General features: G+C 41.1%; 43 protein-coding genes, 1 tRNA gene and 1 pseudogene. 19 read left to right on the top strand and 26 right to left on the bottom strand.

Features of this window, described 5'->3' with window-relative positions:
• Window positions 1–148: 148 nt before the first annotated feature.
• The 3 genes from ACE1AT_RS29655 (at window position 149) to ACE1AT_RS29645 (ending at window position 4,625) form a co-directional block, all read left to right on the top strand.
• A complete protein-coding gene (locus ACE1AT_RS29655) occupies window positions 149–745 on the top strand; it encodes a DUF3177 family protein (protein WP_374874724.1) in 597 nt (198 codons plus the stop codon).
• A 534-nt stretch (window positions 746–1,279) separates the two neighbouring features.
• Window positions 1,280–1,618 carry a KGG domain-containing protein gene (locus ACE1AT_RS29650; protein ID WP_374874723.1) on the top strand — a complete coding sequence of 113 codons (339 nt, stop codon included), beginning with the start codon at window positions 1,280–1,282 and terminating at the stop codon, window positions 1,616–1,618.
• Window positions 1,619–1,847: 229 nt separating this feature from the next.
• On the top strand, window positions 1,848–4,625 hold the full coding sequence (locus ACE1AT_RS29645; RefSeq protein WP_374874722.1) for a M16 family metallopeptidase: 2,778 nt from the start codon (window positions 1,848–1,850) through the stop codon (window positions 4,623–4,625).
• A 137-nt stretch (window positions 4,626–4,762) separates the two neighbouring features.
• On the opposite strand, the gene ACE1AT_RS29640 is transcribed toward ACE1AT_RS29645, so the two are convergent.
• Window positions 4,763–4,843: transfer RNA gene (locus ACE1AT_RS29640), tRNA-Leu, on the bottom strand.
• A 619-nt stretch (window positions 4,844–5,462) separates the two neighbouring features.
• Here ACE1AT_RS29640 and accC point away from each other — a divergent pair.
• Window positions 5,463–6,806 (top strand): acetyl-CoA carboxylase biotin carboxylase subunit, encoded by a 1,344-nt coding sequence (gene accC / locus ACE1AT_RS29635; RefSeq protein WP_374874721.1) that lies wholly within the window; start codon window positions 5,463–5,465, stop codon window positions 6,804–6,806.
• Between the two features lie 18 nt (window positions 6,807–6,824).
• Here accC and ACE1AT_RS29630 read toward each other — a convergent pair whose 3' ends face one another.
• The gene (locus ACE1AT_RS29630) at window positions 6,825–8,039 is read right to left on the bottom strand and encodes an RNA-guided endonuclease InsQ/TnpB family protein (RefSeq protein WP_374874720.1); all 1,215 of its coding nucleotides are present in this window, start codon (window positions 8,037–8,039) and stop codon (window positions 6,825–6,827) included.
• 558 nt (window positions 8,040–8,597) lie between these two features.
• Window positions 8,598–8,885, bottom strand: a complete 288-nt coding sequence (locus ACE1AT_RS29625) for a YggT family protein (protein WP_374874719.1) — start codon at window positions 8,883–8,885, stop codon at window positions 8,598–8,600.
• Between the two features lie 537 nt (window positions 8,886–9,422).
• Here ACE1AT_RS29625 and psbX point away from each other — a divergent pair.
• The 4 genes from psbX to ACE1AT_RS29605 all read left to right on the top strand — a co-directional run bounded on the left by psbX (window position 9,423) and on the right by ACE1AT_RS29605 (window position 11,894).
• Window positions 9,423–9,542 carry a photosystem II reaction center X protein gene (psbX, locus tag ACE1AT_RS29620; RefSeq protein WP_026082138.1) on the top strand — a complete coding sequence of 40 codons (120 nt, stop codon included), beginning with the start codon at window positions 9,423–9,425 and terminating at the stop codon, window positions 9,540–9,542.
• Between the two features lie 208 nt (window positions 9,543–9,750).
• On the top strand, window positions 9,751–10,680 hold the full coding sequence (locus ACE1AT_RS29615) for a Ycf66 family protein (RefSeq protein ID WP_374874718.1): 930 nt from the start codon (window positions 9,751–9,753) through the stop codon (window positions 10,678–10,680).
• 64 nt (window positions 10,681–10,744) lie between these two features.
• Window positions 10,745–11,305: a TolB family protein gene (locus tag ACE1AT_RS29610; protein ID WP_374874717.1), complete on the top strand. Its 561-nt coding sequence runs from the start codon at window positions 10,745–10,747 to the stop codon at window positions 11,303–11,305.
• Window positions 11,306–11,369: 64 nt separating this feature from the next.
• On the top strand, window positions 11,370–11,894 hold the full coding sequence (locus tag ACE1AT_RS29605) for a TolB family protein (protein ID WP_374874716.1): 525 nt from the start codon (window positions 11,370–11,372) through the stop codon (window positions 11,892–11,894).
• Between the two features lie 161 nt (window positions 11,895–12,055).
• Here the strand turns inward: ACE1AT_RS29605 and ACE1AT_RS29600 are convergent, their stop codons facing one another.
• The gene (locus ACE1AT_RS29600; protein ID WP_374874715.1) at window positions 12,056–13,060 is read right to left on the bottom strand and encodes a succinate dehydrogenase/fumarate reductase iron-sulfur subunit; all 1,005 of its coding nucleotides are present in this window, start codon (window positions 13,058–13,060) and stop codon (window positions 12,056–12,058) included.
• Window positions 13,061–14,491: 1,431 nt separating this feature from the next.
• Here ACE1AT_RS29600 and ACE1AT_RS29595 point away from each other — a divergent pair.
• Window positions 14,492–14,926, top strand: a complete 435-nt coding sequence (locus ACE1AT_RS29595; RefSeq protein ID WP_374874714.1) for an AbrB family transcriptional regulator — start codon at window positions 14,492–14,494, stop codon at window positions 14,924–14,926.
• A 103-nt stretch (window positions 14,927–15,029) separates the two neighbouring features.
• Here ACE1AT_RS29595 and ACE1AT_RS29590 read toward each other — a convergent pair whose 3' ends face one another.
• Entirely contained in the window at window positions 15,030–15,239 is a 210-nt protein-coding gene (locus tag ACE1AT_RS29590; RefSeq protein WP_374874772.1) for a hypothetical protein, read from the bottom strand.
• Between ACE1AT_RS29590 and ACE1AT_RS29585 the strand changes: the two genes are divergently transcribed.
• A complete protein-coding gene (locus tag ACE1AT_RS29585; RefSeq protein ID WP_374874713.1) occupies window positions 15,224–16,102 on the top strand; it encodes a lysostaphin resistance A-like protein in 879 nt (292 codons plus the stop codon). The two genes, ACE1AT_RS29590 and ACE1AT_RS29585, sit on opposite strands and share 16 nt — an antisense overlap.
• A gap of 255 nt (window positions 16,103–16,357) precedes the next feature.
• On the opposite strand, the gene recN is transcribed toward ACE1AT_RS29585, so the two are convergent.
• Window positions 16,358–18,112, bottom strand: a complete 1,755-nt coding sequence (recN, locus tag ACE1AT_RS29580; protein ID WP_374874712.1) for a DNA repair protein RecN — start codon at window positions 18,110–18,112, stop codon at window positions 16,358–16,360.
• Between recN and ACE1AT_RS29575 the strand changes: the two genes are divergently transcribed.
• Together ACE1AT_RS29575 and ACE1AT_RS29570 are read left to right on the top strand one after the other, a co-directional pair.
• Window positions 18,112–18,333, top strand: coding sequence for a hypothetical protein (locus ACE1AT_RS29575; RefSeq protein ID WP_374874711.1), 222 nt, complete (start codon window positions 18,112–18,114; stop codon window positions 18,331–18,333). The two genes, recN and ACE1AT_RS29575, sit on opposite strands and share 1 nt — an antisense overlap.
• Before the next feature lie 372 nt (window positions 18,334–18,705).
• Window positions 18,706–20,721: an ABC1 kinase family protein gene (locus tag ACE1AT_RS29570; RefSeq protein WP_374874710.1), complete on the top strand. Its 2,016-nt coding sequence runs from the start codon at window positions 18,706–18,708 to the stop codon at window positions 20,719–20,721.
• A 249-nt stretch (window positions 20,722–20,970) separates the two neighbouring features.
• On the opposite strand, the gene ACE1AT_RS29565 is transcribed toward ACE1AT_RS29570, so the two are convergent.
• The 6 genes and pseudogenes from ACE1AT_RS29565 to sbcC all read right to left on the bottom strand — a co-directional run bounded on the left by ACE1AT_RS29565 (window position 20,971) and on the right by sbcC (window position 26,720).
• Window positions 20,971–22,434, bottom strand: coding sequence for a restriction endonuclease (locus ACE1AT_RS29565; RefSeq protein WP_374874709.1), 1,464 nt, complete (start codon window positions 22,432–22,434; stop codon window positions 20,971–20,973).
• Window positions 22,435–22,634: 200 nt separating this feature from the next.
• Complete coding sequence (locus tag ACE1AT_RS29560) at window positions 22,635–22,904, bottom strand: type II toxin-antitoxin system RelE/ParE family toxin (protein ID WP_374874708.1); 270 nt, start codon at window positions 22,902–22,904, stop codon at window positions 22,635–22,637.
• Window positions 22,901–23,119 carry a hypothetical protein gene (locus ACE1AT_RS29555; protein ID WP_374874707.1) on the bottom strand — a complete coding sequence of 73 codons (219 nt, stop codon included), beginning with the start codon at window positions 23,117–23,119 and terminating at the stop codon, window positions 22,901–22,903. The genes ACE1AT_RS29560 and ACE1AT_RS29555 overlap by 4 nt, the downstream gene beginning before the upstream one ends.
• A gap of 101 nt (window positions 23,120–23,220) precedes the next feature.
• On the bottom strand, window positions 23,221–23,529 hold the full coding sequence (locus ACE1AT_RS29550; protein ID WP_017313139.1) for a HigA family addiction module antitoxin: 309 nt from the start codon (window positions 23,527–23,529) through the stop codon (window positions 23,221–23,223).
• Window positions 23,530–23,544: 15 nt separating this feature from the next.
• Window positions 23,545–23,694: pseudogene (locus tag ACE1AT_RS29545) on the bottom strand (type II toxin-antitoxin system RelE/ParE family toxin); the annotation flags it as partial.
• Window positions 23,691–26,720, bottom strand: a complete 3,030-nt coding sequence (sbcC, locus tag ACE1AT_RS29540; protein WP_374874706.1) for an exonuclease subunit SbcC — start codon at window positions 26,718–26,720, stop codon at window positions 23,691–23,693. The pseudogene ACE1AT_RS29545 and the gene sbcC, both read right to left, overlap by 4 nt.
• 2,527 nt (window positions 26,721–29,247) lie before the next feature.
• Between sbcC and rpoD the strand changes: the two genes are divergently transcribed.
• On the top strand, window positions 29,248–30,429 hold the full coding sequence (rpoD, locus tag ACE1AT_RS29535) for an RNA polymerase sigma factor RpoD (RefSeq protein WP_374874705.1): 1,182 nt from the start codon (window positions 29,248–29,250) through the stop codon (window positions 30,427–30,429).
• 150 nt (window positions 30,430–30,579) lie between these two features.
• Here the strand turns inward: rpoD and ACE1AT_RS29530 are convergent, their stop codons facing one another.
• A complete protein-coding gene (locus ACE1AT_RS29530; protein ID WP_374874704.1) occupies window positions 30,580–30,759 on the bottom strand; it encodes a chlorophyll a/b-binding protein in 180 nt (59 codons plus the stop codon).
• A gap of 222 nt (window positions 30,760–30,981) precedes the next feature.
• The gene (gyrA, locus tag ACE1AT_RS29525; RefSeq protein ID WP_374874703.1) at window positions 30,982–33,501 is read right to left on the bottom strand and encodes a DNA gyrase subunit A; all 2,520 of its coding nucleotides are present in this window, start codon (window positions 33,499–33,501) and stop codon (window positions 30,982–30,984) included.
• Between the two features lie 379 nt (window positions 33,502–33,880).
• Between gyrA and ACE1AT_RS29520 the strand changes: the two genes are divergently transcribed.
• The gene (locus ACE1AT_RS29520) at window positions 33,881–34,285 is read left to right on the top strand and encodes a response regulator (RefSeq protein WP_096678560.1); all 405 of its coding nucleotides are present in this window, start codon (window positions 33,881–33,883) and stop codon (window positions 34,283–34,285) included.
• Between the two features lie 187 nt (window positions 34,286–34,472).
• On the opposite strand, the gene ACE1AT_RS29515 is transcribed toward ACE1AT_RS29520, so the two are convergent.
• The gene (locus ACE1AT_RS29515; RefSeq protein WP_374874702.1) at window positions 34,473–35,357 is read right to left on the bottom strand and encodes a tetratricopeptide repeat protein; all 885 of its coding nucleotides are present in this window, start codon (window positions 35,355–35,357) and stop codon (window positions 34,473–34,475) included.
• Between the two features lie 563 nt (window positions 35,358–35,920).
• Here ACE1AT_RS29515 and ACE1AT_RS29510 point away from each other — a divergent pair.
• From ACE1AT_RS29510 to ACE1AT_RS29500, 3 genes are all read left to right on the top strand, one after another.
• A complete protein-coding gene (locus tag ACE1AT_RS29510; RefSeq protein ID WP_374874701.1) occupies window positions 35,921–37,483 on the top strand; it encodes an efflux RND transporter periplasmic adaptor subunit in 1,563 nt (520 codons plus the stop codon).
• Between the two features lie 53 nt (window positions 37,484–37,536).
• The gene (locus ACE1AT_RS29505; protein ID WP_374874700.1) at window positions 37,537–38,808 is read left to right on the top strand and encodes an ABC transporter permease; all 1,272 of its coding nucleotides are present in this window, start codon (window positions 37,537–37,539) and stop codon (window positions 38,806–38,808) included.
• A 230-nt stretch (window positions 38,809–39,038) separates the two neighbouring features.
• The gene (locus tag ACE1AT_RS29500; protein ID WP_374874699.1) at window positions 39,039–39,701 is read left to right on the top strand and encodes an ABC transporter ATP-binding protein; all 663 of its coding nucleotides are present in this window, start codon (window positions 39,039–39,041) and stop codon (window positions 39,699–39,701) included.
• 10 nt (window positions 39,702–39,711) lie between these two features.
• Here ACE1AT_RS29500 and ACE1AT_RS29495 read toward each other — a convergent pair whose 3' ends face one another.
• From ACE1AT_RS29495 to ACE1AT_RS29480, 4 genes are all read right to left on the bottom strand, one after another.
• Window positions 39,712–41,025, bottom strand: a complete 1,314-nt coding sequence (locus ACE1AT_RS29495) for a BamA/TamA family outer membrane protein (RefSeq protein ID WP_374874698.1) — start codon at window positions 41,023–41,025, stop codon at window positions 39,712–39,714.
• 191 nt (window positions 41,026–41,216) lie between these two features.
• Complete coding sequence (locus ACE1AT_RS29490) at window positions 41,217–41,642, bottom strand: DUF2358 domain-containing protein (RefSeq protein ID WP_374874697.1); 426 nt, start codon at window positions 41,640–41,642, stop codon at window positions 41,217–41,219.
• 11 nt (window positions 41,643–41,653) lie between these two features.
• Entirely contained in the window at window positions 41,654–42,808 is a 1,155-nt protein-coding gene (locus tag ACE1AT_RS29485) for a glycoside hydrolase family 10 protein (protein ID WP_374874768.1), read from the bottom strand.
• A 111-nt stretch (window positions 42,809–42,919) separates the two neighbouring features.
• A complete protein-coding gene (locus ACE1AT_RS29480; RefSeq protein ID WP_374874696.1) occupies window positions 42,920–43,735 on the bottom strand; it encodes a DUF1206 domain-containing protein in 816 nt (271 codons plus the stop codon).
• Window positions 43,736–44,126: 391 nt separating this feature from the next.
• On the opposite strand from ACE1AT_RS29480, the gene ACE1AT_RS29475 reads away from it, so the two are divergent.
• Window positions 44,127–44,990, top strand: coding sequence for an alpha/beta fold hydrolase (locus ACE1AT_RS29475; RefSeq protein WP_374874695.1), 864 nt, complete (start codon window positions 44,127–44,129; stop codon window positions 44,988–44,990).
• A gap of 3 nt (window positions 44,991–44,993) precedes the next feature.
• Entirely contained in the window at window positions 44,994–45,584 is a 591-nt protein-coding gene (locus tag ACE1AT_RS29470; RefSeq protein ID WP_374874694.1) for an Npun_F5749 family FMN-dependent PPOX-type flavoprotein, read from the top strand.
• Between the two features lie 198 nt (window positions 45,585–45,782).
• Here the strand turns inward: ACE1AT_RS29470 and ACE1AT_RS29465 are convergent, their stop codons facing one another.
• From ACE1AT_RS29465 to cysE, 7 genes are all read right to left on the bottom strand, one after another.
• Entirely contained in the window at window positions 45,783–46,256 is a 474-nt protein-coding gene (locus tag ACE1AT_RS29465) for a chemotaxis protein CheW (protein WP_374874693.1), read from the bottom strand.
• On the bottom strand, window positions 46,253–49,285 hold the full coding sequence (locus tag ACE1AT_RS29460) for a response regulator (protein ID WP_374874692.1): 3,033 nt from the start codon (window positions 49,283–49,285) through the stop codon (window positions 46,253–46,255). The genes ACE1AT_RS29465 and ACE1AT_RS29460 overlap by 4 nt, the downstream gene beginning before the upstream one ends.
• Window positions 49,286–49,476: 191 nt before the next feature.
• Complete coding sequence (locus ACE1AT_RS29455) at window positions 49,477–53,340, bottom strand: GAF domain-containing protein (protein ID WP_374874691.1); 3,864 nt, start codon at window positions 53,338–53,340, stop codon at window positions 49,477–49,479.
• Between the two features lie 32 nt (window positions 53,341–53,372).
• A complete protein-coding gene (locus ACE1AT_RS29450) occupies window positions 53,373–53,921 on the bottom strand; it encodes a chemotaxis protein CheW (protein ID WP_374874690.1) in 549 nt (182 codons plus the stop codon).
• An 8-nt stretch (window positions 53,922–53,929) separates the two neighbouring features.
• The gene (locus ACE1AT_RS29445) at window positions 53,930–54,295 is read right to left on the bottom strand and encodes a response regulator transcription factor (protein WP_374874689.1); all 366 of its coding nucleotides are present in this window, start codon (window positions 54,293–54,295) and stop codon (window positions 53,930–53,932) included.
• Between the two features lie 255 nt (window positions 54,296–54,550).
• Entirely contained in the window at window positions 54,551–55,741 is a 1,191-nt protein-coding gene (locus ACE1AT_RS29440) for a response regulator (protein WP_374874688.1), read from the bottom strand.
• A gap of 852 nt (window positions 55,742–56,593) precedes the next feature.
• Window positions 56,594–57,361: a serine O-acetyltransferase gene (cysE, locus tag ACE1AT_RS29435; RefSeq protein WP_374874687.1), complete on the bottom strand. Its 768-nt coding sequence runs from the start codon at window positions 57,359–57,361 to the stop codon at window positions 56,594–56,596.
• Between the last annotated feature and the right edge of the window lie 310 nt (window positions 57,362–57,671).

The raw sequence follows: 57,671 nt of genomic DNA, 5'->3' as shown, positions 1-57,671 counted from the left end.
TTAGATCACACTAAGAGCATTAAGGTGTAGCATTTAGATTATAACCTTAGTTTTTTAATTAAGCTATCAGCTATTATTTATAAGATTATTGGTTAACTATTAGCTGTATATTCTCTAAGTAAAATTATTTATCACTTGTGGAAATACTATGGGAAAAGAAATTTGGTTTCGCCCTTTTGTTTGGATGGATTACAGATTAGCTGTATTATTTACAGTCATTATTCCCCTGATTCTGCTGATTTGGGCTTTTGTGCAAAAAGCTGAGGGAATGCAACGCTTGTTAGCTATTTACTGGCGAGTATCTAGTCTGTTGCTTCTTACTATTTATTTAATGATTGCTCAATATCCAGTCAGTTTTATCTCTGGATTTTTGGCTCGTATCCTAATACCAATTTCGCTATGGTTCTGGGTGGATCTTAATGATGAAATTGAGTATCAGTCTAGTGGGCCATTAAAGCTGATTTTTACTTCTTGGCGCTGGGCCACAACTATTTATTGTATTCTCGGTTCACTCGCCTTTATACCCTTTTTGGGTTGTGCTTTTTCTGAAAATATTAGCAATAATCCCAATTGTCATGTCTGGTTTGAAGCACCCTTAGTATTCAAAGAATGGTTCCATCCCAAAACTAATGCTGGTTTTCTCGGCTTCATTGGTATTATTGGTTTGATAATTTATGTAGTTTATCTGAGCTATTTTGTCTTAATAAAGTTGGGTAAGCAAGGACGTTCAGCTACACAACAGTAATTAGTAGAGACGTTGCAGTGCAACGTCTCTATATGTCCAAAATTATGACAAAAAATTCTTAATCGAGCAGTATTGAAAACAAGGATTATCCTAACAAAGACGCCACACGAACAAGGGTTAGGGAATAGGTTTTCATTCTCTCGTTCTGGAATTTTCCCATGACTAGCTGGGAAATTTTAAATGTTAAAATAGATGAGATTGCTTTTGTATGCAAATATCAAGGTAATTTCTCTCCCTAATGATAGATGTGATTAGTGTTAAAACAAAATCAACAAGTATTAAGTTTTTATTTATTTGTAAATATTTTATTTACACAATAGAATCTTTTTTTTAATCAATTACTCTAACTATAGAATTATTTTTTGTAATCAAAAACATGTTTTTCTGGCGACAAAATACTCTATTAGAAAGAGGTTGAGATAATTTTAAATTTGTAAATTAGACACAGAATCAAGAGCTATTGGTAGGCTCTTTGGATTCTTTAAAACTGCCTTTTTTGACAAGAATAAAAACGAAGAAAAACGGAGAATTATTATGTCAGATACAAGCAAACGTGGATTTGCATCCATGGATGAAGATAAGCAGCGTGAAATTGCTAGTAAAGGCGGAAAAGCTGCTCACGAAAAAGGAACTGCACACGAATTTACATCTGAAGAGGCTAGAGAAGCTGGTCGTAAAGGTGGAGAAACTACAAGCCAAGACCGAGAATTTATGGCAGAGATTGGTCGAGAAGGTGGTAAGCACTCCCACAGAAGCGATCGCAATGATAACGACGAGAACGACGAGAACGAGGAGGAAGAAGGAAAAGGTACTCAAGGTGGTAGCCATGAACAACATGTAAAAGCTGGAAAGCAAAGCCACAAGAACAAATAAAGCTGAATACCTATAGACTCCAGAAATCACCTGAGCGGATTTTAATTTGTAGAGACGCAAAATTTTGCGTCTCTATAATTTTATGTTTTTTAAAGCTTTTTTACCTAAAAACAAGAGCGATCGCAACTTTTTCATACAATTGCCATCACGCTTTTACGCTGATTTGTTAGCCTGATTAAAGTAAACTCAAACTTTGCTGACTTCAGTAAATATTTTTCTGTACCTTAACATGCGTTTGTTCAGTAAGCGGCTTGCGTACATTCTCCTTGGCTTGTTCCTCAGCTTGACCCTGAGTGGAGTATTTATTACTAATAACTTCAGTTATGCTGTTACACCAGTCCCTGAAATCTCTCTAACACAAGGGGTGCGTAAAACTGTTCTAGATAATGGCTTAATAGTGTTAACTAAGGAAGTTCATACTGCACCTGTGGTCAGTGTCCAAGTTTGGTATAAAGTTGGTTCACGCAACGAAAAAGCAGGGGAAAATGGCATTTCCCATCAATTAGAACATCTAATGTTCAAAGGTACTAAAGACCGTCCAGTGCAGTTTGGTCGCTTATTTAGTGCTTTGGGTAGTCAGTTTAACGCTTTTACCACTTACGATGAAACTGCTTATTTTGGTACGGTAGAGCAGGACAAACTAGAAGCACTGGTGACTTTAGAAGCCGATCGCATGAAAAACTCTGTAATAGGAGCTGAACAATTAACCAGTGAAAAACGTGTGGTCATTTCTGAGTTACAAGGATACGAAAATTCTCCTGGTTATCGCCTCAACCGCGCTGTCATGCGATCTGCATTTCCGAACCGTTCCTACGGTTTATCTGTAGGAGGGACAAAAGCCGATGTCGAGAAATTTACAGTTGAGCAGGTGCAAAATTATTACCAGAACTATTACAGTCCAGAGAACGCAACTTTGGTACTTACAGGTGATTTTGCAACGGAACCAACTTTAAAAGTTATACAAAAAACTTTCGGAAAGTTACCGAAAAGAGGAAATGAGAACACGGGGACACGGGGACGCAGTGACGCGGTGAATCCAGAAAAACTCCCCGTGTCTTCTTCTGCTACTAAAAAATCTCCTATTGTCTTAAAACAACCAGGAAGTGCAGCACTTCTGCAAGTTGTTTATCCGTTACCAAATGTTCATCATCCAGATGTGGCTGCTATTGATGTCATGGATGCAGTTCTCACAGGTGGACGTAGTTCTCAGCTTTATCAAGCTTTAGTAGAATCTGGTCTAGCGAGTTCAATTAGTGCTAGTCCAGTAGAATTAATTGAACCAGGTTGGTACGATATTAGTGTGACAGCTGCTCCTGGTCAGGAATTACCGAAAATTAACCAGGTATTGCAAACTTCTTTGACCAAAATACAACAGCAACCAGTCACAACAGCAGAATTAAATCGAGCGAAAACACTGCTACAGACTTCTTTTATACTTAATAACCAGGATATTACCAGTCAAGCCAATCTACTGGGACTTTACCAAACTGTCGCCGGAGATTATCGCTACGTAGAACGGTATTTAGAGGCGATCGCCAAAGTTACACCCCAAGATGTGCAGCGAGTTGCGAAAACTTACCTCAATCCTGATCAACAAACTATTGGCTTTTTTGAACCCACCCAAGTAGACGGTAAATCAGGGACTTCTAGTAGCGGTTCTGGTCGGACGGTAGAAAACTTCAGTCCTGGAAAACCTGTAGACCCAGCAGAACTGGCTAAATACCTACCTCCAGCGACATCAAACACGACTTCTCAAAATCAACCTCTACCAGAGGAATTTACCCTCAGTAATGGCTTACGAGTTTTGTTGTTGCGCGATCGCAGTGTTCCCACCGTCAATTTAAGTGGAAATATTGACGCAGGTAGTGAATTTGATACTAATTCTCAAGCCGGACTTGCAAATCTGGTTGCAGCTAATTTAATGAATGGGACACAGACACAAAATGCTCTCACCATTGCTCAAAAGTTAGAAGATCGAGGAGTTGGCTTAAACTTCAATGCTAGCCGTGAAGGAGTCAGTATTAATGGTAATGGATTATCTGCTAATCTACCGATTATGATTCAAACCTTGGCAGATGTTGTTCAAAATGCTACCTTCCCCAGTGACCAGTTGGAATTGAGTCGAGACAGAGCCTTGACAAGTCTGAAAATCCAGCTAGATGATCCCCGTGGACTAGGAAGACGGGTATTCCAACAAGCGATTTATCCAGAGAATCATCCTTTTTACAGTTTCCCCACAGAGAAAAGCTTAAAGAGTATTTCTCGTCAAGACTTGGTGAAGTTCTATAAGGAACACTACCGACCAGATACCACAACGATCGCTTTAGTTGGAGATTTTGACCCAGCTAGCGTCAAAGCTTTGCTGAATAAAGCTTTCAGTAAATGGCAAGCCCAGGGTAAACCAGTCAACATTAGTCTACCACCAGTATCGTTACCGAAATCTACAAAACGCGTCAACTCAGTGATTTCTGGTAAGGCGGAGGCTGTAACTTATCTTGGTTATAGTGGTATTTCCCGTAAAGATCCTCGTTTTTATGCTGCTTTGGTACTGAATCAAATTTTAGGCGGCGATACTTTATCTAGCCGCTTGGGTACAGAAGTACGCGATCGCCAAGGCTTAACCTATGGTATATTCAGCGCTTTTGCTGCTGGTAGTCAACCAGGCCCATTTTTAATTCAAATGCAGACCGCTCCCAATGATACCCAAAAAGCGATCGCCAGCACCATCGCTTTACTTAAGCAGGTGCGGGAACAAGGTATAACTGAAGCGGAATTAAACACAGCAAAACGCTCAATTACCAACAGTTACCCTGTAGATTTAGCAAATCCCAGCGACGTAGCTGATTTAATTTTGAAAAATTCCGTCTATGGACTTTCCTTAGCAGAAATCAAAGAATTTCCTCAGCAAATTGACGCAGTGAATATGGCTCAAGTACAGCAGGTAATTAAGGATTTGATTCATCCAGAAAATCTTGTAATTGTGACTGCTGGGCCAGGGGGAGATTAATAGTAGGACAAGGGAAGGGGGACAGGGAGGACAAGGGGGACAGGGAGGACACAAACATTAAAACCCACTTGCTTTAAGTGGGTTTTAACTATTAGCCTGCATTTGAGTCGCGGGCGGGATTTTTAAGTTAAAAAATATGCGGATGGCGAGACTCGAACTCGCAAGGCAAAGCCACACGCCCCTCAAACGTGCGCGTATACCAATTCCGCCACATCCGCAAGGTTGCACTAAGGATTAAATATAGCACAACAAAATCATTATAGTGGAGTCATAATTAAATTTTTCACAAATTCAAGACTCTGTATGTACAAAATTTTGACCCTTGACCCATTAGACTGGCAGAAATGTAGCGTTTCAAGGGAAAGTACTCGTGCGACAAAGCCTGACTATAGGGCAATACGGTTCAGTTAAGAAGAAATGTAGGTTGGGTTGAGCGCAAGCGAAACCCAACAAAGCCTTGATAATGTTGGGTTACTCTGCGAGAAGCCGCGCAGGGCGCGTCTACGTTCCTCAATCCAACCTACGCTAGTTTTAGTTTTTAGCCTTAACTGAACCGTATTGGACTATAGGGTGTAAACGTCCGACGGTTAGCTCCTTGCAGGTACAGTGAACAGTTATCAGGCATATGCTGAGAGACTTATACTCAATAAATGAGATAGATAACAGATAACTGATAATTGATAACTGTTAACTCCTGTCATAATTTGAAATCAGGCGAAAGCGTTTTTTTAAACTAGCCGGGAGAAAATGTCAACCAAGGGCTGAATTATCAACACCTATCCTTTACACTTGGTGACTTCTTTAGTCAGTTTACTTAACTTATATCGACACTAAAAGATGAAGTTTGACAAAATATTAATTGCTAATCGGGGAGAAATCGCGCTTCGCATTCTCCGGGCTTGTGAAGAAATGGGAATAGCAACTGTGGCGGTACACTCTACCGTTGACCGGAATGCGCTCCATGTCCAACTAGCTGATGAGGCTGTTTGCATTGGTGAAGCTGCTAGTAGTAAAAGTTATCTAAATATTCCTAACATTATTGCCGCAGCCTTGACACGCAATGCTAGCGCTATTCATCCTGGCTATGGTTTTTTGGCAGAAAATGCCCGGTTTGCAGAAATTTGTGCAGATCACCATATTGCTTTTATTGGCCCTTCTCCAGAAGCAATTCGGTTGATGGGAGATAAATCCACAGCCAAAGAAACCATGCAAAAAGCAGGAGTACCAACAGTACCAGGTAGCGATGGTTTGTTAGAGTCAGACAAAGAAGGATTGGCGATCGCTCAAAAAATCGGCTACCCCGTGATGATTAAAGCCACAGCTGGTGGTGGTGGTCGGGGTATGCGTTTAGTGCGTTCCGAAAGCGAATTTATCAAATGTTTTCAAGCAGCCCAAGGCGAAGCAGGAGCCGCATTTGGTAATTCTGGGGTTTATTTAGAAAAATTTATTGAGCGTCCGCGCCACATTGAATTTCAAATTTTGGCGGATAATTACGGAAACGTGATCCATTTAGGTGAACGGGATTGCTCTATTCAACGTCGTAATCAAAAATTACTGGAAGAAGCCCCTAGTCCGGCTCTTGACCCAGAATTACGGGAAAAAATGGGGCAAGCAGCTGTGAAAGCAGCCCAATTTATCAATTATAGTGGCGCCGGAACTATCGAATTTCTCTTAGATAGATCCGGTGATTTTTACTTTATGGAAATGAATACCCGCATTCAAGTGGAACATCCTGTTACAGAAATGATTACAGGGGTAGACTTGGTTGTTGAACAAATCCGTGTCGCTCAAGGTGAAAGACTAAAACTTACCCAAGATCAAGTGGTTTTACGGGGTCATGCGATCGAATGTCGGATCAACGCCGAAGATCCCGACCACGATTTTCGTCCTGCTCCTGGTAGAATCAGTGGCTATCTCCCACCTGGAGGCCCTGGTGTCCGCATAGATTCTCACGTCTACACCGATTATCAAATTCCCCCTTATTATGACTCCCTAATCGGTAAACTAATTGTCTGGGGACAAGACCGTCCTACAGCCATTAACCGCATGAAACGAGCGCTCCAAGAGTGTGCAATCACAGGACTACCAACTACTATCGGTTTTCATCAAAAAATTATGGAAAACCCACAATTTTTGCAGGGTAATGTTTACACCAGTTTTATACAAGACATGCAAGGCTAGAGGTTGACACTCACCGCCCTATAAGTGCGGTGATTCTTGCTTCATAGGGATTCCAATGAATTTACCCTCAGCAAGCATCTTGACCGTATGCCCTACGGCTGCAAGTCCGCGTATCGCGACTACTTGAGCGGCTGCAACATCTCTATCAGTCGTATAGCCGCAATTTGAGCAAACATGAATACGTTCTGATAGTTCCTTTTTACCTGTCTGAGTTCCGCAATTGGGGCAGATTTGACTTGTTTTACGTGCGTCTACTTTTTGAAAATAAACATTGCGCTTAAAACAAGTCTGCTTAAGGATGTTAAAGAATTGACCAAATCCGGCATCTAGGCAATGTTTACCCAACATCCCTCTAGATAGCCCAACTAGGTTTAAATCTTCAACAAACACCATCCCCACATCGTTGCAGATTTGGTGAGACAGTTTTCGATGCCAGTCTTTACGAGAATTAGCAACGTACTCATGCAGTGAAGCAACTTTCTTCTGTGCTTTCTTCCAATTGTTCGAGCCTTTGCGTTTTCTGGAAACACGCTGTTGCAGCAATTTAAGCTTGCGTTCGCACGTCAAAAAAAACCTCGGACGCTTGACTAAAAGTCCATTAGAAGTTGCTACGAAACTTGTTAAACCTACATCTATTCCTACTGTTTCTCCGTGCGGCATCGGTTGGGGTGGGTTGACATCCCATTGGACGGTTAACATTACATACCATCCAGAAACACGCTTGACCACACGAGCTTGCTTGATAGTTCCGCCGTCTGGGATGTTTCGTGATTGGCGGAACTTGACCCAACCAATAACAGGTAGATTAACCCGACCAGTACTTAGCCTATCCCCCTTCATTTGGGGAAAAACAAAACTACGCATCTGTCCAGATTTTTTAAATCTAGGGAATCCGTGATTTTGTTCCCACATGCTTGTGAATGCGTTTTCAAGTCGCTTCAACGTTTGCTGCAAAACCTGAGACTGAACCATTTTTAGGTCAGGATTAGATTTCTTGGCTTCTGTTAATGACTTGCATTGACTAGCATAAGTTGGGCGTGGAGTATCAGCAGAAATAATGTATTCAGAGTGAATTGAACAAGCGTTAATCTGACAACTACGAGACTTATACCAGTCTTTGCGTTCCCGCAAAGCATAGTTATAGACTCGACGATTCATCTCAAGCCATTGCTCAAAAGTTATGAATTGTTCTTGAGTAGGCTTGAGCTTAAATTCGTACGTCAGATTAAACATTTGCATTACCTCCTGACCTTCGATTCAATGAACTTAAAAATGAGGCAGGCTTGTATTGGTATTATTCAATTGGCTTGGGACGTGACGCAAAAAATCAAGTCCCGCCTTCTGGGTTTGTTCGATATGCTGATAGTGCAACTCGCCGGGTATATTAAGGCGGGACTTGATTTTCCAGTCTAAATGAGATTCCAACGAGTTGTCTTTGTTAAAGCCGTGCGAGGCGACTGGAAGAAAAAGAACCAGGCTTCATTGTATTGTCGAGTTGCTCCTAAGTGCTTGTCGCTGGGTTTGTAAAGCCTGGTTCTTTTTCCCTAGCCAATATGCGATCCTCATTTTTAACAGGAGAAAACTGTGACTACATTATACACTTCTTTTACCTATCGCCATGATGAAAGATAACAACTAAAAGTCGTCCTTCTAGGACGAGGCTTTAAACCCAAATTTTTGGTAAAAGAGGTGGGAGAAGTGGGCATGGGGCATGGGGCATTGGGCATCGGGCATGGTTAATAACAACCACTAACCATCAACAACCAACAACCAACCACCAACCACCAATATTTATCGAGACATCATAATCAAGAGTCCTTGCTGACCAAGAAAAATTTCTCTAATAAAACTAAAGATACCAACCCAAATAATCGGTGTGATATCCACCCCACCAATAGGTGGAACTAACTTCCGCATTGGTATCAAAAACGGCTCGGTTGGCCAAGCTACTAAATTAAAAGGCAAACGATTTAAATCTACTTGGGGATACCAAGTTAGAACTATGCGAAAAATAAACAAAAGTGTCATCAATCCCAGTCCTAGACCGAGAATCCAAGCTGTAAGGTTAACACCAGTCATGGTACGAGCTTCTCACTCTCTGCAATAAAGAAAAAACCAGGCGGAACTTATAAAATTTGAAGCTTTTTTAAGCCTAATCATTATTATTTTAGCTAAATACTGTCTTTAAAATCGGTGTGGGGGTGTAGAGGTGTTAAACCCTTACACCCCCACACCCATTTCCAAACTAGTCTATCAAAATAACGTGGGAGGGTGAGAACCCCTAGCCTTTAGGCAGGAGATGAAACCTGACTCAACAAGTTTTGACTTGCTGTTTGTGTTTCAATCTTTGACATACTTTGACATAATTAAATGTACTAACACAGGATGAAAAACTCCAAACAACAAATGTGTTAGTAAACCAAAGTAGCCGTACAGCCTAAAAATAGGTCGAAGCGGGTAGGACTGTTTGAGCCAGTCAAAGCCTAATAAGGCAGAAAAATGCTGCAAAGTGTAGCTTGAGCTTCACGTAGCAACAACAGTTCAGGATCCTGGTTTTTCAAAGCCAGGAGAGTTCAATAAAATTAAGGTAAAGTCTGTAAAAAAAGGTTGAAAAGTATGACGCCTTCTTTAGCAAATTTTCTTTGGAGCCTGCTTTGGGGTAGTGTAATTGTCGTTGTCCCTATTACAGTGGGATTGATTTTTATTAGCCAAAAAGATAAAATCCAACGTTCTTAATAATTACCTACGGGATTTAGTTTGATTCTCAAAACCAGTAGCTTTTTAGCTTTGGGTAATTTGTAGAGACGCGATTGGCAAAGCGTACGGTTGTAAACAGCACGGCGCAGCCTTTAATGTCGCGTCTCTACAATATATTTAGTGCCTTGTTAAAGTAGAGATTTAAATACCAACTCGCTAACATAGATTTGATATTAGGAAAAAAACAATGGTAATTTTTTGGCTGAACTCAGCCAGTGTTCTGGCTCAAGTCAATTTTGGGGCGAACTCAGCCAGTCTTCTAGGAATTTTCCTGGCGATCGCTGGGGCTGCTTTGTATTTTCTCCGCACAGTACGTCCAGAACTCTCGCGAGATCAAGATATCTTTTTTGCTGCTGTAGGCTTGCTCTGCGGCTTTATTCTGATTTTCCAAGGATGGCGTCTAGACCCGATTCTACAATTTGGTCAGCTACTTTTGGTAGGCTCAACAGTATTTTTTGCGGTGGAAAGTATTCGGCTGCGAGGTATTGCAACTCAGCAAGCTAAACGTAACACTCCCATCGTGGATGATGAGCGAGAAGTTAGTAGTCGATATCAGTATCGGAAAAAATCTCCCTACAAAGCTGAGGTGGACGCAGAATTAGATTCCCTACCTTACGATGAAGAGTACGAAGATGAACGTCCGCGTCCCCGGATTCCAGGTAGCAGAGAAAACCGTTCATCACGTGGTGATTACGGTGATTACTATGAAGATGAACCCCGTCGTATAGAACGTCGCAGTAATAATGAAAGATCGGAACCTAGCGACAGAACAAACCGTCGTCGTAGTAGTTCGCGTCCAACTAGTCGTACAAGCGATCGCCCAGATGATGATTGGGGTACTACCTCTTCTAAAACAGTTGATGATTGGGATACCCCAACAACTAAAGAAAGAAGACCTTCCCGACGTGGGACTAATGCTTCCTTCCGACCTGAAAACCGTGATGATATTACAGATAGCACACCCAAACCACCTAGAAGACGCCGTCCGCCCACCAACACAGAATCTCGACCTGAGCGTCAAGATGATGATGTCATCTCTACTGATTATGTAGAATACAAGCCGATGAATCGTTCAGAAGGCGAATCAGATAATTCAGTGGATTTCGATGATGTTTAATTGACACTCTACTCTTATAAACTAAGGTGGAGGTTGCAAAAAAAGATCACGAAAAATTGTTAAGGTGAAAAAATTTACACCTGTATTTTGGCTCCAACGAGATTGTGTTTGGAGTCTGATTTTTGGTTTAACAAGTTTGCTTGTAGCTTGTAATCCTGACAATATTCCCATTGGTTCGACCTCTCTCAACAGTCGCTACACTGAAGAGCAACCGACCTTGAGTGGGAATGGCCGCGTTTTAGCCTTTGTATCAACCCGTAATGGCACTCATCAGATATTGCTATACGACCTACAGCAGCAAACTTTTTTACCTACATCGCGCTTAAATCGGCCAGGGACAATAGTTGAAAGTCCCAGTCTCAGCTATAACGGACGCTACATAGCCTACATTACCAGCGATCAGGGTAGGCCTGTTGTGGCACTTTATGATCGCGCTACCCAACAATCGCAAATTCTCACTCCCACATATAGGGGTTGGGTAAGAAATCCTAATATTAGCCCGGATGGACGTTATGTAGTTTTTGAGACAGCTAGCCGTGGTCAGTGGGACGTGGAAATACTGGATCGAGGACCAGAAATTGAGTTGGATATTCCTAATGGTGCAGATGTTACTCCTCTACCGTAGAGGTTGTGGGCATCGGGCAATCGGGCATTGGGATTGGAAATAATCAGCAAATGACAAGTGACAAATGACCAAATATATATTTATTCCTATAGTTACATTAACAACTTTATTAAGTGGCTGTGTTGGTTATCCCCGGCTTTTGAGTTACCCTTTCGATCCTGGTGGTAGAAGTCTCAATAGTCCTGCTTCAGAATTAACTCCACAAATTGCTGGAAGATATGTTGTTTATACTTCTGATCGGCGGGGTAGCCAAGATGTATATATGTTTGATATGGTGACTCGCAATTTGATTGATATACCTGGTTTAAATGCTTTTGATGCGATCGCCTCTCATCCCAGTGTTTCTGATGATGGTCGTAGTATAGTTTTTGCTGCTTCTCGTCAAGGTCGAACAGCCATCTTTTTATATGATCGAGAAACAAGACAATCACGCAATTTGACTGCTAATTTGCAAGCAGAAGTTCGTAACCCGACAATCAGTGCCGATGGTACCAGAATTGCCTTTGAGTATAGTAACAATGGACAGTGGGATATTTTAGTGTATAACCGTTCTGGCCAGCCTGTAAACATACCTCAAGACCCAAGGTAGGGAAGGGAGCGGGGAGCGGGGAATGGGCATGAATCAGTTAACAGTTAACAGTGAGCAGTTTAATTTGATAACTGATAACTGATAACTGATAACTGATAACTGATAACTGATAACTGATAAATCCTCCTTGTCCCCTTTCCCCGATCCCCTTTCCCCGATCCCTATTCCCTATTCCCTTCTTCCTGTATCGCCTCAATCAGCGATCGCACCTGTTGAGTCCCTTGGGAAGGTTCAAATGAAAGGGGAAATTTCCCCTTAGCAAGCATCCGCAAACCCAGGGGTGCAATACTAAGCAATCCTCTCAAATCCTGAAAATAGTTACCGACTACTTGTAAACTAAACTTTCTTTCATCAATCCAACCACCTGCTTTGACTAATTCTACTAATACTTTGCGATGGCGAATTGAACGACTGTCGCTTTTTTGTTTGTGGGTGAGAATTTCTTGTTTAATTTTGGTGATTTGATCTAATGGAGCAACATCCATAGGACAGACGCTGTTGCAGTAAAAGCAACGAGTACAACCCCAAACACCTTGGGTATCTTCGTTGTATTTTTCTAAGCGGTTTTCTGTTTCAGTATCGCGGTTATCGGCTACCATTCGGTAAGCTTTGGCAAGAGCATGGGGACCAACGAACTTAGAATTGACTTCAAAGGCATTGCATTCAGAAAAGCAAGCTCCACACATAATACAATTACCAGTTTGATCCAGGCGCGATCGCTCTTCTGGTGTTTGTAAAAACTCTCTTTCTGGTACTTGTCTGCTAGCTGTACTCACATAGGGTGCGATCGCCTCTAGGTTATCCCAAAAATTGCTCATATCCACTACTAAATCTTTAATTACAGGCATATTGCCAAGGGGAGCGATCGTAATTTCTGGAATAGCATTTGCCTTACTTGTGGGTGCTGCTAACTCTTGCAATCTAGAAATTTCACTGCCAACATTTTCTTTACAAGCAAGAGCAGAACGTCCGTTGATTCGCATAGCACAGCTACCACAAATTGTATTGCGACAATTTTTGCGAAATGCTAAAGTTCCGTCTTGTTCCCACTTAATTCGATTGAGGCAATCAAGGATTGTATTACCTGGTTCTACCTGTAAAGGGTAAGTTTGTACGTTAGCAGAAGAATTATGTTGCTGTCGAATTACCTTAAAAATTACTTCCATACCTTACCAACTTAAATCCTGAAATTATCACATTTACATAGAAAAGAGACTTTTACAGAAGTCAAAAAAGGGTATTGACTACACCAATATGTGTCTACAGCAGGAAACAGTAGAAAGCAAAAGGGGGGTAAGAATGAATAAATCAAATCCCTTTACTATTTAATCTTGAGCCTTTTACCTTATAATTCTTAACTTTTACCCCTAACGAAACGAGGTTGCTCCAACAAGCTATGCTCTAACTACTCCTATTTTAAAGCTAGCTGTTAACATGCTGATCATTAAATTGTTACTCATTATATAGTTCCAGGATCAGCATCAAAATCCTAGTTGTGGAAGCTCTGTATGGGATTATAGACAGTTTTGTCAACTGCTACACCCTATTACCTATAGAATATAACTTTATGTTGACGTTAACATAAATCAATCAAACTCTTACAAAAATAACTTTTGCAAGAGTTGGGAAAGGTGAAGGCTAAAAGGTGAAAGCGTTTTTATTTTCCTTTACCCTTTGACCGCACTTCTACAAGAAGTCTAATAAACAGCTGTACAAATTCCTCCTTTAGTCGCAAAGTGCTGTTTTTTTGGTTATATAGAATTTTTATAGCTGCTGATGAACATGGTGAGGTAATTAATAAGCAGCATAGTACTCTGAAAGATTTTATCTGGTCTCAATCAACAAACTCGATCATCTAACTCTCTGGTCAAAACTCCTTGTCTATATTAGATGAATTTTTATAAAATCCATACATCAATACTCACAACGGCAATAAAGCGGGAGGAAAATCCTCGCCGCTTTTTGCATTCCCAAGATAAAGGATATAAGATTTAAAGTCTAGCAATAAGTTTAATTCAAACTTAAACAATTATTTTGCTATTATGATCGCATGTTAGTATTTAATATAAAATTACGAAGTAACAAAACCAGTCTAAATAGCCGATTAAGTGCGGCCGATACTGCTTTGTTTATTCGTGATGGTCAGAGATGAAATTGATTTATCTCTATTGGCAGGATCAAAGAGTGTATGCTCAACAACCTTATGACAATACTATGCTGTTCTAAGCTTGAGGTAACATAAGGAAATTCTTGCTAATTCTTGAGTCTACGGCTGATTAAGTAGTGGAACTCGACCCGTTTGTAAAGATGGCTTAAAATTACACCGTCGCCATAGCATCAGCAAAGAAAATATTTCGTTTTCGATGGCAAATGATGGTTAAATGTGCCGTAAAATTACCGAAATAAATACCTGCGACAACTGGGACTCAAATAAATTATGGGCAACCATAAAAGATGATCTTGGCTGGTTAAAAGTAGGAGTTTGACATTTTTCTGGGTTTGTCAGCAACTTTAGTGAAAATCACCAAAAGTCAAATGCTGAAACAGAGAACTACACCTTTGAATAGTTTGGAGAGAGTAAGGAAATTTTGAGCGTAATGACTGAAACTGCAACCGCACCATTAACCGGAAAAGCACTGCTTGCAAAAGTCAAAGAGCTTTCCAATCTACCACGTCGAGAAAGAGCAAAACAGTGTGGCTATTATACTGTTACGAAAAATAATCAGGTTCGTGTAAATCTGACTGATTTTTATGATGCTTTGCTATCCGCTAGGGGAATTCCCTTAAGCCCAGAAGCACCAAAAGATGGTCGTGGTCGTGAACCGACGTATCGAGTTAGTGTTCATCAAAATGGTCAAATTGTCATCGGTGCAACATACACCAAAGCAATGGGCTTAAAGCCAGGTGATGAATTTGAAATTAAGCTAGGATACAAGCACATTCACCTCATTCAAGTAGATAGTGACAAAAAAGAACTCCAGTTAGATGAAGACATTGATGTAGAGGAAGATGAGATTGAAGAAGAAGAGTAAATTTTCCTAATCGTAGGGATAAAGTGAAGAGTGAATACTTAATAACTTTTCCCCTTGGCAAGCCAGAAAAAGTTTGCTAGTGTTTAATCTTTTGAGATAAAAATCAACGATTAGACATCTTGCAAAAGTTACCGAATTTAGTTGAAGCTTGATGAAGTAGAGAGAAAAGCAAAAAAGCAAGTAGTACTAAGGGTAAAGAAAAGGCGATCGCATCGCTACTCCCGATGACAAATTGCTCAAAATCGTGAAACCTTTTCTCTCCACAAGCGATAAATTTAGGATTGCGAGAAGTTTGTCGTGTTTTTTTATCCAATTTTGATAGCCTCCTTAAAGTCATCACTCTATAATTTGCAATCATTTTTGGAAAATGCACCAAGTTTGATTGTGGTGATGGCTTTTTTTATTGCTTGGGGTGGATGTTGGTTCCCCATCGCAGCTTTGTTATCTGTGTTCCTCAATTGGAAACCCAACCAGCCTTTAAAATCAGAGCAAAAGTTACCTTTATTATTGTCACTTTATTTATTAATACCTTTTATTTTTTGGCTTATCACTTGGTTGACGAAAACACCGATCTCAGATTACGGCTTGATGGCTAATATTTCTATCCTAAATTCCGTCGCTCTGGGTTTTAGTTTAGGTATATTGAGTTTAGCAGTGGTTTTTACATGCCAATTTTGGCTCGGATGGTGTAAATTTGAATACAGCAATATCAAGCAACTACCATCTATTTTGCTACCTATTTTATTGATAGCTTTATTTGTAGGTGGTATTGAAGAATTAGTTTTTCGGGGATTTTTATTTACAGAATTAGAGCAAAATTATCCAGTTTGGCTAGCAGCAATCATATCTAGCCTGATATTTGCTGTATTGCACTTAGTTTGGGAACAACAAGAAACAAAACCTCAACTTCCCGGACTATGGCTAATGGGGATGGTATTAATATTGGCGCGGTTTGCTGATCGCGGTAACTTAGGTTTAGCTTGGGGACTACACGCCGGTTGGATATGGGCTATAGCCTGTATAGATACAGCCCAACTGATCAATTACACCGACAAAATCTCAGACTGGGTGACAGGTAAGAACAAAAAACCCCTAGCTGGATTAGCAGGGATAGTGTGTTTATTACTAACTGGGGTAATTCTCTGGTTTGGTTATCACCCAATACAGTTCAGTTAAGGTATTAGCTCTCAATACTGCAAGGTATAGGATTAGGACTAGCCCTTTCAAGGCGGGTAAAAATCCTCACAAAAATTACCGAATTTTAGGCTTTTCACCTTGGTGTCTTAGAGTCTACCCTGCGGGAAGCCGCTGGCGCGTCTTTGTGTTTCAAAAGTTGATTTTTCACCACCAAGACACCAAGACACCAAGAAAAGTACATTAACCCTAGTCTTATCCCTTGCAGTATTGAGAGTGTAGGAGGAAATTACACCCTTACACCCTTACACCTTTTTTTTGACGGTGATTTGCAGCTTGCGTTAGCAAAGATTCCGCAAAAGCGATCGCTTCTTGGGCTGACTTACCACCAGCTAACTGAGCTAGTTCTTCCCGACGTTTGTTTAAGTTATCCAAGCTAGTAATACGCACAACTGTACGTTCTTCACTTGAACCATTGTGTTCTTTCTTACCTTTAATTTGATTTACCACCTGCTTATCGACGCGAAAATGTCGATCTGCCATGGCAGCAACTAAAGGTTGGTGTGTAACACATAATACTTGGTGAAACTGGCTCAACTGGTATAGTTTTTCGGCGATCACCTGGGCTACTCTTCCCGATACACCAACATCAATTTCATCAAATACCATTGTTCCCGTCGTCTGTGCTTGGGAAAAACAAGCTTTCAGCGCCAGCAGAAATCTACTCATTTCTCCACCAGAGGCTGTTTCTGATAGAGGTTGTAGTGGTTCTCCTGGGTTGGGGCTAAACATAAATGTGATTTTGTCTGCACCCATGATTGTGGGGGGAATAAGTGCAATTTCGACTTGAAACTGAACCTTTTCCATCGCCAAAGGTTTTAGTTCTTTGATCAGTTTGGCTTCTAATTTGGCTGCGGCGGTACGACGTAATTGTGTTAACTGTTGACAAGCTTGTGTCAGTTTTGCGAAACACTCAGCTTGTTGGATTTCTAAACTTTCTATTGATTGTTCACTATCATTAAGTTCGGCTAACTCGGCTTGGATGCGCTGGTAATAGGCGATCGCTTCCGCAAGTGTCGGCCCGTACTTGCGACAAACTTGCTTTAATTCGCGGATTCTGGCTTCTACCTCTTCCAATCGCTGCGGATCTGCCTCTAAACTTTCCCCATAAGCATTAATTTGCCTAGATACTTCCGTCACTGTAGCTTGAGCATCCCTCACCATATCTAACAGTGGTTGCATCTGGGAGTCGTATTCAACCATGTCAGTTAACGTTTCTTCGCTGTCTCCCAGCAAATCTGTAGCGGTTGGGTCTTCTCCATCGTTTTGGTATAAAGCTTGGTATACTTTATAACTCATCTGCTGGAGTTCGACAACATGATTTAGGCGTTGGTGTTCTTGTTGGAGTTGTTCGAGTTCATCGGGTTCACTGAGGTTAACTTCTCCTAGTTCCTTGACTTGGTAAGTTAATAAATCCAGTTGTTGTAAGCGTTCCCGTTCTGATGTCCGGCGTTTTTCTAAGGCTTGGTGTGCTTGTTGATAGGCACTAAAAGCAGTGGCAACTTCTTGACGTTGTTGCAAAATAGATTCACCGCCGTAGACATCTAACCAATCGCGAATTTGGGCAGATTGTCCGAATAAAACTGTTTGGCCTTGAGCAGTGATTTCCACTAGGCGATCGCGCAGTTCTGACATCAACTGCTGATTTACCAACACTCCATTTACCCGCGATTTACTCCGTATTTTTCCTGAAGTAGCTGTAATTTCCCGACTAATAAATATATAATTTTCTTCAATTAATTCTATTTCTTGTTCAGTTAACCAGGCTATTAAAGCAGAATTAGAAGTAAAAGTTGCTTCTACCATTGCCCGATTTGTACCAGTGCGAATCACGCGACTAGAAACCTTTCCGCCCAACACTGCATCGATCGCATCCAAGATAATCGACTTTCCCGCGCCGGTTTCGCCTGTCAATACATTTAATCCTGCGCCAAATTCTAGTTCTAATTGGTCAATCAGGGCAAAATTTTCTATTCGCAATAGAGATAACATTGAGTCATTCGATTTTAGATTTTGGATTACTCTACGAGAAGCCGCTTACGCGTCTATGGATTTTGGATTTTGGATTACTCTTCCTTGAAGCCGCCCGTAGACGCCTTGCGGCTACCTACGGTAGGCGCGTTAGCGACTTGGTGCAAGTAGACAGGGAGTGTCTACCCGTTAGGGTAGGGCGTCTATGGAAAATGGAATTGACTCCAATGCGTGGAATCTAAAAGGGTGTACCATCAAAAAAATATCGATCAAATTATCCGTCAGGGTAGACGCCAGATCATTTTTACTTAAAGGATACTAAAGATTGTGTTTTTGCACCTTGCAATATTCAATACTTTTTTACAAGCTAGCCCTTTTATGGATACCAAAACTAGTTTAGTTTGATTTCTATCATGTCGGCGTACTTAATAAGGGATGGGAGATCAGGAAGGGAGTGTGGGGAGAGTTATCAGTTATCAGTTATCAGTTATCAAATTAAACTGCTCACTGTTAACTGTTAACTGATTCATGCCCGATCCCCAATACCCAATACCCAACCTTCTGATAAATTGTTACAATACTTAACAAGTTAACTCCGATGCGGTGGTAAGTTCATGAATGCGAAGAATGTTTCCCCTACTTCCCTGCAAATAGATCATGAAGTAGTTCCAGACAATGGTACAAAAATGTCGATTGTGAGTTTACCAGTATCGGAGGAAGACCAAACAAGCAAGGTGCTGGTGATTTCAAAAAGCGAATCTGAGGCTTTACAATACAATCCTCAGAGGATAGCAACATATTATGGAAGTCGCCCCCTACAAGTTTTACGACGCATCATTACAGTACTAACACCAACAATCAGGTTTGCTTTGGGTATATGGTGGGATACTAAACGGGGAGTTGTTGTTAAAAATGACCGTCGTCGGGCAATTCAGTTGCGAGAAATGCTGACGAAGTTGGGGCCTGCTTACATTAAAATTGGGCAAGCTTTATCTACTCGACCAGATTTGGTTCCTCCGATGTTTTTAGAGGAACTAACACAATTACAAGACAAATTACCTGCTTTTGCGAATGAAATAGCCTACCAGTTTATCCAAGAAGAACTAGGCGCACCACCTCAAGAAATTTACACGGAACTTTCGCCAGAACCTATAGCAGCTGCTTCTTTAGGACAAGTTTATAAAGGTAAGCTCAATACAGGTGAAGAAGTCGCCGTTAAAGTCCAACGTCCCGACTTGCGCGAACGCATTACTATTGATTTATATATCCTGCGTCGGCTAGCGGGATGGGCGCAGAAACAATTTAAACGTATCCGCAGTGACTTGGTGGGTATCCTCGATGAATTGGGCGATCGCATCTTTGAAGAGATGGATTATATTCATGAAGGAGAAAATGCCGAGCGCTTTTATCAGTTGTATGGTCATTTAAAAGACGTTTATGTACCGAAAATTTACTGGGAATACACCAATCGTCGTGTGTTGACGATGGAGTGGATTGAAGGTACGAAGCTCACTAATACACAAGAGATTAACGCCAAAGGTATAGACGCTCGCTATTTAATTGAAGTCGGGGTACAGTGTTCATTACGACAGTTACTAGAACACGGATTTTTCCACGCCGATCCTCATCCTGGTAATTTGCTCGCTACCCGTGATGGTAAATTAGCATATCTAGACTTTGGGATGATGAGCGAAATTCAGCCACCCCAGCGTTATGGCTTAATTGAAGCGATTGTCCACGTTGTTAACCGTGACTTTGAAGGTTTAGCCAACGACTATGTCAAGCTAGATTTTCTCTCACCAGAGACAGATTTAACACCAATTATTCCTGCATTTGCGCGAGTATTTGCTGATGCTCAAGGTGCTAGCGTTGCGGAATTAAACATCAAAAGTATCACCGATGAACTCTCGGCTTTGATGTATGAGTATCCTTTCCGCGTTCCTCCCTATTACGCTTTAATTATTCGTTCTTTGGTGACATTGGAAGGGATTGCTATTTATATCGATCCCAATTTTAAGGTATTGAGTGAAGCTTATCCCTACGTTGCTAAACGATTACTCACCGATCCTGCACCAGAATTAAGAGCATCCCTGCGAGACTTATTATTTAAAGAAAATCGTTTTCGCTGGAACCGCTTGGAAAACTTGTTACGCAATGCTCGTAACAACCAAGATTATGATTTGAATTTGGTGTTGAATCAGGGAGTTGATTTTCTGAGTTCCGAACGTGGTAGTTTTATTCGCGATCGCCTGATTGATGAATTAATTAAAAGTGCAGATGCTTTAAGTAAAAATATTCTGCATAACTTCACCTATCTACTGCGGGAAAGGGTTGGTGTCACAACTATCAACGAAACTCCCGCAGCTACAGACGAACAACAACAAACTTTGGAGCATATGAAACGAATATTAAATATTCTCCGCGAAACTCGTGGGTTTGACCCAACCCAGCTTGCACCCCAAGTTGTGCAAATTGCGTTTAACCCAGGTGTACAACGTTTAGGACAGCAAATAGCTGCTCAGTTATTACAAAAAGCAGCCGCTAGGTTGATTCGGGAATTATTGACATTTGAGGAAATTGAGGATGTTCAAAAAGTTGATTTAGAAACTCCTGCAAGAGTTTCTCTGTAAATGAGAGTGTAGTTTTTGGTGGTTATGATTTGAATTCAAAACACTACTCCCCTTGGTAAAGCTGTAGTTTACGCATCAGCCTTGCAAAGGGGAAATCTTATTAGTCAGATGACAAATTTAAAATTACGCCTAATCGGAGTTAAAACAATAATCAAAATAATTTTTACTCGTTTACAACTATACCTTCATATTGCAAATCAAGTCATCATTAAATCTCTTCATTTGATTAACCTAGTTTATATATGAATCTCACTTGAACTGCACAATATCAGGATATTTACTGACAATATGACGATTAATTCTAATTCTTTCTTCTATCTCACTTCTAGTCCACCAATCCACCCAGATTTTTCCATCAGTTTTCATCTTATATAAATGCTCTGTCAGTGTGTTACTTAAATACGAGGATACAGCGAGAAAGAAACCATTTGCATTATGATGCTCTACTATATCTCTAATGTCAGTTACCTTTGATTTAGGAACTGCATCCTTAAAAGCTTTACACTGAACAATTACTTGTCTGATCACATAAGGAGGAGTGTGTTCATCAAAATAGTTACTAGGGGGCTGTGTAAACCAATCACAGAGAATATCCTTACCTCCATCAGGCTCATTAGTATTACTTACTTGTCTAACCCAACGTACCCCCTGTTCAAGTTTGAGAAGATCCATTATGAAAAGCTCAAATCGACTCCCATCAATAGATGAACTCCATATAAATTCGCTTGAAGGAAATAAAATCTCCGTATCTTTAGAATGTTTTTCACGGGCTTTTTCTCTTTCATATTCAAATCTCTTCCTACCTGCTTCTCTTTGTAAAAATGCCACATAGTCTCCAGAAGCCGCAATGAAGATATTTTCCAGAGGAATATATACAATTTTATTTAAGTGTTTGGTGTTGTTTAAGCCTTTGAGAATTTTCTCAATAAACCTAGACTCTCTAATTGATATAAAGTTAAGAATGTCTCCACTATCATAAATAGTTCCTGTTGATATAGATAGGTTTTTCCAAGGTATATCCTTTGATAATAAAGAGATGAGTGAAGAGGAAAGTTGAGGTGATTTATATATGGTAAGCCCTGTTTGTATACTTCTATAATGTTTCCAACAAGGATTAATTCTTTGACAGTACTGAATTTTATCTTCGTTAAATTTCTCTCCGACAATACATGCCACATTTTTTGCCCATAACTTAGCATTTTGGTAACTGTAATTTGAACCTACTGTCATGGGTGAAGGCTCTGTCACATCCCAATCAAATAGTCTTGGAAAAACAAGACAGAGATAGCGGATAGCAGCACAAAATTTTTCGATTCTCTCTAAAGACTGAACATCTAATTGGTTAGCTAAAATGTACGATTGATCTGGAACAAGATATCTAGCATAAACCTCTGTCTCTGGTACTTCTACAGGATGTGGAATATCCCAAATTCTACAAGAGGCATAGTTATTAATCCGAAGAAATCCTGCTATCAGTACAGACAAAATCTCATTTGCATCAGTTCGTTCTCCAGGTAGATCCCAAGAAAGAGTTCTAACAGATACATAGGGATATACTAAACCTTCCTGGCTAATCTCAAAGTTGACGATTGCTCTGGTATCGTCATCTTGAAGAGTAACATGAGTGTTTCTATCGGATATCACTGCTTTGTATCCCATTTTCTCGGCAATAGCCTTAAAAGCGGTAATATTCTGCTCTACTTCTTTGTACATTGTCTTAAGTGTTAGGCGATCAAACGTAAATGTTAACCTTGCTGACTGTTATTAGCTTCAATCTGCGCTTGACAAACTTCTTTGAGGTGTGGCATGAGTGTTACACTCCAAATACAAGCACAATACAGAGCAATCGCATTAATTGCCGCAATCAGGCGATCGCATCCTTATATCTGTAATGCTGTGTTAAGCTACTGTCACTAAAACTGAGAGAGTAACTTGTCATACTCAGCATGGGAACCGACCCAAAACCAAATGACTGTATCTCCGTCTAACTGTCCAACTGCACGATAACTTTTGCTGATCCGAGCAGAATAAATTGGTAATTCGCGATGTACCTTTTTGAAGCGTAAGCTTGGATGACCAGGATCTTGCTTAAATTGGCGATACGCTTGACGTGTTTGCTCCTGAACTTGCTCAGGGAGATCAGCAAACGCTTTGCGGAACTGAGCAGTAGTACGCGACTTCACAATGTTTCTGGATCTAATTCTTGGGTTTTACCTGCACGATACTCAGCCATTGCTTCGGCTGCTAGTTGAGCAAGAACATCTTGAGACTTGGCAAATGAGGCATCCCATTTTACTTCATCTTCGAGTTCTGACAAAATCATTGCCGCGATCGCATCCTGTTCATTCGCAGGAAGTGTTTTCAACTTGGCGATCGCTTGTTCAAGTAACTCAGTCATAATTGCTTCAAAATTCAGATTTATTCAACTTTTCTCTTAAGATAGCTTCTACTTCACTTTCAGGATCATCAAGATCGAATCCAATTCAGGCGTTGACAAACTCAGGCTACATCATTCAACGGAAGTTTAGGTATTTGATTGTAAACTTCTGCATTTTCTTCAAGAGCTTGACGTATATCGTATTGCGTTTGTAAATTCAACCAAAACTGAGCGCTGTTACCAAAATAGCGAGATAAACGCAACGCTGTATCTGCTGTAATACTGCGTTTTCCAGATAAAATTTCACTAATTCGTGTCTGAGTTACACCTATATCTTTGCTTAATCGATAAGGTGTGATCTCTAGTGGCTCTAAAAATTCTAGTTGTAGGATTTCCCCAGGGTGAATATTTGACAGACGGGTGTTATTCATAATTATTGACTTGCGTCAGTGGTAATCTACAATTTCAACGTCCGAAGCATTGTTCTCATCCGTCCAAACAAAGCAGATTCGCCATTGATCGTTAATACGAATACTGTACTGCCCTTTCCTGTCACCAACTAGTTTTTCTAAACGATTACCAGGTGGAACTATTAAACCATCAAACGCAAGTGTGAACCTTGCTGACTCTTATTCACTTCAATCCGGGCTTGAAAAGCTTCCTTCAGGTGTGGCATATGCGTTACTGTGAGAATACAAGCAAAATCCGGGGCGATCGCATTAATTGCTGCAATCAAGCGATCGCATCCTTCTGTATCCTGTGTACCAAAGCCTTCATCGACAATCAGCATTTGCAAAGCAGCGCCGGCGCGTTGTGCAAGTAATTTCGCCAAAGCTAGACGAATCGCAAAGTTAATTCTAAACGCCTCCCCACCAGAGTAAGTTTCATAGGCTCTCGTACCCCTAGCATCGGCAATCAAGATATCTAAAGTATCAATTAACTTGCTATTTTTCTTCGTAGATTTACCGTTACGTCCAGCTTTCTGTGTCACAAATTGTACATGTAACTGATTCGCACTCAGGCGGGAAAGTAGCTGATTTGTTTCTGCTTCTAGTTGCGGCAGGACGTTTTCAATCATCAGTGTTTGGATACCATTTTTACCAAAAGCTTGGGCTAATTCCTGATAAACACGGTATTCCTCTTTGGCTTGTTGCTGTTGTTGCTGCTGTTGCTCATATTGAGTTTGCAGCATATCGAGCTGGTGCGCCATTTGTTCTAAGCGCCCCAACTGGGTGATTTGTTCGTCAAGTTGGCGACGCCGGATTGCTAACTGTTGCTCCAAGGCTTGAATTTGGGCTAGAGGATTGCCTGTTTGCTCAAGTTGACTAATAATACTTTCTATTTGGCTTTTGAGTCTTTGCCGTTCTGCCCATCTTGCTTGTAAAGCTACTTCTAATTCTTGCGCTCTAGTTTTTAATTGCGGATACTGTTGTTGTGCTGCTTGTAGTTGTTGGTGGCGAAATTGCCAACCTTGGGCTTTGCGTACCGCAACACGGAGGTTATTATGCTGTTCAGTATCATAACCAAGTTCGGCAATGAAATGATCTAAGACGGCGATTTCTCTAGCACATTCAGAATCAATCGCTTCTTGCTTGATTCTTGCTTGCAAGTGGTCAATCTGTGTTTGCAGTTCTGGTTTTTTCGCTTCTATTTGGGCTTGGCGCTTGGTAGCGTCTCTAATCTGTCCTTGTTTAATTTCTGCCCAACGCCAGCGTTCTACTTCACTGCGAGCTAGGGCGTGGTCTTGCTCATTATAGTTGAGTTGTTGCAGATAATTTTCTAACTCTTGGAGTTCGGCTTGTTTGTCGGGTGCATATTCGCCTAGTTGAAGCGATCGCTCTAGTTGGTGTTTTTGAGCCGCAATATGTTGTAATTGTTGTTCAACATCGCTTGTTGCTTGTAACTTAGCTGCTAGTTGTCCTCTTTGTTCCCTTAAGGTGTCATAGGGAGACAATTGTTGAGATATATCTCGATATTCCTGTCTGAGTACCTGAATTTCTCTATCGGAGACAGCCATTTGTTCTCGGACTACCCACAATTGCCCTTCTGTATCTTTATACTCAGATTTGGTTTTATCTACAACTCTATTCCAGTGATGTTCATCTAAACCTCTTTCGCACAAAGGACAAATGGCGTTGGGAGTTTGCAGCATTTGGATTTTTTGCTCTAGTTCTCCCAATAATCTTTCATAATCGCGTTGATGAGCTTGCAATCGTTCAATAAAATTACGCCGTTCTTGTCCTTTTTCCTGAACTCGTTGCAGATAAACTCGCTTTTTCTCCAATTCTTCAATTTGGATTGCGACTTCCATCACCGCTTGTTGCAGTTGCGGTTGGCGTCGCTGCTGAGATTGTAATTGATTTTCTGTGGCTTCTATTTGTTCTAATCGCGCTACCAATCCCGCTTGTACCCGCAGGATTTGACTTTGTAAAGTTGCTCGTTGTTGCAGTAAGGGAGAAACTTGTAGTTGCAATTCATCTAATTGAGCTAGACGTTGACGCGCGATCGCCAATTTAGACAAAGCTGCTTCGACTTCACTTGATTTATTGAGAGTTTGTTGAATTTCTGCCTCTTGCTGACGCAATGCTTCTAATTGCGCTTGCGCTTGTTGCAGTTGTCGTTCGATTTCGTTAATTTGTTTGGTAAGCTGCTGTTGCTTTTGTTGACGGGTGGTTTGAGCGCGGGTGTATTCTGCAAATTTGGTACTTGTGGCTTCTTCTTGAGCTTGCAGATTTTGGTATCGACTGTATCCGGTGGTGATTTCCGCTTCTTGAGCTAATAATTCTTCTAATGAAGATAGCTGAGTTGCAATTCGTTCTCGTTCGTGTTCGAGGCGATCGCAATCTTGAGTTAAGTTTTGATATTGCTGTCTGACAAAATTTAGTTGTTCTTCCCAATTCTGCCGTTGGTGCTGGACAACTTGCAAACTTTGTAATTTGATATTTTCAAAAGCTTGTACTTGCTGGAGTTGATTGTGTTCGTTTTCTAAGGTGAGTCGTTGAGTTGCGATCGCCTCCCGTTGTTGCAGTTGAGTTTTCATCGATTCCAAAGAGCGTTCTAACTCTTCGGCTTTGGCTTTAAACTGACGCGATAAATCTTTTGCCCGTTCTTCTAATTCATCATATTGATTAAGCTTTAATAATTCCGCTAATATTTCTTTGCGTTCGCTCGGACGCTTGAGCATGAATTCATCTGCTCGACCTTGACGCAGGTAAGCAGAGTTAATAAAAGTATCGTAATCTAGCTTAATATGCTGCAAAATTGCATCTTGAGTTGCCCTTACTCCTTTTCCACTCAATGAGCGAAACCCGTTTGGTGTTTCGATTTGAAATTCCAAAACACTACTTCCACCACGAGCGCGGGTACGAATTACTCGATAGGTTTGCTGTTGGCTGGTTCTAAAAATGAAATCTACTTGAACTTCTTTTTCGCCAGTGTGGACAACATCATCTTCAGTATTGGCTCTGCTTTCCCCCCAAATAGACCAGGTGATCGCTTCCAACAAAGAAGATTTACCAGCGCCATTAGCCCCACAAATACATGCCGTATGCAAACCGCGAAAATCCAAAGTTGCATCACGGTAACTGAGGAAATTTTTCAGAGTTAGTTGAACAGGGATCATCTAGACTAGAGAACCATACCTTTTTTAATTAGTAGCAGCACACCACTCTTTTTGTTAGTTTAACTAGATAAAAATCATGTTTCTAGTCTTAAAGACATGAATTTTACAATTGTTAACAATATTTTGAGGTATTTTTTTCTGTTAAGTTAACTATTTTGCTACAGGCGTATAAAAATTAAATCCAGGTTAACAGAAGATAGTCTTCATTCCTTTACCATGTCTTTTGCTTTGCAAGCGGTGAGCTAGCTGTGGGATTTGTTAGCTATTAGAGTGATTGATGGTTGCTTGCATGAGAAATTATTGAGTTGACCAGTGAAGAGTAGAAGGAATGAAAGTGGGTAGTTTAAGATTTTCTTGGTTAGGACTAGTAGACAAGAGTGAGCGATCGCAGTTTTGCTTTGAGTAAGAAAAATTTTAAATATGGTAACATTCACCCCACTTTCATTTCGTTACAAGTGATATGAAAGAGAGTTATCATTCAATACGCTTGGTGTTAAGGTTTGGGAAAAAGGGGTGTAGGGGAGCCAGTACGTTGCGGGGGTTTCCGAGCCAGCGCGTTGCGGAGGTTCCACGCCACCTGCTTTATGCCGGGGAACCCGTCCACCGCAGTGGCTCCTCCGTTGTAGCGACTGGCGTCCCGTTGTAGTACCTGGCGTCGAGTCAAGAGCGTTGTAGCACGTGGCGTGGACAACTTCTCAGTTATCAGTTATCAGTTATCAGTTATCAGTTATCAGTTATCAGTTATCAGTTATCAGTTAACAGTTAACAGTTAACAGTTAACTGTTAACAGTTAACAGTTTAATTTGATCACTACTCACTGCTCACTGATTCATGCCCAATTCCCAATTCCCGTTCCCCGTTCTCTCGGATTCCTATATTTCTAATCTATTTAATTCAATTTGCTATATATTAGAAAAATTCAACATATTTTAACAATTGTGTAAAACAACAAATAAAGATTGTTTTTTGAAAAGTGGTTTTAATATCAAATTTTTAAATCACAGACGTCACTATCTTGTTAAAAATTTTTTGCAGGATAAGTTGTACTCAACATACCTCCCGGAGTGTTGAGACAGAAGTGATACAAGCTTATAGTTCACAAGATTTACGTGTTTATCTGACAAATCGTCAAAGCGATCGCCCAAAATATACGAAAATTTAAGAAAATCATCAAGATTTGGATAGTCAAAACGCGTCTTATAAGCTACAACTTTGGTTAGAGTAACAACGTATATGGTTATTAGGATCTACGCCTTTGAGTTAACTCAGCAAAAGGTTTTGTTGTGTTGATTAAGCTCAAGGATATAACGAACCACACGTGTTTCGATACCTTGACTCAAACGATACGGTTTTTGCTTTGAGTTACAGACTGAAATTTATTGTCCTGACAGTTGGCGTAACATCATGCTAATAGACATTTTCAATATTGATACCTATCATCAGAGAATCTACGACTGTATAATTCGCATTCGTACTATGCAATTTTGTTCTGCGTGAGCTAATATCGTTAGTCTTACTGTCAAATCTTTTCTGAATTGATTAAAATATCGGTGTATACAATAAAAAGAGTTTGTCAAGTTGCAAAGGGTTGAATTTTTAATAATGCGCTAACCTGTGATTAAGATCGAATTAGCCATATCTAGAAATCTTCGGTCTTTCGGCTGATTCTGCCAAAGCCTCAACTCCTCAGTTAGGTTATTTGGCTCCTCGACAGGTCAAATGCTTTCATGAAAGCGCCATGACTCTAAATTGGGAATTGAGTCTGTGGTCTCATGCCTACTCTAACAAGCATGAGAGTGGCTGTTACTAAAAGACAAATGTAAATCCCAAATGAGTAATTTATGAAGGAAGTGTAAAAATGAATGCACTTTAGCGTTTAAATTGAATTAACCAAAAGTTTACTGTTTCTATAAATGTTGTCGGTTACACATTGAATCTGATACAAGTGGGTTTACTTAATTTTTAAGGTAATGGTGATGTTACGAAAATTCCAAAAAGTTTTATGGAAAGTTCCAGTGTATGGGTGTCATTTTCAACGTCTTTTTGGTAAAACAGGCTTTACATCACCTCGCTTTACCTAACTCAATTAGTTCATGAATGCCACATAAAGAGAGTGCAATTTCTGTGAAACAGGCTACAATCGGAACAGTCTTTTCAAAAAAAATCTTCCAACAGTCATAATTTTTTTGTATGGAGTGGTAAATTTTTTTAGCAACATGAGTCTTTTTTAGACCAGTTCAGTAAACACTTGTGTTGCCCGGCGACACATATAAAGTTTACTAGGAATGAGGAAATTTACCTTTGGGAGTAATGCTGTGGTAGAAACAAATACAGAGTTTAGAACTTACTACTTGTATTGGAGAGCCATACCACTGTTGTCTCAACAAAAGGTAAAAGTTCCGAACATAATCTATCAGCCAAATTAGCTAAAAACCCTCTTAATCAAAAGGCAATATACCTCACTAATATTAAGAGTGGTTATAACATCTTGAGTAATTGATTCTGCAAGGAGCATGAGGAACGCGGCATGAACCAGGCTAACAACGTACTCGATACCATTGATTATCAGCCTGACCTAGAAATTGAAATTAATCAGCCTGAACTTGAGTTAGAAGAACTCTTATTGGAAGACGAAGAGGACTTGCTGATCAATGATGATGGCGATCTCGACGAAGAATTTTTAGAGCCTCAGTCTGATGAGGACGACGCAAAGTCTGGGAAAGCCGCAAAATCGCGTCGTCGGTCACAAAGCAAGAAAAAGCACTATACCGAGGATTCGATTCGTCTTTACCTGCAAGAAATAGGGCGAATTCGCCTGCTTCGAGCTGACGAAGAAATTGAATTGGCACGTAAGATTGCAGATTTACTAGAATTAGAGCGAGTTCGCGATCGCCTACAACAGCAGTTGGAACGCGAACCTCAATACAGCGAATGGGCAGAAGCAGTACAAATACCCTTACCACAATTCCGTCATCGCCTGCATGTGGGTCGTCGGGCGAAAGACAAAATGGTACAATCTAACCTGCGTCTTGTAGTTTCAATTGCTAAGAAATACATGAATCGCGGTTTGTCTTTCCAAGATTTGATTCAGGAAGGTAGCCTCGGTTTGATTCGTGCTGCTGAAAAGTTTGACCACGAAAAAGGTTATAAGTTTTCTACATATGCTACGTGGTGGATTCGTCAGGCGATCACCAGAGCGATCGCTGATCAATCCCGGACAATTCGCTTACCTGTCCACCTCTACGAAACCATCTCTCGCATCAAAAAGACTACCAAGCTGCTTTCTCAAGAAATGGGCCGTAAACCAACTGAGGAAGAAATTGCTACAAGAATGGAGATGACCATTGAGAAGCTGAGATTTATTGCTAAATCAGCCCAGCTACCAATCTCTTTGGAAACACCCATCGGTAAAGAAGAAGATTCTCGACTCGGCGATTTTATTGAATCTGACGGCGAAACTCCAGAAGACCAAGTTTCTAAGAACCTCCTGCGCGAAGACTTAGAAAAAGTCCTTGATAGTCTCAGTCCCCGTGAACGCGATGTTCTGCGACTGCGCTATGGTTTAGACGATGGCCGGATGAAGACTCTGGAAGAAATTGGACAAATTTTCAATGTCACCCGCGAACGTATTCGGCAAATTGAAGCGAAAGCACTTCGTAAATTACGCCACCCCAACCGTAACAGCGTTCTCAAAGAGTATATCCGATAATCATTAGTCATTGGTCATCAGCCTTGCACAAATAACAATTGACCAATAACTAATGGCAAAAAATAAGAAACCTGGGAGTGTTAGTTCACCCCAGGTTTTAATTTATCTATCTATCTAGTGATGTCCTATAAAAACTTCTGGTTTTAAAATTTACAGAATGCCCCAGAAGTGTAAAAAGCCTTGACCAGAAAATAATTCAATCAGAGCAGCAGCTAAAAAGCCGATCATCGCCAAGCGACCGTTCCAAATTTCTGCTTGAGGAGTAAAGCCCCAACGCCAAGAGTTACGATCTTCCGCTACAGGAGCTGTGATTTTTGTTGTATCTTGCATGATTGGCACTCCAAACTGAATTTATAAAGGTTTATTAGCCTTTGTTAACTAATATAACAACTATTTTAAGAAATGCAACTTTTATGAGTGTTTGCTCTATTACATTGACTTATGATATCTATACGATGTAATAACTTATTCCAAACATAGTAATTAGGGATCGGGGAAGGTGGGCCCCACCTTCCCCAATCCCCTTGTCCCGACTTCTGCAAAAGGTATACCCTAAACCAATTCTGCAACAGTGATAATTTTTTCATCTCTGTTGAGTTGGAATACACTTTCACCTGTGGAATCTTTAGGCAAATTTGTTACTGTGTCTACTTGCAGACGCACCACCCTTTGATGATTAGTTACTAACGCCACCTCAGATCCTGGTTTGGCTAATAGCATACCTGCTAAGTAATCGGTCTTATTGGCAAATTTGAAAGTTTGAGTACCAATATCACCCCGATTAGCTAATCGCAAACCACTAGTTGTCAGACGTTTAGCATATCCTAGTTGCGTTACCAGCAAAATATTTTCTTCAGTATTAAAGGTAACACCACCAACCATAGTTTCTCGCTGACGCAGGCGCATAGCTTGTAGACCCATCGCGGTACGACCCATAATAGGTAGCTGTTCGTCGTTAACTTTAAACCGTAGTAATCGTCCACCAGAACTAGCTAGAATTATTTGTTTTCCTGTAGTGGTGAATTGAGTTAATAATAATTCATCATCGTCTTTGAGCTTCAAAATAGTAATACCGCGACGTGTCAAACTAGTAAATTCTGTCAAAGATAGGCGCTTGATCCTTCCTTGCTTCGTCAACAAAATCATCTCGCCATCTTCCGCCTTTTCCGGGAGCAAAAAGCGGCTGACAACAGCTTCAGAAGCTTCTTGAGCAGTATTCGTCAGCAAGGTGATTAATGGTGTTCCTCGTGGCGATCGCCCAGTGGTCGGAGGAATATCTCCTACTTTCACCGGATAAACTTTGCCATTGCTAGTTAGTACCAGCAAATCTTTCTCTGTATCAGTCAAGGCTGTTTGCATGACAAAGTCATTATCAGCCATACCATTATCAACCTTCGACTTTTTCCCATTCGGCTGAATGCGACGCACATATCCCCGTTGGGTCAATTCTAAAACCACTTCTTCAACAGGTTGTTCAGGTTTGAGATTTTGGATGCTCAATTTGGGATTTTCTTCCTCTGTCGCCCTATCCTGGCGTCCCCGCGTTTCCGTGGCTTTTTGGCGTAGCTCACTCACACTGATGATTTTGGTGCGACGTTCATCACCATATTTGCGCTTCTGGGTACGTAAGTCTTTTTTCAGGCTTTTGAGTAATTCCCGACGATCACCCAGTAATTTTCGTAACGTTGTAATTTCCTCTTGTAACTGCTCGTATTCTTTCTGTAAATTCTGTTGTTCCAAGCTTGTCAGGCGTCTGAGTGGCATTGCTAAAATTGCATCTGCTTGTACCTCAGTCAAATCTAGGTGACTTTGCAAGTTGATTTTCGCAGTACTACCATCAGCAGCTCTTCGCAAAATCTCAATGACCTCATCAAGGCGAGACAAGGCTTTCAATAAACCTTCTAACAAATGCGAACGATTTTCCGCTTTAGTTAACTCGTAAGTGTAGCGACGTGAAAGCGTCTGTTCGCGGAAATGTAAAAACTCTTGCAACAATTGGCGTAAAGATAGCTGGCGCGGTTGTCCATCTACTAAAGCCAATAAAATCGCCCCAAAATTCGTTTGCAACGCGGTTTGGTGATAAAGTTGCTGGAGAAGCTCTTGGGGGTTGGTATCGCGTTTGAGTTCAATGACTACACGCATTCCCTGGCGATCGCTTTCATCCCGGATATCAGCAATTCCCTGCAAGCGACCTTGATTTACTAGGTCTGCAACTTTTTCAATCCAACCTGCTTTGTTAACCTGAAAAGGTAATTCTGTCACCACAATAGCTGTTCGCCGTTTGTTTCCTCGCCCGCCAACGACTTCCTCAATCTGCACCACTCCCCGCAGCACAATACCGCCTTTACCCGTGGTATAAGCCTCGCGGATTCCTGCATCACCAACAATTTCCCCACCTGTCGGAAAATCAGGCCCAGGAATTAACTCAAATAATTTGTCATCCGATAAATCAGGGTTATCAATTAAAGCAATTAACCCATCCACTACTTCCCCTAAATTATGCGGTGGGATATTTGTTGCCATACCCACAGCAATACCAGCACAACCATTAAGCAACAAAAACGGTAACTGTGCTGGTAGCACAGTCGGCTCTTGCTGAGAATTATCGAAGTTACCAGCAAATTCCACCGTTTCTTCGCCAATTTCGGCAAGCATCCCCTCGTAGCTAATTGATGCAAGGCGCGTTTCTGTGTAGCGCATCGCTGCTGCTGGGTCATTATCTACACTGCCGAAGTTACCATGTCCTGCCAGTAAGGGATAGCGGCTGGTAAATTCCTGTACCAACCTCACCAAAGCATCATAAACAGCTTGATCCCCATGGGGGTGGTATTTACCTAAGACGTCTCCCACGACACGAGCGCATTTCCGATAAGGGCGATCAGGTGTGAGACCCAGTTCATGCATCGCGTATAAAATCCGTCGATGTACTGGTTTTAAACCATCACGCACATCTGGTAAGGCCCGCCCGACTATCACACTCATGGCATATTCAAGGTAAGACCGTTGCATTTCGGTATGCAAGGCCGTGGTGATGACCTGTCCCGTAGAGAGAAGGTTTAACTGTTTTGCCATGAGTTTGTTCCTAAGTTTTCACTACACAAAATATGCCGTTACTGAACATTACAGCAACCACAGCATAGCGGATGTAATGCTCATCATTACAAAATCTTGATAGTTATACGATCAAAAGCAGTAGTATTATCCTTGATATCCGGGATACACATTGATTACTCAGAAGGAGATACATACGATTTTGGATTCCCGATTTTAGTATTTTAGATTGCTCAAAAGGTATCCACTTTAATCATGGATGGGGATAAAATCCAAGTTAATAATCCAAAATCCATAGACGCGATAGCGGCTTCTCGTTCACGTAGTGTTCCCCGCAGGGGTAGAGTAATCCAAAATCTAAAATTTCTGTTATCCCCTCACCTCTAAAAGTCAAATTCTCATGAAAACTGTTTTGATTGTCGAAGATGATCTGATTAATGCTCGCGTTTTTTCTAAAATTTTGACCAAACGCGGTGGACTGGAAGTAAAACATACTGAAAATGTGGAAGAGGTAATGAGAATTGCCCAAGCGGGAGAAGCAGACATTATTTTAATGGATGTTTCTCTTTCAAGAAGTGTTTACCAAGGTAAGTCCGTTGATGGGATCAAAATTACACAACTGCTAAAATCCGATCCGCAAACTGCTACTTTACCAATTATTCTCGTGACAGCACACGCAATGGAGGGCGATCGCGAAAATTTTCTCAAGCAAAGCGGTGCTGATGGTTACATCTCTAAGCCTGTTGTTGATCATCAACTTTTTGTTGATCAGATCATCGCACTACTGCCTAAAGATAATTCGTAATGATACACCCCTTGAACTAAAACGGTTGCCCATTTAGTCTATTGGGCTACCGCTTTTTTGACTATTTAATATATATGTACTATTAGATAGCACTTTTGGGCAAGTGGTAGGGGAAGGCAAATCAGTTATCAGTTATCAGTTATCAAATTAAACTGGTAACAGTTAACTATTAACTGATCCCCAATCCCTACTGCATCGGCTGTGGTGTGGGAGTTGTATTTTCCCCCCTTTGCTGTAAGGCTGCTTGAATGCGGGGTAATTCTAAGAATTTTTTGGTATCCGCAAGTAAGCGATCGCCCCAGAGATTTTCTTTGAGAAAATCGATATCACCATAACGGTCATCAACACGGAGTGCTGTTTCACCCATCGCTAGACCTTTTTGCCGTTCGCCTTTATTGTAAAGTGCTACAGCTAGAGCCAATAAAGGTTCTGCGGCTTGCTTTTCAATTGTGACAGCAGATTGCCATTGCTGGATAGCTCCTGCGACATCACCTTGTTCGTACTTAATTAAACCAATATTGTTAATTGCAGGCCAGAATTTTTTATCTTGGGAGACTGCTTGATTGTACTGGGCGATCGCATCTGGGTATCGACGCTGCATATAGTAGGCATTACCCAAATCAAATAACCCCTCTGGGTCATTGGGTTTTAACTTTAGACCCTGCTGAAAATAATCAACAGCAACATCGTATTTTTTTTGTTGAAAGTTGGCTGAACCCAAAGCAAACAGAACATCACCATTTTTTGGATTCAGAGACTGGGCTTTTTTTAAAGCTGCGATCGCAGGATCTAATTCTTTGGTTTGTAAATATAAACCGCCTAAGAGAAACCAAACTTTATCACTTTTAGGAGCTAATTGAGATGCTAGCCGCGCTCTAGGCATAGCCATTTCGTATTGTTGAAACTGCGCTAGTTGTGCTGCTTCTTGTGCTAAACCCAACCCTTGCTGTTCCAGTTTGGCTGTATCGAGTTGCAATGTATGAGGTATTAATGCCTGTGCATGAGCAGCTTTAGGCATACTCCACAAACTACAGACAACAATCAGAGAAATTAAACCAATCCGTTTCGGCACACTACCGCCTCTCTGCCACGATGAATGAATCTTTCAGATAGCTTAAACGATCTCCGCTCGTGTGTGTGCAATAAAAGTTTACAAAAAAAGGATCGGGGAACGGGGAATAGACAAACAATGCTGAGTATCAAAGACTCGTCAGCGAAAGACGGCTCTTAAGCCCATCCATGACTTTGGTCACGTACTAATTTGTGACCTTTGCACCATGTAATTGCTGTAAGCAATTTATACGATAAATTTATTATCCTTCTTGCAGAAGCCGGGCCAAGGGGAAACAATGAGGCAAGTGTAAGGGAAAATGAGAAAAAGAGATAAATCTCAAATTTAAAACTTTTATCGCTTAACCCTTTACTTTTTCCCTTCTTGATTTACCCTTGAACCGTTTCCCAATTACTAGTCAACACTCAGAGGGAACAAGGAAAGGATCGGAAAGTGTGCGAAGTGGGGAAGACAACGCCAGAAATATTGCCCCCTTGTCCCCCTTGGCCCCCTTGTCCCCCTTGTCCTCCTTGTCCCCCTTGTCTCCCCCGTTCCCTCTTCTTTTTACACAAAAAATTATAGAAATGGCTTCTAATACATCTAAGCCTGTAGATTCCTTACTATCGCTGCCAAATATCAAAAAAAAAGTCAAAGTTGCTTGGTTTCCGTGGCTAGCCATTCTCTTACTAATAGGTGCTATTAGTTTCTTAGTTTATCGCCAACTAGTTGTTGTTCCGACTCAGGAAGCTAGACGCAAAACTTTTACACTTCCTGTAGAAAGGCAAACTTTACCAATCAAGGTTTCTGCAAATGGAACCGTAAAACCGGAACGATCAATCAACATCAGTCCTAAAAACTCAGGCTTACTGAAAAAACTTTTAGTGAAGGAAGGAGATACAGTCAAACAGGGGCAAATACTTGCTTACATGGATGACTCAAATCTCCAAGGACAACTCATCCAAGCCCAAGGACAATTGGCACAAGTCCAGGCAAATCTACAGAAGGCAGAAGCAGGTAATCGTCCCCAGGATATTGGGCAATCACAAGCCCAACTAGATGAAGCACTAGCGAATCTACGTAAAGCTCAAGCAGGTAATCGCACTCAAGATATTGCCCAAGCAGAGGCACGTTTAAAACAGGCTCAAGCTACTTTGAGTAAGGCAGACGATGACCTGCGCCGCAATCAGAAACTCTACACGGATGGCGCTATTTCTCTGCAAACTGTAAATCAAAAACGTGCAGATCGTGACAGCGCCCAAGCCCAAGTCAATGAAGCCCAACAGGCTTTGGCGTTGCAAAAAGCAGGATCGCGTCCCGAAGATATTCAGCAATTACAAGCTGTGGTGAAGCAAAGACAAGAGGCTTTGGCATTATTAAAAGCAGGGTCACGCCAAGAAGATATTAACGCCGCCCGTGCCGCAGTCACTTCTGCTCGTGGTTCGCTGCAAAATATCCAAGCCCAAATTAATGACACGATTATCAAATCACCTTTTGATGCTGTTGTTACTAAGAAGTATGCTGACCCTGGTGCTTTTGTGACTCCTACAACCTCAGCCAGTTCTGTTTCCTCAGCAGTGTCTTCTTCAATTTTGTCCTTGGCTTCTACGAATCAAGTTGTCGCGAATATAGCTGAGACTAATATTGCTCAAATCCGTCTTGGTCAAAAAGTCACAATTACAGCAGATGCTTATCCAGGTAAAACCTTTGAGGGTCGAGTTAGTCAAATTGCTGCCCAAGCCACAGTAGAGCAAAATGTTACTAGTTTTGAAGTGAAAATAACTATTACCTCAGACTCGCAAAATTTATTACGGTCTGGGATGAATGTAGAAACAGAGTTTCAAGTAGGTCAATTACAAGACGCGATCGTTGTACCGACTGCTGCTGTGGTACGCCAACAAAATGCTACAGGTGTATTTGTAGCTGGAGCAGATAACAAACCTAAGTTTACTCCCATTCAAACTGGTGTCACTGTCAATAACTTTACCGAAGTAAAATCTGGCTTGAAAGGTAATGAGAGGGTGTTGCTGAGTTTTCCTCCTGGTTCACGACCCCAATCAACACCTAGAGGAATGTTTCCGGGGATGTCTGGTGGTGGTAGAAATAGTGGTGGCAGAAATACTGGTGGTGGAAATCCTCCGCCGATGTAGAGTTAGATATTTATTTTTATTTTCAATTTCAATCAGTATTAAATATAACAAGCATGTTTAAGGCTTTTAATAAGGGTAAAAGTGCTTATCAATTGCCACTGACTGAAATATTGTCAATGGCGACAGAAGCTCTATGGAGTAACAAATTACGCACTGGGTTAACGATGCTGGGCGTAATTATTGGGATTTCCTCAGTAATTGCTATTACTTCTGTGGGTCAGGGTGTACAAAAGGCTACTGAGCAACAAATTCAGGCGTTAGGTACAGATATTCTGCAAGTTTTTGCTGGTTCTGCTAGAAGCGGAAATGTTCGCCAAGGGCTGGGTTCTAGTAGTACTTTGACTTGGGAAGATGCAAAAGCGATCGCTAAACAAGCACCATCAGCTCAACTTGTTTGTGCTTATTTACAACGCAGCGCCCAGGTTGTCTACGCAGGACAAAACACATCCACGACAATTTATGGCACAGATTTAAACTATCCAGAAGTCAGAAACACTCACCCGCAATCAGGGAGATTTTTTAACCAAGAGGAACTTGATACCGCCAAGCAAGTTGCTATTTTAGGCCCCACAGTCCAAAGAACCCTATTTGGCGAAGGTGTCGATCCCATCGGTGAAAAAATCCGTATTCAAGGAGAAGCCTATGAAGTAATTGGAGTGATGGAACCTAAAGGTTCTCAAGGGCCAATGGATCGGGATGATCAAATTTTTATTCCTCTGACCAGTATGTCAGCAAGACTTGTTGGCAACAATGCTTTAAATGGTGTTTCTGTAAATGGAATTTTGCTGAAAGCTAGTAATGAAGAGCAATTAGAAGCAGCCCAGTTTCAAGTCACTAATATTTTGCGTCTGCGCCACAACATTTTTCCACCACAAACAGATGATTTTCGGATTACCAACCAAGCTGATATCGCCAACACCTTTACTAACATTGTAGGTTTATTCACTGTTATGGTGGTAGCGATCGCTGGTATTTCTTTATTTGTTGGGGGGATTGGAATTGCAAATATTATGCTCGTTTCCGTCGTTGAACGCACACGAGAAATTGGGATTCGTAAAGCACTTGGTGCAACCAATTCTGCTATCCTCAACCAATTTTTAACGGAAGCGATCGTCATATCTGCTTTGGGAGGAGGTATTGGGATTGCAGGAGGTGTGATTATTGCTGCTGCTGCTGCTGCTATTTTCAAATTTCCTTTTGTGATCTCTCCTTTATCAATCATCGCTGGCTTTGGACTCTCGTTTACAGTCGGGTTATTAGCCGGAGTCATACCAGCACGCAACGCGGCTAAGTTAGATCCGATTGCTGCTTTGAGGAGTGATTAGGGATCGGGATTGGGGTTCTAAACCTAAATAGACCTCTTGCATAAATCCTCAAAACCCCGTTCTGGGTTAATTTTGCTTTGTGTCTTGGTGTCTTGGTGTCTTGGTGTTTAAATAAATTTCATTGAAACACCAAGACACTAAGACACTAAGAAGACTTGTTTTTTTGGGTTACACCTTAGCTTGAAGTTTCGAGTTCTAAACCTAAATCACCAACAAACAACTATAAAAAAATGATTTGGATGGAATCTATTACTAAAGCTTACCAACTTGGGGATGTGCATGTGCCAGTACTCAAGGGTATTAATCTGGCTATTGAGGAAGGGGAATATGTCGCGATTATGGGTATGTCTGGTTCTGGGAAATCGACGTTGATGAATATTATCGGCTGTTTGGATCGCCCTACAAGCGGACAATATGTTTTGGAAGGCAGAAATTTGACGACTTTTGGTGATGATGAATTGGCGTATATTCGTAATCAACGGATTGGTTTTGTTTTCCAACAATTTAATTTGTTACCACGGGCGACGGCGTTAGAAAATGTTATGCTGCCGATGGTTTACGCTAATATACCAAAGTCAACACGCCGTCAAAAAGCGATCGCAGCTTTGACTAGAGTTGGTTTAGAAGACCGGATTTTCAACCGTCCCAGTCAACTTTCTGGAGGACAACAGCAACGAGTAGCGATCGCGCGTGCTTTGGTAAATCGACCTGCTTTGGTTTTAGCAGATGAGCCAACGGGAGCATTGGACACTAAGACTTCTGAAGAAGTGATGGAATTACTGACAGAATTAAATGACCAAGGAATCACGATTGTGATTGTCACCCACGAGACAGATGTCGCAGCGCAAACAAAAAGGATTATTCGGGTTCAGGATGGTTTGGTTGTAGGTTGATTTGAGAAGATCAAAAACGCTGACCGATACCAAAGTGAAATTTGCTTTCACCTTGGTCATTGATTCCGTAGTCGGCGCGAAGTAAGCCCAAGGGTGAATTGAAGCGTATACCTGCGCCGTAACCAAAACCAATTCCTGGTTTACCATGTACTCCTGCTGGGTTCCCTAGTACAGTGTCACCAGAACCTAAATTAGAGGCGAAGTCACCAAACAAAACGCCACCGAAATTTTGCCACACAGGAAAGCGGTATTCTGCGGAAGCTAATACGTAACTCCGACTATTACCAAGTTGACCAGAATCATAACCACGTACAGAATTTGATCCGCCCAAATTAAATTTTTTCTGGGACGCTGAATCACCAATCACAGTTCCTGCTTGCAGGTTGACAGCAAATACTTGTGGCTGTTGCGAATCAAATAATTTAATTGGCACAAATCGACTATAATTCGCCTCTAAGCGATTTATGGAAATTTCACCCTTACCGATGGAAATTGATTGTTCTGTTTGCAAACGTAAAACAGATCCTTGAGTTGGGTTAGTGGGATGATCCCGGTTGTCTTTGCCAGCACTAAAAGATACAGTTGTCAAGTCGTCAATGCCTGTACCACTAAAAGATAAAGGATTACCTTGAGCATCGAAAGGGGTAATTTTGCGATCGCGATCTTCCGGATCTGTGATATTGACACTCAAAATTCCTTCACGACTGGGTGTGATTGATAACACCCGCGCTACTTTGTCACCGTTGTCAGCGTACCATTGATTGATTTGCTGGACTGCTTGCTGTAAGTTAGCAGGACTAATTGGTTTACCGACTAGAGATTGAAATGGTTTTAAAGCTTCTTGATAGTTAAGGACTTTTGCACCAGGAAATTGGAGCGATCGCACTATAATTGGTTGCACTTGATAAACTACATTTAAACCCGCTTTGGTACTTTGGCTATTGACGCTAACATTAGCAAATAAACCAGTATCTAAAATTGCTGCTACATCTTGTTGTAATTGAGTTTGGCTAGTTTCGCCGCCCACTTGAGTTTTAATTATCTTGCTAATGATCTGCTGTAATTCTGGTGTCGCACCAACAACTTGTACATCCGTAGCTGTCACAACTAAATTATTGTTTTGGGAGAACTGCGAAACTGTAACTGTTTCCGGTGATGCGATCGCATTTGTTTGTGTAGAGGTGACTTCGGTTGTTTGCACTACTACATTTGTAGTTGTTTGATTCTGTGGGGAATCATTAGTAGGTGCAGCAGTTGCTTGCTGAGTCACATTGCTAGTGGCTAAAGTGGCTAAAGTAAAAATTGCAGCATAAGAAATTCGCATAATTAATCAAGCCTGATTGACAGGAAGTTAGCTTGTATTTGTTTATAGAGAATAAGCAATGGTGATAATACTAACTACCAGTCCTCTCCCATTCCTTACGGATAAAACAGAAGTAATTTTTCGTTTCTGTTCGTAGTAAGCACTTTAGTGCTTATTGAAGCGCTTTAGTGCTGACTAAAAACCTACGACTTCTAATTTTTCCCTTTACGAAAAAACTGCTGTAAAATTTCTCCAGGTTTTCTATCCCAAGTATCGATATGCTCGTAAATTAAAGCATCTTGATTGAGTTTATAGGTAGAATAGCCATTGAAAAATATCTGTGCTTTCCAGGGAACACGTAACACACCACGCACAGTCCATGTTGCGAGGATGATATCTTCGGCTGACTGAGATACATCATGTAAGTCAAAATAAATCTCGCTGAAAAATAAGCGAGCATGAAAACGTAAAGTCCAGAAGATAATGCGGTAATTTATTTTGCCTTTAAATTTATTAACTGGGTCTTGAAAATATATATTTTGTGTATAAATATCGTAGGAAATATCTTTCTCAAATAATGTCGGTAAATCCTGTCGTAGAATCTCTATATTTTGATCAACTTGCGATTGATAATCCACAACTATTGCCTCTAAAAAATAGCTTTAAAAAATCTCAGTAATCTTTGCCACATAGAAGACAATTCTATTCTATCCGCACTCGGTCTATTTAAATCCGCAACAGTAGGGAAAGTCGCTAATTGAGCATAAGGCCCTTTTCGTAATACCTCCGCCAGAGCATTATTATTTGCTCGCAAACCTTCATAGAAAAAGAATACTTCTCCTGCCATCCCGCAATTACGATTAAATTCAATTACCTGTAAAAGTTGTTTAGCACTGATTTGATAGGAACCTATTTTCATTAAGATTCCTGGTGCTAATCTTGCTAATTCTTTACTCGATAATTGCTTGTTGATTAACTGCTCAAGTGTACATCGATAACTAAAAATATCACGCCGATATATTTGTGGATGCAAGATATCAACTAGCCCTCGTTCTAACCAAGTCTGTGAATCTTGCAAATATTCTTGGAATCCCCAACCAGGAATACTAGGAGCCATTGAGACTATTAAATTCGGATTTATTGCTTTGACTGATTGATATAAACGAGCCAGAAATTCTGTCAGCATGTCAGCACGCCACTTTAACCACTGATCATCTTTGGGATTTCGTGGGGGATTTTTACCAAACTGCTGGTTGTAAAGTTTTACAGTGAATTGGTCATAACCGCCTTCGCAAGGTAATGCAGGTAGGCGATCGTCACCTTGAATACCATCAACTTCGTAATTTCGTACAACTTCTAGGATTAAACTCAACATGAAATTTTGGACTTCTGGGTTGAGAGAATTCAACCACTCGAAGCCATTTTTCTTGAGTAAATTACCATTGCAATCACGTGCAGCCCATTCTGGTTTTTTCGCTAACATTGATCCGCCATTCATTTTGTAGGAACTAGCGAATCCATATTCAAACCAAGGAATGACTTTAAGACCAACTCGATGGGCGGCGGTTACTACTTCTGCTAACGAGTCACGTCCCAAAAATGATGAATCAATTTCTGTACCGAAGGTCTGTTGCATTACTTGACTCGGATATAGTGTTGCTCCCTTACCCCAAACAACTGGAAAGACAACATTAAAACCTGTCTCGGCGAGAAAATCCATCGCTTCTGCAATGCGTTCCTGAGAATGCAGAACCTTGCTATCAGTAGTAGTCAGCCAAACACCTCGAATTTCAATAATTGCCATATTTTTAGTATACTTAGTGTCTACCTTACGGAAAGCCGCTAGCATATCTATGTGCCTTGGTGTTGAAGAAATATTTAACCACTAAGACACCAAGACACAAAGAATTTTGATTTAATTTGTTGCTAGCTGACTATAGCGTGCTTGCACTACCATATATACGCCATAAGCAATCAAACCTAATGACACGATACCCAAAAGCCAAGGTCCATAAGGCTGTTGCGCTAGGGTTTGTAATGCTTGGTCTAAACCTCCTGCTTGAGTTGGATCATACTGGGTTGCTGCTTGAATCAAAAACCAGCCAATAATGCAGAATACAACACCCCGCGCAGCTACGCCAAATCTGCAAATAGTCATTACCCATTTACGTTCTGTGTTGCTCAATTCTGTGATGTTGAGTTTTTTACGAATTTGTTTACTAAAAGCTTGATAAAACTGATAGAATCCTAGACTAATGATCAATGCTCCAATAGTTCCAATGAGCCATTGACCAAAGGGTTGAGAAAGTATACGTGCTGTCCAATCTTGTGTAGAGTTACTATTACTATTTCCACCAGTGCCAAGAGCAAGTTTGATAGCAGTCAAAGCTAAACCAGCATAAATAAAGCCGTTAATTGCATAACCAATTCTTTTTGCTATTCCTTTGGCATCTGTTCCATTATTTTCTGGATCTTTTATCGCTTCTACAAAACGCCAAATCACATATCCGATTAAGCCAATTGCTATTAAAGCTAGTAAAATTTGACCGAATGGCTGTTTGACTATTTCTTGAAGTGCGCCCTGAGAACTTGTGGTTTTTCCACCGCTTCCGACTGCTGCTTGCAATGCAAGAAATCCGACAACAGCGTATACTATTCCTTTGGATATATAACCAAATCTAGCTAGGCGCTCAATCCAAGTTGATGGATGGTGTATTAATTGCTGGGTCATAGTTGTTTGAATATAATTATAGCTATGGTTTTATCAAGGTTAAGCTATGATTTTCATCCATCTTAAGGAGAATTGCAGATTTTCAAGAGACTGATTTATGAATTTAACTTGTTGCGAGAAAATTATCTCTTTACTTTTTAATGTAGATGTCAAGTGGCTTCCCAAAGGCTACTACTAAGAAGCTAAAATCATCCAGTAGGGAGGTAAGCAATTAAAATTATTTTATTAATTTAGATATTTACTAAATAAAATAAATTGTGTTATCTTAAATATAAAATTAGAAAATATAGTTAGTTTTCGCCCGTTAAAACAATACTTATTTCCTATTAATTCATTGAAATAAATAGTAATTAGCTCAAACGATAAATATTTATATGGAGGCGAATGAGTCATGCCTGTGATAGACGCTAATTGGCAACACGATTATATAACTACTAATGGAATTAAGCTGCATTATGTGACTCAGGGAGAAGGAGCATTGATGTTGATGTTGCATGGCTTTCCTGAATTTTGGTATTCGTGGCGGCATCAAATTCCTGAATTTGCGAAGTATTTTAAAGTCGTGGCTGTAGATTTGCGTGGGTACAATGACAGCGACAAACCCAAAGAGCAATCTGCTTACAGAATGGATGAATTTATTCGAGATATTAAGGGTTTGATTGAGGGATTAGGATACGAAAAGTGTGTTTTGGTTGGTCATGATTGGGGTGGTGCGATCGCTTGGTGTTTTGCCTATACTTATCCAGAAATGGTAGAGCGATTAGTTGTACTAAATATTCCTCATCCAGCCAAGTTAGCTGAAGGATTACGTACACCTGCTCAATTGCTCAAAAGCTCTTACATGTTTTTATTTCAACTACCTTGGCTACCAGAAGTCCTAATTCAATCATGGGATTATCAACTGATTGAAAATGCTTTTCAAGGTATGGCTGTTGATAAAAATGCTTTTAGCAAATCTGATATTGAAGCTTATAAAAATGCTGCTGCTAAACGCGGTTCATTGACAGCAATGTTGAATTATTATCGCAATATTTTTCAAGACCAAATGTTTAATAAAAGTTTGGGAATTTTAGAAGTACCAACGTTAATGATTTGGGGTGAAAGCGATACCGCACTTGGTAAAGAATTAACTTACGGTACAGAAGCTTACGTGAGAGATTTGCAAATTAAATATATTCCTAACTGTAGCCACTGGGTACAGCAGGAACGACCGGAATTAGTTAATCAATATATACAGGAGTATCTGGGGCTGTAACTTATGTCTATTGCTCCTTGGCGAAGTGCGATCGCTCGCGCTCTTCATCGCAACCGCAGCCTTGTTTACGCTCGTTACTTACAACTCGCAACAGTTAAAGATGATGGTCGTCCTACTAATCGGACTGTGGTATTTCGTGGCTTTTTAGAAGATACCAATCAGCTCAAATTTATTACTGATGACCGTAGTGAAAAAGCTACTCAAATCCTACTAAAACCTTGGGCAGAAGTTTGTTGGTATTTTCCTAACACACGCGAACAATTTCGGATAAGTGGCTGTTTAACTCTGGTGAGAAGTGATTATTTTGACCCAATATTACAACAAGCCCGGATGAATACTTGGCAAGAACTGAGTGATCCTGCACGTATACAGTTTGCTTGGCCTCATCCTGGTAAACCCAGGAAAATGGAGGATCAGAAAGCTTTTGTTCTACCACAACCTGATCCAGTACATCCATTACCAAATTTTTGTTTGCTACTACTAGACCCATTCAAAGTAGACCATCTAGAATTGCGTGGTGAACCACAAAATCGCTGGCTCTATCGCTACGATGATCAGCAAAAAGAATGGTCTATACAGGCTATTAATCCATGAGATCGCTTGCTATTTTATATTGATAATAGAGTTCGTAGTGAGCGCTTCAGCGCTCCTAGAGGACTAAAGTCCACCCTACGGGTAGACACGTAGACGGACGAAGTCCGGCTTCTCGTAGAGTAGTGGCTTCTGTTCCCCGAAGGGGTTCCCGTAGGGTAAGTAGCCGCTCTTACGAGCGTCTACACTACAAACCTCCCATCACCCAGCAAAGTTGGTGTGGTGGAGTGCTAATTGCAAGTCTAATAAAAAAATAGTTTTTGTAGCTTTTTCTTGTGCAACGACAACAGCGTGACTAACAATCTTCAGCAAACCAGACTGATAGTAAGACTGTGATAGTGGCTGCATCATTTCTAGGGACAACTCTATCAAATCGGGTGGTTCATATATGAGAATTCCGCAGAGTTCTGCTTGAGAAATGGGCGTAATTAGTAAAAAAGATTGGCTTTGTGGTAATTGATGTACACTTTCTATGCCTAAGTACTGATGCAAATCTAAAACTCGAATTATGTGGCGACCAATCTGGATTAGTCCCATTTTACTGAGTTTGTGATTATCTCCAACAGGACAAGTCACAACCTTTAATACAGCTTTAATTGGTAGCGCCAAGCAGTAATCTGCCACTGTAAAAGTAATAAACTTTTCTGCTGGGGACTGATTTTGGATAATTTTCATGCGTCCTTCTCAAGCAGATTTGCCACCATAGCTAATAGTTTTTGTTCCATATAGGGCTTGGTCATGTATGCAGTAGCTCCTAATTGCAAAGCCAGCGAGCGGTGTTCTTCGCTACTTTGAGATGACAGGATTAACACGGAAATATCTGCTAAACCAGGAATTTGTTGACGGGATCGGAGAAATTCAAATCCGTTCATCCGAGGCATTTCGATATCACAGATTACCAGTTGAATGTCGCTGAGGTGCTGAAACTGCTCGATTCCTTTGTGACCATCCTGTGCTTGAAATACACAGTAGCCAGATTTTTGAAGAGCGATCGCTACAGATTGGCGTGTAGTTAATGAGTCATCGACGATCAAAATTCTTGCACTTGCTTTGGGATCAGACTCTGAAGCAGAGAGTGCTGGTATGACAGTATGAGACTGAGACAGCAGTGCTTGTTGAGAACTTTGTGGAAGCAACGAGGGTACTGATTTTGCCCAAATTCTCGAAATTTGGTCATCGTGCTGTTTCGCAAGAATTTTCTGTAGTAATATTCCCCCATCTATCACCAACGCCAACTCACCGTCAGCCATAATACTAGCACCGTGAACATAATTAGGTGCTGCAATCATTGCTCCCAAAGGACGAATCACCAATTCCTGCTCTCCAATGAGTTGCTCGACTTCTAAGCCCAAAAGTTGATCTTGACAACGAATCAATAGTATGGAGTGTGGGAGAGCAGGGGTGGGGGGATAAGAAAGGGGAAAAGTCGGAGAATTGTAATTTAGAATACTCGCAAGTGAGTAAATTGACACTAATTTTTGATCCATCTCCTTACCCCATCGGAGAAATTTGTTACCATTGCGCTCTTGAATCTGACTAGGTGTAGGAATCAGAATTTGTTCAACAGCATCATCAACAAAAGCATAGTTTCTGCAACCAACCCCACAGATCAATAACTGAGCGATCGTCAAACTTAAAGGAATCTGCAATATGAATTTCGTACCCTGATGTAGTTCAGAATTAACTGTGATTTCGCCCTGAAGAGATTTTAACTGGTTCCGCACGACATCAAGTCCAATACCACGCCCAGAGAGGTCATTGACTTGGGACGCTGTGGAAAAACCCGGTTCAAACAATAAATTAGTCAGCTGAGTCTGATTCAGATGATTTACCTCTTCAACAGAGATAAGTTGTCGTTCTATTGCTCGTTGTCGGATCTGATCGAAATCTAAACCATTTCCGTCATCCTGTACTTCAATTACCAGGTATTTGCTTTGGTGATAGGCGGAAATTGTGATTTCACCCTTTTCTGGTTTACCTCGCTGTTGACGCACTGTTACAGGTTCAATACCATGATCAAAGGCATTGCGTACTAGGTGTAGTAAGGGGTCAAATAGCTTTTCTGCTACAGCCTTATCGACTAGAACTTCATTTCCATACAGTTGCAACGAGATCGGCTTATTGTAGAGGGTTTCTAGCTGTTGCAGAATCTGGGGAAAGCGACCAAATATCTCACCTAGAGTTAACATCCGGGCTTCGATTAAGGTACCTTTAGTGATGTTCAGCAGTTGCTGCTGTTTTTCTGATGTTTGCTGAGAGGATCGATTCAGCAGATCAATAGCTTCAGCAGTTTCTGCTAGTTGCACCGTATGATCTAGAAGTGACTGAATCAGGTAAGCACTGTCACTGTGCTTTTGTGTCCACGAATGAGAGTGAGTAGGCACAATTCCTGAAGATCGGATATTCTTAGAGGCTTGGCGGGCTTTTTTGCTAGAGGATTTGGCAGTAGTTTGCGATCGCTCTAGCAAGCTCATCTGACGCTTGTACTGGTCTTGAAGTTGAATGAGAAGTTTTTGATGCTGTTTTATTTGGTTGAGAAGGGTTTTATTGCTAGCTTGTAGCTGTTCGATCTGAAGCGACTGGTGATTTTGGTTAGTGACTAATTCTCCAATCGAGTAATTGAGTTCGTCTAGATGCTTAACACTCACCCGGACTGTAGGAGATGGTGAAACTTGATCTTTGACAGGTAGAGGATTTATAGGACTAATCGATTGCTTCGGTTCAGGGTAATTGTAGACGGGACTGAGGTCTTGCTCCCAGTTCGCATCTGGTTCTAATTGTGTAAATGCTTCTAAGTGTTGGTTGAAAATTGGCTCAATTGGGCTTGTCTGTTGCCCCCAGATGCTTTCTATAGAGGGAATTTTTTGCTCATCGTCGGTTTCAGAGACAGAGGTCAAAAAAAGTGTCTCAGACTCAGTGGTTTGCATAGCAAGTTGTTGTAACTCACTCGAAGGTTCACCACCTTGGACGCGATCGCCTGCTAGTACCGCCGCTTGTCCGGCTTGTAAGTCTTTGAGAGCAAGTTCAGCGATGACTACTGCTTGGTGGGGGTGGTTGTCCAAAGCACTAAGTACTGTTTGGGCGATCGCTCCAAATCCCGATAGATTCAAAGACTCAGCTAAACCCAGGAAAACTTCAGCTTGAGTCCGCAATCGGGAGGCGATTTCTTCGGGCTGACCATTGTCTAAAATCGTGGCAATTTGCTCTAAGCGCTGAGTCACGCCCACTTCAAATAGGGATTGGGTCAAATCGAAGCCTAACTCGGCTGAGGTCGGAAGGTGTGCTTCCTGAGCAAAAAAGTCTCCTAATTTTTCTTGCAGTCGGGCAAAGATAGCAGCAGTTCGATCTAAAATTTCAGCCTGATTCACCGAACCACCAGTCAGTTCAGCAACTAAAGGGAGTCGCAGACATTCAAATCCCTCAAATAGTAAGGCTTCAACTTCTGGATCAATGACCACATTGGGTTGACACAGGGCTTTAAAAATATCTTCTAAAGAATGAGCTACCGTGGCAATGGTTTCTAATCCCACGCTCGTTGCTGCTCCTTTCAAAGTGTGGGTAGCCCTCATCAAGTCATTGACTTGATTGATATCACAATTTTCTCTCAGGTTCAACAAACCTTGTTCCAAAGCTTGTAAAAGTTCTGGTGCTTCTTGCAGAAAGTATGGATACGTTTGCTCACGAATAGTCGGGTCTAGGGACATGCAATTTTGGAATTTGGATTTACTATCTGGGGGATTGGGGACAAAACAAGTCAAAAGTCATAGACGCGCAAGCGACTTCCCGAAGGGTAAGTCAAAAGTCAAAAATTTCTTAATTATGCCCAATGACCAATGACCAATGACCATTGACACTTGACCATTGACTAACAACCAACTAAACAAAAGTCATTGACTTAATTGACTTTGAATTGTTCGCTTTTGGATTGGAGGTCTTGGGCTGTTGCTAGTAGTTCTTTGAAAGATGCGGAAATTGTTAGAGAATCTTTAGAGGTTTTGTTGGCAATGGCTGCAACTTTTGTCATGATTTGAGTCACTAATTGACATTGCTGGGTCTGTTGTTGGGTTGTCTGAGTGATACCCGTGACTCGTTGGCTAATTTGAGTTGTGGCGTTGACGATCGCATTGAGATTCTGACGAGCTTCATTCACAACAGTAGTTCCTGATGCTACCTGTTGAATACCTATTTCCATGGCCCTAGAAACTTCTACTGTATTCAGTTGAATTTCCTGCACGAGTTCCTCAATTTCAGTAGCTGCATTTGCAGACTGACGAGCGAGCGATCGCACTTCGTCAGCAACGACGCTAAAACCACGCCCAAACTCTCCGGCGCGGGTAGCTTCGATTGATGCATTCAAAGCTAGCAGTTGAGTTTGGGTTGTAAACCCACTGATCAAGTTAACGACTTTGGAAATTTTCTGAGATGATTCGGAAAGGCGCAGCAGTCGCTGGTTGGTTTCGATCACTGTTTCTCGGATCTCTTCCATCTCATCAACAGTGCGGTCAATGGCTGCATCCCCTGCCATCACAGTCTGGTTTGCTTGTTGGACTGCGGCTTCAACTTCCTGAGCATTCATTTTTACTGCTGTGGTCGAGCTAACCATCATCTGAATTTGTTCGAGGGCTTGTTCGAGAGCTTGGAATTGCTCTTGGGCTTGAGCTGCAAGCTTAGTAATCGCAGAGCCATTTCCTTGAGAGATTTGAGTTACCTGATTTGCAGCGCTTTGCATTTGGGTGACGATTTGCCGTAAGCTGCTAATCGTGTTGTTATAGGCATCAGCAACAGTACCCACCTCTGTATCTGTCACAGGAGCGCGGACGGTGAGATTACCTGCTAATGCAGGTCGGACTGCTGTAAGTAATTGAATCACTTCCTGTTGCAGTTGTTCTTTGACACTCTTGTCTCGATAAGCAACTTCCGCTAATTGCTGTGATTGCTGTTGCAGTTGCTTTATATACTCTCCTTGCTGGATAGCAATGTTGAGTTGAGCAGCAATTTGTTTGACAAATTCGACATCTGTTTCCTGCCAATGGCGAGGCCCGCTACACTGGTGGATGCAAAATAATCCCCAAAGTTCTTCCCCTTTAAGTAAGGGTACAACTAAGTTACCTCGTACCTGAAATTGAGAAAGAACATCGATATAACAATTCGGGATATCTGCTTGATAAATATCATCGATGACACAGAAGCGTCCCTTTCTGTATTGTTCAGCCATCTGTTTGCTGAAGCAATGATCTGTGACTTTGACTGCTAAGGCTGAAACATAACCTGGTCTGACATCTTCGGCAATGGTTTCTCCGTCGCGGTAGTTAGATGCGCTGTCAAATTTGAAGAGGGCAACGCGGTCAACTTCCATGAAATTACGGATTTCTCTCGCCGTGGTTTGAAAGGTTTTCTGTAAATCGAGGGACTGGCGAATTCGATCAATTGTCTTAGCAATTAAATGTTCTCGTTCAGCTGTCTTGGTCAACTGTTCTGATGTAGTTTGCAGTTGTTCGATGTAGTCTATTTGCCGCATTGCTACATCTATCTGCACGGAAATTTGTTTCAAAGCTCTGACTTCAACATCTAACCATGAACGAGGTTCACTGCTTTGATAAACGCCGAGTAGACCCCAGAGATTGTTACCTTTGAAAATAGGTGTGATTACATAAGCTTTAACTTCTATTGCTTCCAAATTTTCGATCGCATCTGGAGCATAACCAGAAGTATAAATATTATTCACCACTAAGCTTTCACGGTGGCGATGCAAATCTTCTGGGTTTGCAAAGACAGCTGCTGTATGGGACTGTTGCCAAGTATCCAAGCCTTTGATTACTGACTCTGTAACCAGCTCGCTACTGCCATCGGTATGATAACGATAGATGGCGACGCGATCGCATTTCAGTAATAGCCTAACTGCTTGGCTGGTAATGCGAAAAATAGTGTTCAAGCTCTGGGACTGGAGAATCTTAGGAATAAGTTGGGCGACTGCGTGGTCTATTTGAGCAGCTTTAGCCATCTGCGTGGCTTGTGTCTCTAGCTGTAAAATGTATTCTCGATTTTGCAGAGTTTCGCCTAACTGTTGAGCAATCCCACTGAGCAAGGTGACATCAATTTCTAGCCAATGCTTAAATTTGCTGTGTTGAAATGCACTTAATAAACCCCAGAGTTTTTCTCCCTGTTTAATAGCAACAATCAGGCAGGATTTAACGCCAAAGTACTCTAAGGTTGTTAAATGGCAATCAGTCAAACCAGCAGTGTAGACGTTATTAATCACATATGGTTCGTTGTTGCGAAATCTGCCACCCTGGTGTTCTTGGATATAGGTGTCTTCCCAAGCGCTACCCACCAGCTTGGGCCAGCCACCAGACTCGGACTCAAAAATAAAGTCACCGAAATAGTCTGGGCGAAATTTATAAATGGCGACTCGCTCTACACCCAATAATTGTCGCACTTCTTGCACGGCGATTTCGCAAGTGCGGTCTATGTATGAGGCAGAGTTCATCTTTTGGATGATAGTGGGAAGTGACTGTTTATACTTTGCTGTTTTAATCTTTTCTTCCAACAACTCTATCTGCTGTAAAGCTACTCCCAAATGACTACTAAACTGAGTCAGGAGTTTAATTTCATCCTCTAGCCAGTGTCTAGAATCGCTGTGTTCATAAGCACAGAGCAAACCCCAAAGTTCTTGTCCAACAAAAATCGGAGCGATCGCACAAGCTTTAATATCGAAGTTCTCAAAGGCTTCTAAATAACAACTACTACCACCAACAATACGGTTAACATCATCTACTACGTAGGGTTGATTGTCGCGAAATCGACCACCTTGATGCTGCTGAAGATAAGTATCTTTCCAAGTCTGACCAACTATTGAGTGTAAATTCACAGGTTTAGACTCAAAGACAAAATCTCCGAAATAGTCTGAGTGGAACTTGTAAATAGCAACTCGCTCGACGTTGAAGAGTTTCTGTAGCTCCCTAGTTGTAGTCTGGAAAATGTTTTCCAAATCCATTGTCTGGCGGGTCTTTTCGCTGACGCGGGTTAATGCTTGCTGTTCGTTGCGAAAAATTAATGACTGCAAACTTAGCCTCAGTTCCGTCACAATCTGGTAGAGTAGGCTGATTTCCTGGGCTTCCCATTGGCGGGGATGGGAACATTGTTGCACTACCAACAAACCAAATAATTTATCTCTCACAAATATTGGTAAGCTTAGGCTGGCTTGCACCTGAAACTGTTTGAGCAGTTGGCCTTGGTAGGAAGTCAGAGATGTATTGGCAATATCGTCAATTGCAATAAATGGTTGTTGCTGATAGTCCTCTGGCTGGTTGGCTCCAAAGGCAATTATCGGTAAAGATTCCTTCAGGGTGGGTGTATAGCCATTAACCATCGACTCTGCTAAGACAATACCTTGGTTTTGGGTCTGAATGCGGTATAATAATACTCTATCCAATTGCAAGTATTGCTGGATTTGAGTAACTACAGTTGCGAACAGAGTATCAATTGTTTCTGTCTGGCGCATTTGGTTGGCAATGGTAAACAACCAATCCAGACTGAGAGAATTTTGGCTCCGGGATGGTAAATCACTGCTGCCACTACTTCTGAATGATGAGTTACCAAAAAAAACAGGGTTGAATCTTGATTCTGATCGCTCTAAGTTCTGCATAGTTGCATTTTGATTAACGTCGTCCAATTGATATAAGGGTGGTGAATTGACATCCTGGGTTAAATCTTCAGTTTGTTCGGTAATTTCTTGGTTGTCTTGGGTATCACTTTTCATGAGTTGCTTCATGAATCGTGCAATTGGAGAATTTAAGGCTCTCTCTCCTGATGGTTTTTCCATAGAGGGCAATGAATAATGGCTTGGAGGTCTAAGACAGCATCGCTGCACCCAGGTAGAATTCCTTGGATCAGTGGTATAAGATCAGGTGGAAATAATCCAAATGGCACTACTTGCAGTTGCTCTAAGTCGTGTAATTCAATGTCGTTGACTTGTTGGACTGCAATTCCAAGTGATTGGTGATTGATTTGCACTACTATGACTGCTATGGCAGTTGAAATTGGCTGCAACTGCCATAGGGATGGATAACCAACAAAGTTGTTAAAATCCAACAGCCAAAGCATTTCTCCCCGCCAGTTGCAAATTCCGATGATGCAATCTGGCATATCCGGAATAGGCAGAATTTCTGCCAAATTGATTTGGATAATTTTGGCGATTTGCTCTAAAGGTAACAGCACGCTGTTTTGGATTCCTAAAGGGAAGCGGAGTAGACGCACTCTAGTGTCAGGGGGAAGTGGATCTAATATCAATGCTTCCAGGCTGTTGCTTGCTATTAGCTGTGAGTCAGATGATTGCATCATTGCATCTCCTACACAGTTGTTAAGCGCAAGACAGTGTTTGTCAATTCTTTTTGATCTACTGGTTTGGGGAGATAAGCATCCGCCCCCAACATCGCGCCCCAAAGTTTGTCAACTTCTGTTCCCTTTGTCGAGCAAATCACAACCGGAATTTGGGAAGTACTAGTATGAGTCTTTAGTTCACGGCAAAGTTCAAAGCCACTCTGCCCAGGTAAAATGACATCGACAATTACCAGATCCGGTTTTTGCTGACTGAGCTTAATTCGAGCTTCTTCACAATTTGTGGCACTGACTACTGATAGACCAGCTTGCCTAAGATAATGAGTCAGTACTTCCGTTTCTGTCAAACTATCTTCAACTAAAAGAACCGTGATCATATTTTTATTGTGATACGTGACCAAGTCCCTTTGGGACGGGGGTAAGGGGTTAAGGGTATAGGGGTGTAAGGGAAACATGAGTTCCAAATCTTGGTTAGAAGCCTCTCCTTTGAAGGAGAAAAAACAAAAAGATGTGTTTTGAGATCCATAGTGCGAAAAACACGGTGTTTTTGTTTAAAACCTCATCCCTTAATTTAAGGGTGGAGTCTCCTACACCCTTATACCCCTATTCCCCTACACCCCTAGTTATCCCTATTAAGCAGATAAAGGCGAAGCTGGTAAATATTGCCGCAAAGCAGATAACACCTTTACAGGCTCGATTGGCTTTGCTAAAAACCCTGAAGAACCAACGATTTTTGCCCGCACCCGATCAACAATACCATCACTGCTGGTAATAATAATTATCGGGATGTTTTTAAATGATGAAATACGGCGGATTTGAGCGCACACTTCATAGCCGTTTGCTACAGGCATAAGTAAATCCAAAAAAATTAAATCAGGTTTATGCTCTAGCAACATTGGGAGTGCTTGTATGGAGTCTCTAATATTAATAAATCGATAGCCAGCAGGGGCAAGAATACGCCCCATCATCTCGCTATCAAATCGACTATCTTCGATGTAGGCAATTAGGGAGCCAGTGACGGGCTTAACGTAGAAGTTGATGTCTCCAACGTGGGTTAATCCGATCATGCCTTGGTTGACATAAGGCATGATCGACTGCGTTAAGGGTACTAGGGGTTGTCTTAACTTGGCAGCTAAATCTCTTAGTGTCCAATTGCCATTGGCCATCGTGGTCAGATTTTTGTAAACAGACTGTGAGGTATGTTGTTGCAGTCCTTCGTTGTCCCAAATCACGGGAGCCAGATTAGGAGAGAAGCCGGCTAAACCAGCTTTTTGCCAGATTGTCCAAGCTTTGAATGCATGTTGCCAAGCTTGATCAAGCTGGAGGGAAAGCAATTTTGAGTCAACTAGGTCTTGTGGAAATTTGCTGTAAGCAAGTTGCATTTCTCCATTTTGGCGGGGTAAATGTACCGCCTGGATAATATCGAACAGAATCTCTAATATGTTTCCTCCGATAATTGCTGCTAGTTTTCCTGGCGATATTTTTCCCTGTTTTACCTGATTTACTAAAGAACCATAATCCCAATTCTGAGGACGCTCTGTTTTTTGTTGGCACAAATCAGCAGCTAAATGTGGACAGTGTTGATGTAGTTGTCGATTCCAACGACGCAACGGATGTAATTCACCGGCGCTCCAAATTAAACAACCCTGGTGAAAAAATAAACTCCATATTGCTGTTTGGTTGCCTGAAAAAGTAAAATCCAGCCGCCCGGAAATTTGCTCACGACTACAAATCTGAATATATTTTGCTAGATCATCGCTATTTTCTATTTTGTAAATAGCTATTGGCAGATCTATGGATCTGACAGATAAAGGAGTCAACATTGTAAAAATTTTATACTTGAAATTAAGTTTATGTTTAGTAGCAGCCCCAGATATTTTTCATGAAAATTATGCATGGAATTATTGATGTGATTCCATGCTGTATATACTCAGTTATCGGCAGCATCCCAAATATTCAAAAAACCTGCCTGCGATCGCGATCGCAGTCTCATAACTAAAATCTGCTTAAGCAGACTGCTTAATTTTTTTGAGTCGTATAAAGACGACTTGTGCTATGAGCCAAGGGTTTAAATCCTTAGCGGTATATTGAAAAAATTGGGATACTCCCCTTAGTTATCGATATCGAGCAAAAGTACTTATCTCCTGTCGGGGATAAGCTTAATCAGAACTCTATGATTATTGAATAGATGTATCGCACCCTTTTATTTTAATTACCTGGCACCCCTCACTTTAAGAGTTATAAACTTCAATCTAGCCTTTAAATACAAACATAAATCTACGGTAATGCAGTTTGATTTATGAACTCACTCATCAACAAAGGTTACAAATAATAGGGAACAGATAATGTCAAGAGTACTGATTTGTTAATCAAATCTGATATACATATATCAGAATACATAGTATATATCCAAAATTAAATATTATCAATTACCAAACAAATATTAACTGCATTTATATTAATTAGCTATTCACTGTCAGGCGATTATCAAGTTATTAACTAATAATTGATGTAGAAAATTACTGATATCTTTTATTTGTACATGATCGAGCATTTCTAACAACAAGTACAGGAACGTCAAATATTATACAATAATTATGCAAATAAGAAGGCGTATTTAACATTTCCTAAATGCTAAATACGCCCATCATCAACTAATAACTAGCAACTAAATTTCAAATTCCGGCTCCGTCCAGAAACTCTTGAATAGCTTTATCTCTGAGATTGCAACACACACCATCTTGTAATTTTTCACCCTCGTTTTGGGTAGATAATTGACTTACTAAAACAAGAGTTTTGGTATCTGACTGGTTTTGCTGTAGGCTTTGTATCTGTTCTTCTAACAACTCGAGGCGATCCACTAAAGCGCGAATTACTTCTGCTTCCGAGTCTGGTAAATTACTGTGTTCCAATGGAGCGACGCGCACGCCTGAACGATAAATAATGCGACCTGGTATACCAACAACAGTGCAATTAGAAGGTACATCTCTCAAAACAACTGAACCAGCACCAATACGTACATTATTACCGATTTGGATATTACCTAATACTTTTGCACCTGCACCAACTACAACATTTTCACCCAAAGTCGGGTGGCGTTTACCACTTTCCTTGCCAGTACCACCCAGAGTGACACCTTGGTAAATCAGCGTATAATCTCCTACAATGGCTGTTTCACCAATAACAACCCCCATCCCATGATCAATAAATACACTTTTACCAATCACAGCACCAGGGTGAATTTCAATTCCGGTTAAAAATCGGGCAACATGGGAAATTAAACGGGGTATAAAGGGAATACCAACATGATGCAACCAATGAGCCAGCCGATGAAATAGCAGAGCTTGTAAACCAGGGTAGCAAAACAATACTTCCAACCAGTTACGGGCAGCTGGATCACGTTCAAAGATAATGCGAAAATCAGCAAGGAGTGTAGACAGCACGCTTTAGAACCCTCTGTTTTGCCAAACAAGCTACACTCTATTTTAACCTTCTTGGGTGTTGTTTGTTGGGGATTGGGGATTGGGGAAGGTGGGGTCCCCTCTGGGGATAAGGGGCAATGGGGATTGGGAATTGGGAATTGGGAATTGAAAAGAATTTTGGATTTCAATCTAAACCACGTCTACTTTGAGAACTGTAGTTTTGTAGGTTGGGTGTAGCGACAGCGAAACCCAACATTATAGTCCAATACGGTTCAGTTAAGAAGAAATGTAGGTTGGGTTGAGTGCAAGCGAAACCCAACAAAGCCTTGAT

It is taken from the genome of Pelatocladus sp. BLCC-F211 (genome assembly GCF_041928655.1).
Taxonomy (GTDB): Bacteria; Cyanobacteriota; Cyanobacteriia; order Cyanobacteriales; family Nostocaceae; genus Pelatocladus.
This window is presented reverse-complemented; position numbering and strand designations above follow the sequence as displayed.

Bases quoted from the DNA above. Each gene is read 5' to 3' on its own strand.
- ACE1AT_RS29465 (WP_374874693.1), bottom strand. From the start codon at position 46,256: ATGAAAATTATCCAAAATCAGTCCCCAGCAGAAAAGTTTATTACTTTT.
- ACE1AT_RS29600 (WP_374874715.1), bottom strand. From the start codon at position 13,060: ATGGAAGTAATTTTTAAGGTAATTCGACAGCAACATAATTCTTCTGCT.
- ACE1AT_RS29645 (WP_374874722.1), top strand. From the start codon at position 1,848: ATGCGTTTGTTCAGTAAGCGGCTTGCGTACATTCTCCTTGGCTTGTTC.
- ACE1AT_RS29550 (WP_017313139.1), bottom strand. From the start codon at position 23,529: ATGAATAACACCCGTCTGTCAAATATTCACCCTGGGGAAATCCTACAA.
- accC (WP_374874721.1), top strand. From the start codon at position 5,463: ATGAAGTTTGACAAAATATTAATTGCTAATCGGGGAGAAATCGCGCTT.
- ACE1AT_RS29510 (WP_374874701.1), top strand. From the start codon at position 35,921: ATGGCTTCTAATACATCTAAGCCTGTAGATTCCTTACTATCGCTGCCA.
- ACE1AT_RS29470 (WP_374874694.1), top strand. From the start codon at position 44,994: ATGTCTATTGCTCCTTGGCGAAGTGCGATCGCTCGCGCTCTTCATCGC.
- gyrA (WP_374874703.1), bottom strand. From the start codon at position 33,501: ATGGCAAAACAGTTAAACCTTCTCTCTACGGGACAGGTCATCACCACG.
- ACE1AT_RS29495 (WP_374874698.1), bottom strand. From the start codon at position 41,025: ATGCGAATTTCTTATGCTGCAATTTTTACTTTAGCCACTTTAGCCACT.
- ACE1AT_RS29440 (WP_374874688.1), bottom strand. From the start codon at position 55,741: ATGTTGACTCCTTTATCTGTCAGATCCATAGATCTGCCAATAGCTATT.
- ACE1AT_RS29530 (WP_374874704.1), bottom strand. From the start codon at position 30,759: ATGCAAGATACAACAAAAATCACAGCTCCTGTAGCGGAAGATCGTAAC.
- rpoD (WP_374874705.1), top strand. From the start codon at position 29,248: ATGAACCAGGCTAACAACGTACTCGATACCATTGATTATCAGCCTGAC.
- ACE1AT_RS29505 (WP_374874700.1), top strand. From the start codon at position 37,537: ATGTTTAAGGCTTTTAATAAGGGTAAAAGTGCTTATCAATTGCCACTG.
- ACE1AT_RS29500 (WP_374874699.1), top strand. From the start codon at position 39,039: ATGATTTGGATGGAATCTATTACTAAAGCTTACCAACTTGGGGATGTG.
- ACE1AT_RS29565 (WP_374874709.1), bottom strand. From the start codon at position 22,434: ATGTACAAAGAAGTAGAGCAGAATATTACCGCTTTTAAGGCTATTGCC.
- ACE1AT_RS29455 (WP_374874691.1), bottom strand. From the start codon at position 53,340: ATGAAAAGTGATACCCAAGACAACCAAGAAATTACCGAACAAACTGAA.
- ACE1AT_RS29555 (WP_374874707.1), bottom strand. From the start codon at position 23,119: ATGACTGAGTTACTTGAACAAGCGATCGCCAAGTTGAAAACACTTCCT.
- ACE1AT_RS29460 (WP_374874692.1), bottom strand. From the start codon at position 49,285: ATGTCCCTAGACCCGACTATTCGTGAGCAAACGTATCCATACTTTCTG.
- ACE1AT_RS29595 (WP_374874714.1), top strand. From the start codon at position 14,492: ATGACTGAAACTGCAACCGCACCATTAACCGGAAAAGCACTGCTTGCA.
- ACE1AT_RS29650 (WP_374874723.1), top strand. From the start codon at position 1,280: ATGTCAGATACAAGCAAACGTGGATTTGCATCCATGGATGAAGATAAG.
- ACE1AT_RS29520 (WP_096678560.1), top strand. From the start codon at position 33,881: ATGAAAACTGTTTTGATTGTCGAAGATGATCTGATTAATGCTCGCGTT.
- ACE1AT_RS29480 (WP_374874696.1), bottom strand. From the start codon at position 43,735: ATGACCCAGCAATTAATACACCATCCATCAACTTGGATTGAGCGCCTA.
- ACE1AT_RS29605 (WP_374874716.1), top strand. From the start codon at position 11,370: ATGACCAAATATATATTTATTCCTATAGTTACATTAACAACTTTATTA.
- ACE1AT_RS29450 (WP_374874690.1), bottom strand. From the start codon at position 53,921: ATGATGCAATCATCTGACTCACAGCTAATAGCAAGCAACAGCCTGGAA.
- ACE1AT_RS29475 (WP_374874695.1), top strand. From the start codon at position 44,127: ATGCCTGTGATAGACGCTAATTGGCAACACGATTATATAACTACTAAT.
- ACE1AT_RS29655 (WP_374874724.1), top strand. From the start codon at position 149: ATGGGAAAAGAAATTTGGTTTCGCCCTTTTGTTTGGATGGATTACAGA.
- ACE1AT_RS29570 (WP_374874710.1), top strand. From the start codon at position 18,706: ATGAATGCGAAGAATGTTTCCCCTACTTCCCTGCAAATAGATCATGAA.
- ACE1AT_RS29615 (WP_374874718.1), top strand. From the start codon at position 9,751: ATGGTAATTTTTTGGCTGAACTCAGCCAGTGTTCTGGCTCAAGTCAAT.
- ACE1AT_RS29630 (WP_374874720.1), bottom strand. From the start codon at position 8,039: ATGTTTAATCTGACGTACGAATTTAAGCTCAAGCCTACTCAAGAACAA.
- sbcC (WP_374874706.1), bottom strand. From the start codon at position 26,720: ATGATCCCTGTTCAACTAACTCTGAAAAATTTCCTCAGTTACCGTGAT.
- psbX (WP_026082138.1), top strand. From the start codon at position 9,423: ATGACGCCTTCTTTAGCAAATTTTCTTTGGAGCCTGCTTTGGGGTAGT.
- ACE1AT_RS29445 (WP_374874689.1), bottom strand. From the start codon at position 54,295: ATGATCACGGTTCTTTTAGTTGAAGATAGTTTGACAGAAACGGAAGTA.
- ACE1AT_RS29485 (WP_374874768.1), bottom strand. From the start codon at position 42,808: ATGGCAATTATTGAAATTCGAGGTGTTTGGCTGACTACTACTGATAGC.
- ACE1AT_RS29625 (WP_374874719.1), bottom strand. From the start codon at position 8,885: ATGACTGGTGTTAACCTTACAGCTTGGATTCTCGGTCTAGGACTGGGA.
- recN (WP_374874712.1), bottom strand. From the start codon at position 18,112: ATGTTATCTCTATTGCGAATAGAAAATTTTGCCCTGATTGACCAATTA.